This window comes from Pseudomonas sp. PB3P13 (genome assembly GCF_054897735.1).
In genome coordinates, this window is sequence record NZ_CM142702.1 from 5,027,157 (window position 1) to 5,084,827 (window position 57,671).

The 57,671-nt window shown below is 59.7% G+C and carries 49 protein-coding genes, 1 pseudogene and 1 riboswitch (1 of these 51 only partly in view); of the genes and pseudogenes, 31 read left to right on the top strand and 19 right to left on the bottom strand.

Annotated elements, in window-relative coordinates:
* Positions 1-16: 16 nt before the first annotated feature.
* Positions 17-433 carry a DUF3010 family protein gene (locus ACYZT1_RS23220; RefSeq protein WP_462016866.1) on the top strand — a complete coding sequence of 139 codons (417 nt, stop codon included), beginning with the start codon at positions 17-19 and terminating at the stop codon, positions 431-433.
* A gap of 132 nt (positions 434-565) precedes the next feature.
* Here the strand turns inward: ACYZT1_RS23220 and ACYZT1_RS23225 are convergent, their stop codons facing one another.
* Entirely contained in the window at positions 566-1,510 is a 945-nt protein-coding gene (locus ACYZT1_RS23225) for a GlxA family transcriptional regulator (RefSeq protein ID WP_462016867.1), read from the bottom strand.
* Positions 1,511-1,715: 205 nt separating this feature from the next.
* On the opposite strand from ACYZT1_RS23225, the gene ACYZT1_RS23230 reads away from it, so the two are divergent.
* From ACYZT1_RS23230 to ACYZT1_RS23250, 5 genes are all read left to right on the top strand, one after another.
* Entirely contained in the window at positions 1,716-2,660 is a 945-nt protein-coding gene (locus tag ACYZT1_RS23230) for a choline ABC transporter substrate-binding protein (RefSeq protein ID WP_462016868.1), read from the top strand.
* Positions 2,661-2,750: 90 nt separating this feature from the next.
* The gene (locus ACYZT1_RS23235; protein WP_462016869.1) at positions 2,751-3,638 is read left to right on the top strand and encodes a beta-keto acid cleavage family enzyme; all 888 of its coding nucleotides are present in this window, start codon (positions 2,751-2,753) and stop codon (positions 3,636-3,638) included.
* Between the two features lie 49 nt (positions 3,639-3,687).
* Complete coding sequence (locus ACYZT1_RS23240) at positions 3,688-4,653, top strand: L-carnitine dehydrogenase (protein WP_462016870.1); 966 nt, start codon at positions 3,688-3,690, stop codon at positions 4,651-4,653.
* A gap of 118 nt (positions 4,654-4,771) precedes the next feature.
* Entirely contained in the window at positions 4,772-5,248 is a 477-nt protein-coding gene (locus ACYZT1_RS23245; RefSeq protein ID WP_462016871.1) for a thioesterase family protein, read from the top strand.
* A 373-nt stretch (positions 5,249-5,621) separates the two neighbouring features.
* Entirely contained in the window at positions 5,622-5,885 is a 264-nt protein-coding gene (locus ACYZT1_RS23250) for a hypothetical protein (protein WP_462016872.1), read from the top strand.
* Between the two features lie 105 nt (positions 5,886-5,990).
* Here the strand turns inward: ACYZT1_RS23250 and gbdR are convergent, their stop codons facing one another.
* Positions 5,991-7,094: a choline metabolism transcriptional regulator GbdR gene (gene gbdR, locus ACYZT1_RS23255; protein ID WP_462016873.1), complete on the bottom strand. Its 1,104-nt coding sequence runs from the start codon at positions 7,092-7,094 to the stop codon at positions 5,991-5,993.
* Positions 7,095-7,612: 518 nt separating this feature from the next.
* Between gbdR and ACYZT1_RS23260 the strand changes: the two genes are divergently transcribed.
* Positions 7,613-8,863 carry an IS256 family transposase gene (locus ACYZT1_RS23260; protein WP_462015414.1) on the top strand — a complete coding sequence of 417 codons (1,251 nt, stop codon included), beginning with the start codon at positions 7,613-7,615 and terminating at the stop codon, positions 8,861-8,863.
* 204 nt (positions 8,864-9,067) lie between these two features.
* On the opposite strand, the gene ACYZT1_RS23265 is transcribed toward ACYZT1_RS23260, so the two are convergent.
* Entirely contained in the window at positions 9,068-10,444 is a 1,377-nt protein-coding gene (locus ACYZT1_RS23265) for an L-serine ammonia-lyase (RefSeq protein WP_462016874.1), read from the bottom strand.
* Between the two features lie 435 nt (positions 10,445-10,879).
* Between ACYZT1_RS23265 and ACYZT1_RS23270 the strand changes: the two genes are divergently transcribed.
* From ACYZT1_RS23270 to choV, 3 genes are all read left to right on the top strand, one after another.
* Positions 10,880-11,830, top strand: coding sequence for a choline ABC transporter substrate-binding protein (locus ACYZT1_RS23270; RefSeq protein WP_462016875.1), 951 nt, complete (start codon positions 10,880-10,882; stop codon positions 11,828-11,830).
* A 76-nt stretch (positions 11,831-11,906) separates the two neighbouring features.
* Entirely contained in the window at positions 11,907-12,752 is an 846-nt protein-coding gene (choW, locus tag ACYZT1_RS23275; protein ID WP_462016876.1) for a choline ABC transporter permease subunit, read from the top strand.
* Positions 12,749-13,927 carry a choline ABC transporter ATP-binding protein gene (choV, locus tag ACYZT1_RS23280; protein WP_462016877.1) on the top strand — a complete coding sequence of 393 codons (1,179 nt, stop codon included), beginning with the start codon at positions 12,749-12,751 and terminating at the stop codon, positions 13,925-13,927. The genes choW and choV overlap by 4 nt, the downstream gene beginning before the upstream one ends.
* A gap of 248 nt (positions 13,928-14,175) precedes the next feature.
* Here the strand turns inward: choV and betT are convergent, their stop codons facing one another.
* Positions 14,176-16,182 (bottom strand): choline BCCT transporter BetT, encoded by a 2,007-nt coding sequence (gene betT / locus ACYZT1_RS23285; RefSeq protein WP_462016878.1) that lies wholly within the window; start codon positions 16,180-16,182, stop codon positions 14,176-14,178.
* 320 nt (positions 16,183-16,502) lie between these two features.
* Between betT and betI the strand changes: the two genes are divergently transcribed.
* From betI to yccS, 9 genes are all read left to right on the top strand, one after another.
* Complete coding sequence (gene betI / locus ACYZT1_RS23290; protein ID WP_462016879.1) at positions 16,503-17,096, top strand: transcriptional regulator BetI; 594 nt, start codon at positions 16,503-16,505, stop codon at positions 17,094-17,096.
* A gap of 109 nt (positions 17,097-17,205) precedes the next feature.
* A complete protein-coding gene (gene betB, locus ACYZT1_RS23295) occupies positions 17,206-18,678 on the top strand; it encodes a betaine-aldehyde dehydrogenase (RefSeq protein ID WP_462016880.1) in 1,473 nt (490 codons plus the stop codon).
* A gap of 222 nt (positions 18,679-18,900) precedes the next feature.
* Complete coding sequence (gene betA / locus ACYZT1_RS23300) at positions 18,901-20,604, top strand: choline dehydrogenase (RefSeq protein ID WP_462016881.1); 1,704 nt, start codon at positions 18,901-18,903, stop codon at positions 20,602-20,604.
* Positions 20,605-20,875: 271 nt separating this feature from the next.
* Positions 20,876-22,318 (top strand): TldD/PmbA family protein, encoded by a 1,443-nt coding sequence (locus ACYZT1_RS23305; RefSeq protein ID WP_462016882.1) that lies wholly within the window; start codon positions 20,876-20,878, stop codon positions 22,316-22,318.
* Positions 22,318-23,655, top strand: a complete 1,338-nt coding sequence (locus ACYZT1_RS23310) for a TldD/PmbA family protein (RefSeq protein WP_462016883.1) — start codon at positions 22,318-22,320, stop codon at positions 23,653-23,655. The genes ACYZT1_RS23305 and ACYZT1_RS23310 overlap by 1 nt, the downstream gene beginning before the upstream one ends.
* 195 nt (positions 23,656-23,850) lie before the next feature.
* Positions 23,851-25,278 carry a multidrug transporter subunit MdtD gene (gene mdtD / locus ACYZT1_RS23315; protein WP_462016884.1) on the top strand — a complete coding sequence of 476 codons (1,428 nt, stop codon included), beginning with the start codon at positions 23,851-23,853 and terminating at the stop codon, positions 25,276-25,278.
* A 246-nt stretch (positions 25,279-25,524) separates the two neighbouring features.
* Complete coding sequence (gene dbpA, locus ACYZT1_RS23320) at positions 25,525-26,862, top strand: ATP-dependent RNA helicase DbpA (protein ID WP_462019308.1); 1,338 nt, start codon at positions 25,525-25,527, stop codon at positions 26,860-26,862.
* 149 nt (positions 26,863-27,011) lie between these two features.
* A complete protein-coding gene (locus ACYZT1_RS23325; protein WP_462016885.1) occupies positions 27,012-28,190 on the top strand; it encodes a BaiN/RdsA family NAD(P)/FAD-dependent oxidoreductase in 1,179 nt (392 codons plus the stop codon).
* Between the two features lie 219 nt (positions 28,191-28,409).
* Positions 28,410-30,593, top strand: coding sequence for a YccS family putative transporter (gene yccS / locus ACYZT1_RS23330; protein WP_462016886.1), 2,184 nt, complete (start codon positions 28,410-28,412; stop codon positions 30,591-30,593).
* A 38-nt stretch (positions 30,594-30,631) separates the two neighbouring features.
* On the opposite strand, the gene ACYZT1_RS23335 is transcribed toward yccS, so the two are convergent.
* Positions 30,632-31,369, bottom strand: coding sequence for a substrate-binding periplasmic protein (locus ACYZT1_RS23335; protein ID WP_462016887.1), 738 nt, complete (start codon positions 31,367-31,369; stop codon positions 30,632-30,634).
* Between the two features lie 254 nt (positions 31,370-31,623).
* On the opposite strand from ACYZT1_RS23335, the gene ACYZT1_RS23340 reads away from it, so the two are divergent.
* A complete protein-coding gene (locus ACYZT1_RS23340) occupies positions 31,624-32,076 on the top strand; it encodes a GNAT family N-acetyltransferase (protein WP_462016888.1) in 453 nt (150 codons plus the stop codon).
* Positions 32,077-32,108: 32 nt separating this feature from the next.
* Here ACYZT1_RS23340 and ACYZT1_RS23345 read toward each other — a convergent pair whose 3' ends face one another.
* From ACYZT1_RS23345 to ACYZT1_RS23355, 3 genes are read right to left on the bottom strand one after another with little or no spacing between them, the layout of a single operon-like run.
* On the bottom strand, positions 32,109-32,405 hold the full coding sequence (locus tag ACYZT1_RS23345) for a winged helix-turn-helix domain-containing protein (protein WP_462016889.1): 297 nt from the start codon (positions 32,403-32,405) through the stop codon (positions 32,109-32,111).
* 34 nt (positions 32,406-32,439) lie between these two features.
* Positions 32,440-32,931 (bottom strand): M48 metallopeptidase family protein, encoded by a 492-nt coding sequence (locus ACYZT1_RS23350; protein ID WP_462019309.1) that lies wholly within the window; start codon positions 32,929-32,931, stop codon positions 32,440-32,442.
* A 46-nt stretch (positions 32,932-32,977) separates the two neighbouring features.
* Positions 32,978-35,101 (bottom strand): putative bifunctional diguanylate cyclase/phosphodiesterase, encoded by a 2,124-nt coding sequence (locus ACYZT1_RS23355; RefSeq protein WP_462016890.1) that lies wholly within the window; start codon positions 35,099-35,101, stop codon positions 32,978-32,980.
* 324 nt (positions 35,102-35,425) lie between these two features.
* Between ACYZT1_RS23355 and ACYZT1_RS23360 the strand changes: the two genes are divergently transcribed.
* On the top strand, positions 35,426-36,094 hold the full coding sequence (locus ACYZT1_RS23360; RefSeq protein WP_462016891.1) for a polysaccharide lyase family 7 protein: 669 nt from the start codon (positions 35,426-35,428) through the stop codon (positions 36,092-36,094).
* 89 nt (positions 36,095-36,183) lie between these two features.
* Here the strand turns inward: ACYZT1_RS23360 and fba are convergent, their stop codons facing one another.
* The 6 genes from fba to tkt form a co-directional block, all read right to left on the bottom strand.
* Complete coding sequence (fba, locus tag ACYZT1_RS23365; protein ID WP_008081027.1) at positions 36,184-37,248, bottom strand: class II fructose-bisphosphate aldolase; 1,065 nt, start codon at positions 37,246-37,248, stop codon at positions 36,184-36,186.
* Between the two features lie 377 nt (positions 37,249-37,625).
* The gene (locus ACYZT1_RS23370; RefSeq protein ID WP_462016892.1) at positions 37,626-37,958 is read right to left on the bottom strand and encodes an MliC family protein; all 333 of its coding nucleotides are present in this window, start codon (positions 37,956-37,958) and stop codon (positions 37,626-37,628) included.
* Positions 37,959-38,014: 56 nt separating this feature from the next.
* On the bottom strand, positions 38,015-38,236 hold the full coding sequence (locus ACYZT1_RS23375) for a hypothetical protein (RefSeq protein WP_462016893.1): 222 nt from the start codon (positions 38,234-38,236) through the stop codon (positions 38,015-38,017).
* A 34-nt stretch (positions 38,237-38,270) separates the two neighbouring features.
* Positions 38,271-39,434 (bottom strand): phosphoglycerate kinase, encoded by a 1,164-nt coding sequence (locus ACYZT1_RS23380; RefSeq protein WP_462016894.1) that lies wholly within the window; start codon positions 39,432-39,434, stop codon positions 38,271-38,273.
* A gap of 22 nt (positions 39,435-39,456) precedes the next feature.
* On the bottom strand, positions 39,457-40,512 hold the full coding sequence (epd, locus tag ACYZT1_RS23385; RefSeq protein WP_462016895.1) for an erythrose-4-phosphate dehydrogenase: 1,056 nt from the start codon (positions 40,510-40,512) through the stop codon (positions 39,457-39,459).
* Positions 40,513-40,698: 186 nt separating this feature from the next.
* The gene (gene tkt / locus ACYZT1_RS23390) at positions 40,699-42,696 is read right to left on the bottom strand and encodes a transketolase (protein ID WP_462016896.1); all 1,998 of its coding nucleotides are present in this window, start codon (positions 42,694-42,696) and stop codon (positions 40,699-40,701) included.
* A 272-nt stretch (positions 42,697-42,968) separates the two neighbouring features.
* Between tkt and ACYZT1_RS23395 the strand changes: the two genes are divergently transcribed.
* From ACYZT1_RS23395 to ACYZT1_RS23410, 4 genes are all read left to right on the top strand, one after another.
* The gene (locus ACYZT1_RS23395) at positions 42,969-43,964 is read left to right on the top strand and encodes an ArsR/SmtB family transcription factor (protein WP_462016897.1); all 996 of its coding nucleotides are present in this window, start codon (positions 42,969-42,971) and stop codon (positions 43,962-43,964) included.
* Between the two features lie 18 nt (positions 43,965-43,982).
* Positions 43,983-45,173, top strand: a complete 1,191-nt coding sequence (gene metK, locus ACYZT1_RS23400) for a methionine adenosyltransferase (protein WP_462016898.1) — start codon at positions 43,983-43,985, stop codon at positions 45,171-45,173.
* A gap of 150 nt (positions 45,174-45,323) precedes the next feature.
* On the top strand, positions 45,324-47,000 hold the full coding sequence (gene ligB, locus ACYZT1_RS23405; protein ID WP_462016899.1) for an NAD-dependent DNA ligase LigB: 1,677 nt from the start codon (positions 45,324-45,326) through the stop codon (positions 46,998-47,000).
* Between the two features lie 97 nt (positions 47,001-47,097).
* Positions 47,098-47,493 carry a DUF1090 domain-containing protein gene (locus ACYZT1_RS23410; RefSeq protein ID WP_462016900.1) on the top strand — a complete coding sequence of 132 codons (396 nt, stop codon included), beginning with the start codon at positions 47,098-47,100 and terminating at the stop codon, positions 47,491-47,493.
* Positions 47,494-47,666: 173 nt separating this feature from the next.
* Here the strand turns inward: ACYZT1_RS23410 and ACYZT1_RS23415 are convergent, their stop codons facing one another.
* Positions 47,667-48,116, bottom strand: coding sequence for a c-type cytochrome (locus tag ACYZT1_RS23415; protein WP_462016901.1), 450 nt, complete (start codon positions 48,114-48,116; stop codon positions 47,667-47,669).
* Positions 48,117-48,243: 127 nt separating this feature from the next.
* Here ACYZT1_RS23415 and mltA point away from each other — a divergent pair, with 127 nt between their 5' ends.
* Positions 48,244-49,428, top strand: coding sequence for a murein transglycosylase A (gene mltA / locus ACYZT1_RS23420; protein ID WP_462016902.1), 1,185 nt, complete (start codon positions 48,244-48,246; stop codon positions 49,426-49,428).
* 115 nt (positions 49,429-49,543) lie between these two features.
* Here mltA and ACYZT1_RS23425 read toward each other — a convergent pair whose 3' ends face one another.
* Entirely contained in the window at positions 49,544-49,927 is a 384-nt protein-coding gene (locus ACYZT1_RS23425) for an MAPEG family protein (protein ID WP_462016903.1), read from the bottom strand.
* A gap of 74 nt (positions 49,928-50,001) precedes the next feature.
* A pseudogene (locus tag ACYZT1_RS23430) lies at positions 50,002-50,166 on the bottom strand (EamA family transporter); the annotation flags it as partial.
* 261 nt (positions 50,167-50,427) lie between these two features.
* Here ACYZT1_RS23430 and ACYZT1_RS23435 point away from each other — a divergent pair.
* Positions 50,428-51,597 (top strand): MFS transporter, encoded by a 1,170-nt coding sequence (locus ACYZT1_RS23435; RefSeq protein WP_462016904.1) that lies wholly within the window; start codon positions 50,428-50,430, stop codon positions 51,595-51,597.
* A gap of 108 nt (positions 51,598-51,705) precedes the next feature.
* On the opposite strand, the gene ACYZT1_RS23440 is transcribed toward ACYZT1_RS23435, so the two are convergent.
* Together ACYZT1_RS23440 and ACYZT1_RS23445 are read right to left on the bottom strand one after the other, a co-directional pair.
* Positions 51,706-52,593: a formate/nitrite transporter family protein gene (locus ACYZT1_RS23440; protein ID WP_462016905.1), complete on the bottom strand. Its 888-nt coding sequence runs from the start codon at positions 52,591-52,593 to the stop codon at positions 51,706-51,708.
* 72 nt (positions 52,594-52,665) lie between these two features.
* Complete coding sequence (locus tag ACYZT1_RS23445; RefSeq protein WP_462016906.1) at positions 52,666-53,070, bottom strand: acyl-CoA thioesterase; 405 nt, start codon at positions 53,068-53,070, stop codon at positions 52,666-52,668.
* 181 nt (positions 53,071-53,251) lie between these two features.
* Positions 53,252-53,350, top strand: a riboswitch (S-adenosyl-L-homocysteine riboswitch).
* 23 nt (positions 53,351-53,373) lie between these two features.
* On the opposite strand from ACYZT1_RS23445, the gene ahcY reads away from it, so the two are divergent.
* The 4 genes from ahcY to ACYZT1_RS23465 all read left to right on the top strand — a co-directional run.
* A complete protein-coding gene (gene ahcY, locus ACYZT1_RS23450) occupies positions 53,374-54,783 on the top strand; it encodes an adenosylhomocysteinase (protein WP_462016907.1) in 1,410 nt (469 codons plus the stop codon).
* A 184-nt stretch (positions 54,784-54,967) separates the two neighbouring features.
* Positions 54,968-55,813, top strand: coding sequence for a methylenetetrahydrofolate reductase [NAD(P)H] (gene metF / locus ACYZT1_RS23455; protein WP_462016908.1), 846 nt, complete (start codon positions 54,968-54,970; stop codon positions 55,811-55,813).
* Positions 55,814-55,997: 184 nt separating this feature from the next.
* The gene (locus ACYZT1_RS23460; protein ID WP_462016909.1) at positions 55,998-56,813 is read left to right on the top strand and encodes a substrate-binding periplasmic protein; all 816 of its coding nucleotides are present in this window, start codon (positions 55,998-56,000) and stop codon (positions 56,811-56,813) included.
* 223 nt (positions 56,814-57,036) lie between these two features.
* A protein-coding gene (locus tag ACYZT1_RS23465; RefSeq protein WP_462016910.1) for a DEAD/DEAH box helicase crosses the window boundary here: on the top strand, positions 57,037-57,671 show its start. It continues 1,246 nt past the right edge of the window; the window shows 635 of its 1,881 coding nt (coding positions 1-635); the start codon lies at positions 57,037-57,039; the stop codon falls past the right edge of the window.

Consider the following 57,671-nt stretch of genomic DNA (forward strand, 5'->3'; position numbering starts at 1 on the left):
TGTGAAAGGGATCGACATGAAAATCTGCGGCATCGAAATCAAAGGCAGCGAAGCGATCATTGCCGTGGCGTCCCTTGACGGTCAGGTGCTGAGCCATCAGCCACTGGCGACCAAGAAAATTGCCCTGGAGGATGACGACGAAGCGGCGAATGTAAAAGTCTTTGCCGCTCACGTCGCGTCGTTTGTGCGCGAGAACTCCATCGACCGGATCGCGATCAAGAAACGCAGCAAGAAAGGCGAGTTTGCCGGTGGGCCGACCACGTTCAAGATCGAAGGCGTTTTTCAGTTGCTGGACAGTTGTGAAGTGACGCTGCTGTCACCGCAAACCATCAATGCGCAGGCGAAGAAGCACGATTTCGAGCTGCCCGGGACACTGAACAAGTATCAGCATGAAGCGTATAAAGCGGCCTGCTCGGCCCTGATGAAGAAGTAACCTGCAGCCAACACGAATCAACTGTGGGAGCCAGCCTGCTGGCGATGAGGGAGTGTCAGTCAACAACATTGTTGACTGACCAAATGCCATCGCCAGCAGGCTGGCTCCCACAATGGTTTTGTGTGAACGTCCTCAGGCCTTTGCAGTGCGCCGGTCTTCCCGCGGGCAACGCGCAAAGCGCGCCCGATAACTGCGGGTGAAATACGACGGGGATTCGAAACCGCAGGCAATGCTCACTTCCAGCACGCTCATGTCCGTTTGGCGCAGCAACTGCCGCGCCTTATCCAATCGCAAGCGCAGATAGAAATTGCTCGGCGTATCGTTCAAATGCAGGCGAAACAAACGCTCCAGTTGTCGCCGCGTCACTTTGATCGATTCCGCCAGCGCCAGCGTGCTCAGGGGCGGCTCGCTGTGCTGCTCCATCTCGCCGATGACCTGCACCAGTTTCTTGTTGCGGATGCCATAACGCGTGGCCACTTCCATGCGTTGGTGGTCTTGACGTGGACGGATGCGGCCAAGCACGAACTGTTCGCTGACCTGGATCGCCAGTTCCGGACCATGCGCCTGGGCGACGAGATCGAGCATCAGGTCGATGGAGGCAGTGCCGCCAGCCGACGTGATGCGCTTGCGGTCGATTTCGAACAGCTCCTGGGTCACGCTGAGCTGTGGATAAGATTCCTTGAACGCGTCGATGGCCTCCCAGTGCAGCGTCAGCCGATGGCCATTGAGCAGGCCCGCTTCGGCGAGGACGAAACTGCCGGTGTCGATGGCGCCCAGCGTCACACCTTCGCTGTCGAGCCGCCGCAGCCAATGCTGCAGTGCCGGCGTTGAGAATTTCAGCGGTTCGAAGCCGGCAATCACCAGCAGCGTGGCGCCTTGCTTCAAGGGTTCCAGCGCGGCATCGGCGTTGACTGACATGCCGTTGCTGGCCAACACCGCGCCGCCATCGGCACTCAGCACATGCCAGCGATACAGCTCGCCGCGAAAACGATTGGCGACGCGCAGGGGTTCTATTGCCGAGATGAAACCGATGGCCGAGAAACCCGGCATCAACAAAAAGTAGAAATCCTGGGACATTAAGCGCACTCGACTGGCAGGTAACGAGAGGCGGGTTGCGTGGAGACGTTGATACGCCAGTTACCCACGGCATTCAAGAGCACAGGTCGCTGCAGTGCAAGTGCGGGTCGCCGTAGTGCGCTTGTGCGGGGGCCAGGCTGCGTAACTTGGCATCACTGGCGCACAGATGCCCGGCCCCACAATAACGTCTGCCGAGGAACCCGACATGAAACGACTGATCAGCCGCTGTGTGCTTGCACTCGGCAGTACCGCTTTATTCAGCGCCAGCGTCCTGGCGGCCGAACCCGCTTCGTGCAAAAACGTGCGCATGGGCGTGGTCAACTGGACCGACGTGATCGCTACCAGCGCGATGACCCAGGTACTGCTCGACGGCCTCGGCTACACCACCAAACAAACCAGCGCCTCCCAGCAAATCATTTTCGCCGGGATTCGCGATCAGCGGCTGGACCTGTTCCTGGGTTACTGGAACCCGCTGATGACCCAGACCATCACGCCGTTTGTCAAGGCCAGGCAGGTCAAGGTGCTCGACGCTCCGAGCCTGAAAGACGCGCGCGCCACCCTCGCCGTGCCGACGTACCTTGCCGAAAAGGGTCTGAAAACCTTCGCCGACATCGCCAGATTCGAGAAAGAACTGGGTGGCAAGATTTACGGCATCGAACCCGGCTCGGGCGCCAATACCCAGATCAAAGCGATGATCGCCAAGAATCAGTTTGGCCTCGGCAAGTTCCAGCTGGTCGAGTCCAGCGAAGCCGGCATGCTCTCGGCAGTGGATCGTGCTGTGCGCCGCAAAGAGGCCGTGGTGTTCTTCGGCTGGGCGCCGCACCCGATGAATGTCAACGTGCAGATGACCTATCTCTCCGGCAGTGAAGATGCCTTGGGCCCGAACGAAGGTATGGCGACGGTCTGGACGGTTACCTCGCCGAACTACACGCAGCAGTGCCCGAACATCGGGCGTCTGCTGAGTAACCTGACCTACACCGCTGAAGACGAGAGCCGCATGATGCAGCCGTTGCTGGATCACAAGGACGCTCTTGAGTCCGCCAGGCAATGGCTGAAAGATCATCCGCAAGACAGGCAGCGCTGGCTCGAAGGCGTGACCACCTTCGATGGCAAGCCCGCGGCCGAGCACCTGCAACTCACCACCCAATGATGCCCTGATTGAACCACCGATTCGCAGCCCGCCGGGGCTGCGAACGGAATCATCACGCCCGCCATTCCATCAAGAACAGGAACCCGCCTCATGAACCACGACGTCATCATCACCTGCGCACTGACCGGTGCCGGCGACACCACCGCCAGAAGCCCGCATGTGCCGGTCACCCCGAAACAAATTGCCGCCGCCGCCGTGGAAGCGGCCAAGGCTGGCGCCACCGTGGTCCACTGCCATGTGCGCAATCCCGAAACCGGCAAGTTCAGCCGTGACGTCGCGCTGTATCGCGAAGTCATGGAGCGCATTCGCGAGGCCGACGTCGACATCATCGTCAACCTCACCGCCGGCATGGGCGGCGACCTGGAAATCGGCGCTGGCGAGAACCCGATGGCGTTCGGCGCCAACACCGACCTGGTCGGCCCATTGACTCGCCTGGCGCATGTCGAAGAACTGTTGCCGGAAATCTGCACCCTCGATTGCGGCACGCTGAACTTCGGTGACGGCGACACGATTTACGTCTCTACACCTGCGCAATTGCGTGCGGGCGCCAGGCGTATTCAGGAGCTGGGCGTGAAGGCCGAGCTGGAGATTTTCGACACCGGTCACCTGTGGTTTGCCAAGCAGATGATCAAGGAAGGCCTGCTCGACAACCCGTTGTTTCAACTGTGCCTGGGCATCCCGTGGGGCGCGCCGGCAGACACCACTACCATGAAAGCGATGGTCGACAACCTGCCGGCAGACGCGGTCTGGGCCGGTTTCGGCATCGGTCGCATGCAGATGCCGATGGCGGCGCAAGCGGTGCTGCTGGGCGGCAACGTGCGGGTCGGGCTGGAAGACAACATCTGGCTGGATAAGGGCGTGCTGGCGACTAACGGCCAATTGGTCGAACGCGCCTCGGAAATTCTCAGCCGCCTCGGCGCCCGGGTTCTGACCCCGGCGCAAGGCCGGGTAAAAATGGGCCTGACCCAGCGCGGCTAAACCGCAATGCAAAACCCTGTAGATCACCGAATGCTTTCAGGAACTCGCCATGACCTTTATTACTGATATCAAAACCTTCGCCGCCCTCGGCAGCGGTGTCATCGGCAGCGGCTGGGTAGCCCGCGCGCTCGCCCACGGCCTCGATGTGGTGGCCTGGGACCCGGCGCCCGGCGCCGAAGCTGCGCTGCGCAAACGCGTCGCCAATGCCTGGGGCGCGCTGGAGAAACAAGGGCTGGCGCCGGGCGCCTCACAGGACCGTCTGCGCGTTGTCGCGACCATTGAAGAATGTGTTCGCGAGGCTGATTTCATCCAGGAAAGCGCGCCTGAGCGGCTGGATCTGAAACTGCAACTGCACAGCAAAATAAGCGCCGCCGCCAAGCCGAATGCGCTGATCGGCTCCAGTACTTCAGGCCTGCTGCCCAGCGAGTTTTACGAAAGCTCGACGCACCCGGAACGTTGCGTGGTCGGGCACCCGTTCAACCCCGTTTATCTGCTGCCACTGGTGGAAGTGGTGGGCGGTAAAAACACGGCGCCCGAAGCGGTGCAAGCGGCGATGAAAGTGTATGGGGCATTGGGCATGCGGCCGTTGCATGTGCGCAAGGAAGTGCCCGGTTTTATCGCTGACCGTTTGCTTGAGGCGTTGTGGCGCGAGGCGTTGCATCTGGTCAACGACGGTATGGCGACGACCGGGGAGATCGATGATGCAATCCGTTTTGGCGCGGGTTTGCGCTGGTCATTCATGGGGACATTTCTGACCTATACGCTCGCGGGTGGCGATGCGGGAATGCGCCACTTCATGGCCCAGTTCGGGCCGGCGTTGCAGTTGCCGTGGACGTATCTGCCGGCACCCGAGCTGACCGATAAATTGATTGATGATGTGGTGGATGGCACCCGTGATCAACTCGGCAGACACAGTATTTCGGCGCTTGAACGTTATCGCGATGATTGCTTGCTGGCGGTGCTGGAGGCAGTGAAGACCACCAAGCAAAACCACGGGATGGCGTTCAGCGAATAATCGGCCAGCAACACGGACCTCATCGCTAGCAGGCCCACATTGGAACGCGGTCACCTGTGGGAGCTAGCCTGCTAGCGATGACGATAGCCGAATCTCCACTTGTTCCGGATCAGACATCATGCCCACCCTCACCACCTGCCAAACCAGAATCATCCCCGACTGGGTCGACTACAATGGCCATCTGCGCGACGCTTTTTACCTGCTGATATTCAGCTACGCCACGGACGCCTTGATGGACCGTCTGGGCATGGACAGCAACAATCGCGAAGCCAGCGGCCATTCACTGTTCACACTCGAAGTGCACCTCAATTACCTGCACGAAGTGAAACTCGATGCCGACGTCGAAGTGCACACGCAAATCATCGGCCACGACAGCAAACGCCTGCACCTCTACCACAGCCTGCATGTGATCGGTGATGACAAGGAACTGGCCGGGAATGAACAGATGCTGCTGCACGTTGACCTCGACGGGCCGCGCTCAGCACCCTTCGGCGAAGAAACGCTGCACAAACTGCAAGCCATCGTCGCCGGTCAAGCAGACCTGCCCGCCCCTCAATACACCGGTCGCGTGATTGCCCTGCCTGCCAGAAAATAATCGGGTGATTGCAGCAGTGGACCGCGCTATCGTTCTTCGCGGGCAAGCCACGCTCCCACAGGTTTTGCGTCGCTCAACGCATTGGCGGCTGACCTCAATCCTGTGGGAGCGATTTCCACAGGCAAAAAAAACCCCGATCAAGCCGTGCCAGGACCGGGGCAGAGGTGGGTCTGTTGAGGAGCTGTTGCGCGAGGGTGACCAAACCTTCGTGTAGTCAGCTGAGGCCAGTGTGCCTTCTCCCGTTCGCGGCAAGTTAGCCGAAAACGACCTGTTCATAGGTATCGCGGCCATCACGACAAAACGGCCTTGCCGCCTCCCCCCGGCCCTTCCAGAATCGAACCACGACCCCATTCTCCAAAGAAGGATTCGCGTCATGATGCACGCCGATTTGATCGATCAGGAAGACCTGCTGGGCCAGCTGAAATCGTTGGGTTTTCAAGTACCGAGCGGTGCCACGGCCGAGCAGGCTTGCGAGTGTGCGGTGCGAGGGCTGAACGATGAACGGGCGATGACCCTGCGCACGATGGTCAAGCACATGTACACCAGCAGCGCGACCATCCTGCCGGCCGTGCGCCAGGCCATCGACAAACAGCTGTTGCCGGCGTTGGCGGAGTATCAGCAGAGCCGTAGCACCTGATAGCCTGTGGCGAGGGGGCTTGCCCCCGTTGGGTCGCGAAGCGGCCCTGAAATCTTTGCGACTGCTAAGCAGCCGAACGGGGGCAAGCCCCCTCGCCACAACGGTTTAGAGCCGGACGCTGGCAAATGTCGACTCGTTCCGCGCCTGACTCAACGCCGACAATGGCCCGGACAACGGCGACAGCACCAGCGCTTGTGGCAGCGGCATCATCGCCACTTGTTGTGTGGTGTTGGAACCGACGCGTTCGTCACGCGGCGGAATGCCGAAGTATTCGCGGTAGCACTTGGAGAAGTGCGGTGTGGAGACGAAGCCGCAGACCGACGCCACTTCGATGATCGACATCGGCGTTTGTTTGAGCAGCTGCCGAGCACGAATCAGGCGCAGTTTCAGGTAATAGCGCGACGGCGAGCAGTGCAGGTACTTCTGGAACAGGCGCTCCAGCTGACGCCGCGACACAGCGACGTACACCGCCAGTTCATCGAGGTCGATCGGCTCTTCGAGGTTGGCCTCCATCAGCGCGACAATTTCCTGCAACTTCGGCTGGTTGGTGCCGAGCATGTGCTTGAGCGGTACGCGCTGGTGATCCTGCTCGTTGCGGATGCGCTCGTAGACGAACATCTCAGAGATCGCGGCGGACAGTTCACGCCCGTGGTCGCGGCTGATCAGGTGCAGCATCATGTCCAACGGCGCGGTGCCGCCAGAGCTGGTAAAACGGTTACGGTCGAGGGTGAACAGGCGCGTGCTCATGGCCACACGCGGGAACGCTTCCTGCATCGCGGCCAGGCATTCCCAGTGCACGCTGCAATCGAACCCGTCGAGCAGGCCGGCGCAGGCCAACGCCCAACTGCCGGTGCAGACTGCGCCGAGACGCCTGGACTGACGCGCCTGGCTCTGCAGCCACGACACGTGTTCGCGGGTGACGGTGCGCTGGATGCCGATGCCGCCGCAAACGATGATGGTGTCCAGGGAAGGTGCTTTGTGCATGGAGGCATCAGGCGTGATTTGCAGACCGTCACTGGCCCAGACCTGACCGCCATCGACGGTGAGCGTGGTCCAGCGATACAGCTCGCGACCGGACAACTGGTTGGCCATGCGCAGCGGTTCCACTGCAGAGGCCAAAGAAATCAGCGTGAAATTGTCCAGCAGCAAAAAGCCGATGGATTGAGGCGCACGGTTCTGGGGTTGGGCCCCGGAGTTGAACGTCGTCATCGTGGTATCTCCTCACACAAAGCGGGTGATGGCCTCAGGCGGAGGCTCTTGTTATTGCCATCGTTCTCGCGTGGGAGACGGGCTTTGATATGAAAGAGCAATTGCCATGCCTAAAATTGAATGCGCGTTCAATAACTCCTGAAAACGACCTCTGAGTGTGTCTGGATATGACGTGCACAGACGGTGGAATTCAAGTGCCATCAATGGCTGCAAGTGATGGGTTTCAACGGGTGTGAGCAGATCGGTAGCACTTGTGGGAACAGGGCTGCGAGGGGTTGGCAGAGAGTGTCACCGCAAGCACGGGTGACGGGTGGTTGTGACCGGTATTTATCTTTCCCCCGCAGAGCGCGGCTTATCTGTAAGCGACGCGCCGAAACGTGGCGCGTTTGGAATGGCGTGCTCACTTAGCGCGCAGTTTTGATTGGTGTGAAGCAAATGAAGTCCCCTGTGGCGAGGGGGCTTGCCCGGGACTGTCAGAAATTTTGTGTTCGGGCATAACATGAGCAAGAGGTGCATGTATGCCAACCAAAAAGAAACCCGCGTTGCGAGAATTACCAAAAATACCGAAAGAGCTGCTCGAGCAGTTTGCTGACGGGCCGATGACCGCTGAAGCCATCGAGGATGCGTCTGCGGCGTTCAAGAAGGCTCTGATCGAGCGAGCCTTGAACGCCGAACTCGGCCATCATCTGGGCTATCCGCCGGGCGCGCAGCGCCCCGAGGATGAAACCAACCAGCGCAATGGGAAAAGCGCTAAGACGGTTCTGACCGGTGACGGCCCGCTGCGGCTGGATATTCCCCGCGACCGAGACGGTAGTTTTTCACCCATTCTGATTCCGAAACACGAGCGGCGGTACACCGGCTTCGACGACAAGATCATCGCCATGTATGCCCGTGGAATGACTGTCCGGGAAATCCGTGCATTTCTCTCCGAGCAATATGGGACGGATGTCTCGCCTGACTTCATCAGCTCTGTCACCAGCGAAGTCATGGACGAAATCACTTCGTGGCAACAGCGGCCTTTAGAACCGATGTACCCGGTCATTTTCTTTGATGCCCTGCGCGTCAAAATCCGTGAAGAGGGCTTGGTGCGCAACAAGGCAATCTATTTGGCATTAGGGGTTTTGCCCGATGGAACGCGCGATATTCTGGGGATCTGGATCGAGAACACTGAGGGTGCAAAGTTCTGGATGAAGGTTTTCAACGACCTCAAGACACGCGGCGTCGGTGATGTGCTGATCGCTGTAACAGACGGCCTAAAAGGCATGCCAGAAGCCTTGAGCGCGGTGTTTCCGGCGACGACGTTGCAAACCTGCATCGTTCATCTGATCCGCAATAGCCTTGATTACGCGGCGTGGGATAAGCGCCGGGAACTGGCCAAAGCGCTCAAGCCGGTCTATCAGGCAGTCACCGCCGAAGCGGCCGAACAGGCGCTGGATGCTTTTGAAAACGGTCCATGGGGCAAGCAGTATCCGACGGTAGTGGCAGCCTGGCGGCGCGCTTGGGATCGAGTAATTCCATTCTTCGTCTTCCCGCCCGCCATTCGAAAAGTGATCTACACAACCAACGCAATCGAGAGCATCAACGCTCAGCTACGCAAGATCATCAAGACCCGCGGGCACTTCCCAACCGACGATGCGGCAACCAAGCTGATCTGGCTGGCACTACAAAACATCACCGCCAATTGGGGCAGCGCGGCGCACGACTGGAAGAGTGCAATGAATCAATTTGCAATTCTGTACGGAGACAGATTTATCAGGCCGACCTGGTAAAAATACGGCCTGCCTGACGGCAGGCCATTACCGGCCCGCACACAAAAAATCTGATACTCCCGCTTGCCCCCGTTCGGCTGCGCAGCAGACGCAAAGATTCAGGGCCGCTGCGCGACCCAACGGGGGCAAGCCCCCTCGCCACAAAATCGCCCTGCCACAGCATTCTCTTTGCCATGGAAATCCCATCGGCACAGGTTTCTCATCTCAACACTCCACCGCACTCACCGCCAACCCGCCCCGAGAAGTTTCTTTATATTTGTCATGCATATCCGCCCCGGTATCGCGCATGGTGCGAATCACCCGGTCCAGCGAGATAAAGTGCTGACCATCCCCACGTAACGCCATTTGCGCAGCATTGATCGCCTTCACCGCCGCAATCGCATTGCGTTCGATGCACGGCACCTGCACCAGCCCGCCGACCGGATCGCAGGTGAGTCCGAGGTTATGCTCCAGACCGATCTCCGCCGCGTTGCACAATTGCTCCGGCGTGGCACCCAGAATTTCCGCCAAACCCGCCGCAGCCATGGCGCATGCCGAACCAACCTCGCCCTGACAGCCGACTTCCGCGCCGGAAATCGATGCGTTCTTCTTGCACAGAATCCCCACCGCCGCCGCACTGAGCAAGTAGTCGACCACGTTGGCTTCGGTCACCACCTCGCTGAACTTCATGAAGTAGTGCAACACCGCCGGAATGATCCCTGCCGCGCCATTGGTCGGCGCCGTAACCATACGCCCGCCGGCCGCGTTTTCTTCATTGACCGCCAGGGCGAACAGGTTGACCCATTCCATCGCACTGAGTGTCGAGCCGATCACGTTGGGCTTGTTCAGCTCCTGCAAACTGCGATGCAGTTTTGCCGCACGGCGCCGCACATTCAGACCGCCAGGCAGGATGCCTTCGTGCTTGAGGCCTTGCTCGACGCAATCTTGCATGGCGCGCCAAAGCGTCATCAGGCCGGCGCGGATTTCTTCTTCGCTGCGCCAGACCTTTTCGTTCGCCATCATCAATTCGGCAACGCGCAGGTTGTGCCGTTTGCACAGGCCGAGCAGTTCGACCGCGCTGGAAAAATCGTAAGGCAACACGGTGCGATCAAGGTCCACTACGCCGCTGCAAGCTTGCTGCTCATCGACCACGAAACCGCCGCCGATGGAATAGTAGGTGTCGCGATGCAGCTCGCCCTCATCGCCTTCGGCAACCAGGGTCATGGCATTAGGATGGAACGGCAGGTTTTCATCGATCAGGCGCATGTCCCGCGTCCACGTGAATGAAATCGGGAAGCGACCGTCGAGCAGCAGCGTGCCGGTTTCCCGCAGCGCTGCGATGCGGATGCCGATCAGCGACGGATCGATCGCATCCGGCCATTCGCCCATCAAGCCCATGATCACCGCGTTGTCGCTGCCGTGCCCGATGCCGGTGGCGGACAGCGAACCAAACAGCTGAACTTCGACGCGTCGCACGCGCTCCAAAAGACCCTGCTCACGTAAACCTTGCACGAACAGCGCTGCGGCGCGCATCGGTCCCACGGTGTGCGAGCTGGACGGGCCGATGCCGATTTTGAACAAGTCGAAAACGCTGATAGCCATGACTGCCGAACTCCTGGATGTACCAACTCCCGGCGCAAAAGCGCCCGGTGACGGAGCTGCTACGCTCAAGCTGCAATCCGTCGGGATGGCCGCATCATCAGGCTTTTACTGCGTCGTCCGGCGTCTGACACCGACGCGATCATGCCCACTAACGCCGCACGGGTCTGACGCACCGCTTTCGCCGTTTTCTGGCGGCCCGGCTCGGTAATCGGGGCCGAAAAAAGCTGTAAACGACGTCACCGACACTGGATGCGACCATCCCTGTACTGGTTACGACGCACCCTGTAGGCGTCAGATTTTCACTGGTACATGATCGTATCGACTCGATTGCAAGGCGCCGCGGTAGAGATGTCTTCAAAACGCCATCCAACCGCAACCTATAAGTGCGGTGGTCCAGTCGGAACACTGCCAAAAAAAACACCAAGGAGTCCATCCATGAAAGGTTCCCCGTCGTTGTTGTTGGCCGCCATGCTGAGTCTGCCGGTTCTGGCGCAAGCTGCAGAACCGGCCCAATGCAGCACCGTTAATTTCTCCGATGTCGGCTGGACTGACATTACCGTCACCACCGCCACCACCAGCGTCGTGCTCGATGCCCTCGGCTACAAAACCAAAACCACGATGATTTCCGTGCCGGTCACTTATAAATCCCTGGCCGACGGCAAGAACATGGACGTGTTCCTCGGTAACTGGATGCCGACCATGGAAAACGACATCAAGGCCTACCGTGAAGCGGGCACCGTGGAAACCGTGCGCGCCAACCTGGAAAACGCCAAATACACCCTCGCTGTGCCTGAGGAGTTGTATAACAAGGGCCTGAAAGATTTCGCCGACATCGCCAAATTCAAGAAGGAACTCGACGGCAAGATCTACGGCATCGAACCGGGCAATGACGGCAATCGCCTGATCCAGAGCATGATCGACAAGAACGCCTTCGGCTTGAAAGACGCCGGCTTCAAGGTGGTCGAGTCCAGCGAGGCCGGCATGCTCTCGCAGGTCGATCGCGCCCAGCGCCGCAACACCGCCGTGGTGTTCCTGGGCTGGGAACCGCATCCGATGAACACCCGATTCAAGATGAAATACCTGACCGGCGGCGACGATTTCTTCGGCCCCAACTTCGGTCAGGCGACCATCTTCACCAACACCCGCAAGGGCTACGTACAGGAATGCAGCAACGTTGGACAGCTGCTGAAAAACCTGGCGTTCACCCTCGACATGGAAAGCACGCTGATGGGCAACGTCCTGGACGACAAGATCAAGCCTGATGCGGCCGCCAGGGCCTGGCTGAAAAAGAATCCACAGGTGCTCGATACCTGGCTCGCTGGCGTCACCACCATTGACGGTAAACCTGGCCTGGAAGCCGTGAAAGCCAAGCTCGCTCAGCCTTGAATTCAGGAGCATCGCTTACGCCGGACGACTTCGGTCGTCCGGGCTGTTATTTCCTTGCATGCGGACGTTCACTACCATGCTGATTGATCAGAAAATCCCTTTAGGCCAGTACATCGCAGGCTTCGTTGAATGGTTGACGCAACACGGCGCCAACACCTTCGACGCCATCGCCTTGTCACTGGAAACGATGATCCACGGCGTGACGTTCGCGTTGACCTGGTTCAACCCGCTGGCATTGATCGGCCTCGTTGCGCTCCTCGCACATTTCATTCAACGAAAGTGGGGGCTGACGGTCTTTGTCATTGCCTCCTTTCTGCTGATCCTCAATCTGGGGTACTGGCAGGAAACCATGGAAACCCTCGCGCAGGTGCTGTTCGCCACCTTCGTGTGCGTGCTGATCGGCGTACCGTTGGGCATCGTCGCCGCGCACAAACCGATGTTCTACACCGTGATGCGGCCGGTGCTCGATCTGATGCAGACCGTGCCGACTTTCGTGTACCTCATTCCGACCCTGACCCTGTTCGGGCTGGGCGTAGTCCCGGGCCTGATCTCGACGGTGGTGTTCGCGATTGCCGCGCCGATCCGCCTGACTTACCTGGGCATTCGCGATGTCCCCCAGGAACTGATGGACGCCGGCAAAGCCTTCGGCTGCTCGCGCCGTCAACTGCTTTCACGGATCGAATTGCCCCACGCCATGCCAAGCATCGCGGCCGGGATCACCCAGTGCATCATGCTGTCGCTGTCGATGGTGGTGATCGCCGCACTGGTGGGCGCCGATGGCCTGGGCAAACCCGTGGTCAACGCACTGAACACTGCTGATATCGCCCTGGGCTTTGAAGCCGGCCTGGCGATCGTACTGCTGGCGATCATGCTCGACCGTATCTGCAAACAACCCGACGCTAAAGCAGGGGGTGACGCATGAGCATTATTCGCTTCGAAGACGTCGACGTAATCTTCACCAAGGATCCGCGCGAAGCGCTGAAACTGCTCGACCAAGGCATGACCCGCAATGAAATCCTGAAAAAAACCGGGCAGATCGTCGGCGTTGAAAAAGCCAGCCTGGACGTCGAGAGAGGTGAAATCTGCGTGCTGATGGGCCTGTCCGGCTCCGGCAAATCCAGCCTCTTGCGTTGCATCAACGGGCTCAACACCGTCAGCCGTGGCAAGTTGTTTGTCGAGCACGAAGGCAAGCAGATCGACATCGCTTCGTGCACCCCGGCCGAGCTGAAAATGATGCGCACCAAACGCATCGCCATGGTGTTCCAGAAATTCGCCCTGATGCCGTGGTTGACGGTGCGCGAGAACATCAGTTTCGGTCTGGAGATGCAGGGACGTCCGGAGAAGGAACGCAAGAAACTGGTCGATGAAAAACTCGAACTGGTGGGCCTGACCCAGTGGCGAAACAAGAAGCCCGATGAGCTTTCCGGCGGCATGCAGCAGCGTGTAGGCCTGGCCCGCGCTTTGGCGATGGACGCCGACATTCTGCTGATGGACGAACCGTTCTCGGCGCTCGACCCGCTGATCCGCCAGGGCTTGCAGGATGAACTGCTGGAGCTGCAACGCAAACTGAGCAAAACCATCGTCTTCGTCAGCCACGACCTTGATGAGGCGCTGAAACTGGGCAGCCGCATCGCGATCATGAAGGACGGGCGAATTATTCAGTACAGCAAACCGGAAGAAATCGTTCTGAACCCTGCGGACGATTATGTGCGCACGTTCGTCGCGCACACCAACCCGCTGAACGTTCTGTGCGGTCGCAGCCTGATGCGCACCCTGGACAACTGCAAACGCATCAACGGCTCGGTTTGCCTCGATCCGGGTGGCGATTCCTGGCTGGATCTGGCGGAAGGCAACACCATCAAAGGCGCCCGTCAAAATGGAGAAAGCCTGGATCTGCAGAACTGGATTCCGGGGCAAGCGGTGGAAGGTCTGGCGCGTCGTCCGACGCTGGTGGATTCCAGTATCGGCATGCGCGATGCGCTGCAGATTCGCTATCAGACGGGAAACAAACTGGTGTTGCACGACAACAATAAAGTGGTCGGAATTCTCGGCGACAGCGAGCTGTATCACGCGTTGCTGGGCAAAAATATGGGTTAACCCGTCGCACACAAAAACGCCGCGAGAGAATCGCGGCGTTTTTGTCAGGGCAGATATCTGGCTTCGCAGCAGACTCCTGTGGCGAGGGGGCTTGCCCCCGTTGGGCTGCGCAGCAGTCCCAGATCCATTCACCGTTATCTTGCTGAAACAACGCGTTATCCAGTTTTGGGGCCGCTTCGCAGCCCAACGGGGGCAAGCCCCCTCACCACAGCCCCCTCACCACAATGTATCTTGGGCGCACTTGCAACTCAGCTATAAACCCGCCCAAGAAGTTGGCGATGGCTTTCAAACTGATCGAGCACATCACGGGTGATCTGCTCCTGAGTGAAGCCCATCAAGTCATAATCCTGGCTGCCGTTGTGCAGGTAAACCTCGGCGCGGTAGTAACGTGCGCGCGGCTCCTCGGCACTTTCCGCCGACGCCGTATCACTCGCCGCCGCCAGATACCCATCCAGACTCACCTCATACACGAACGGATTGCCCTCCTCCATCTCGATGCGCAGGCCCATGCAGCGCTTGGCCTTGCCCAGCAACGTCTGCACATCAAGACCTTGGCCACGCAGTTGCGCGGCGGCATCTTCCAGCGCCGGGCTGACCTGCCTGTCCATGAAGCGCTGAACGATCGACTGGCTCGGCTGCAAGTCCAGCTGCGTCAGGCGCTCGCTGAAACCACGACGGCCACGGGCGGCCAACTCTGCTTGCTCCTGTTCGATCTGCACGTCCTGGCGCATGGCCTTGTGCAAGCCGAACATGAAGAAAACCAGCACCACCGAGAACGGCAGGCCCGCCAGCACCACCATGGTTTGCATGGCTTCGAAGTTGCCCGCAAACAGCAGACCGATGGTCACCAGCGTGATCACCACCGACCAGAAGATGCGCAACCAGTGCGGCGCATCTTCATCAACGTTGCCGCCCTTGCAGGAAAGGTTGGCCATCATCACCGCGCCGGAATCCGCCGGGGTCAGGAACAACACAAAACCGACGAAAATCGAAACGCCGATCACTATCTTCGAAGCAGGGTAATGCTCAAGCAGTTGGTAGATCGCCATGGACGGCTGTTCCAGCGCGGTCCTGCCGAGTTCCACCGCACCATGGTTCATCACCAGGTCCAGGGCCGAGTTGCCGAAGATCGACAGCCACGCCAGGGTGAAGCCCAACGGGATCAGCAGCACACCCGCGACCAGTTCACGCACGGTGCGACCACGGGAAATACGCGCGATGAACATGCCCACGAACGGAGCCCAGGAAATCCACCAGGCCCAGTAGAACAGGGTCCACAGCCCCATCCAGCGCTCGGTCTTCTGCCCGTCGCCTTCGTACACATAAAGATCGAAGGTCTTCAGCACGATGCCATTCAGGTAATCGCCAACGTTTTGCACAAAACCGTTAAGCAGGTGCAATGTCGGCCCGAACAGCAAGACGAAAATCAGCAAACCGCTGAACAGCACAATGTTCAGATTGGACAGACGACGGATGCCGTTTTCCACGCCAGATACCGCAGCGATGGTCGCCACGGTGCTCATCACAATGATCACGATCAGCAGATTGGTATTGCTGTGTTGCATGCCAAACAGGTTTTCCAGACCGGACGACACCTGCAGCGAACCGATCCCCAGGTTGGTCACCAGCCCCAGCAGCGTTACGAACATGCCAAAACCGTCCACCGCATGACCGGCCGCGCCCTTGACCCAACGCTCGCCGACCAGCGGATACAGCGCCGAGCGCAACGCCAGCGGCTGATTGTGCCGGTAAGCGAAATACGCCACCGCCAGACCGACCAATGCGTAAATCGCCCAACCGTGCAGGCCCCAGTGCAGGAACGTCAGTTGCACAGCCTGACGCGCGGCAGTGGTGCTGGCCGCAACGCCTTCCGGTGGATTGAAATAATGATCAAGCGGCTCGGAAGCGCCGAAATACAGCAGCGAAATGCCGATGCCCGACGAGAACAGCATCCCCGCCCAGGCGCCGTAGCTGAAGTCCGGTGTATCGTCCTTGCTGCCCAGCTTGAGTTTGCCGTAAGACGAAAACGCCAGGCCAACCACAAACACCAGATAAGCAGCGATGACCACCATGTAGTACCAGCCGAAACTGCGCGACAACCAGGCCTGCGCCGTGGCGAGCAGTCTGCCAGCCTCTTGCGGGGCAATGATCAGGATCACAGTCAACAGCAGAATCAGCGCGGTAGAGGTGTAAAACACCCAACCGTTGACCGTCACCTTCTCGGGCGGGGTCTTTATCAGAGAGGCAGAACTCATGGCACAGCGGCTCCGGCAGTACGAGAGAAAAACACAAGGCAACGCGGAACCCGAGCAATCGGTCAGTTGGCAGCCGACAGACGGGTGATATAAAGACGTCCCCACTACGGCCAAACCGTGGAAGCACCGTGGCTTGCAGGTTTCCAGCCGTTTGGAGAGTCGTATCTGCGCCATTTACACGTAGGAAAAAGCTGTAAGCAGCGACGATTTGTCGCAGAGCTTATTCTTTGTTGATTGAACGTTCAATCAAAACAAAATAGACTGGCCCTCAATCCGATAGACGCGAGCCGTCTGCCGGAAGGCCTAAGGAGATGTGCAAGATGCCCAAGGTCGGTATGCAACCCATCCGCCGTCAGCAATTGATCGAAGCCACGATGCAGGCCGTAGATCAAGTCGGCATGGGGGATGCCAGCATTGCGCTGATCGCCCGTTTGGCCGGTGTCTCGAACGGCATCATCAGTCATTACTTTCAGGACAAGAACGGCCTGATCGCTGCCACGGCGCAGCACCTGATGAGCGTCCTCAGCGAGAACGTCACCGCGCGTCGTCAGGCGCTGACAGATGACAGCCCGCGCGCGCATCTTCAGGTGATTATCGAAGGCAACTTCGACGCCAGCCAGGTCAATGGCCCGGCAATGAAAACCTGGCTGGCCTTCTGGGCCACCAGCATGCACCACCCGTCATTGCACAGGTTGCAGCGGATCAACGATCACCGCCTGTATTCCAACCTGTGCTGCCAGTTCCGCCGTGTATTGCCGCTCAATGACGCGCGCAGTGCAGCACGTGGCCTGGCTGCTTTGATTGACGGTTTGTGGTTGCGCGGAGCGCTGTCGGGAGATGCTTTCGACACTGCCCAGGCGCTCCGGATCGCTTACGAATACATGGATTTTCAATTGGCCAAGCAGGTGAGTTAGAGCACACAGAATCGCTCTGCCCCTGAACTGCCACTGACCAGCGATGCCCGACGCTATAGGGCATCGCCCGGTGGTTAACGCCAACCACTTATGCACTTGCGAGGACACTATGGCCCGTTTCGAACTGCAAAAACTCTACATCGATGGCGGCTACTCTGACGCCAGCAGCGACGCCACTTTCGAAGCCATCAACCCGGCTACCGGTGAAGTCCTCGCAAACGTCCAGCGTGCGACCAAAGACGACGTTGAACGCGCCGTGGTCAGCGCCGAAAAAGGCCAGAAGATCTGGGCTGCGATGACCGCCATGGAGCGTTCGCGCATCCTGCGTCGTGCCGTTGATATCCTGCGCGAGCGCAACGATGAACTGGCTGCCCTGGAAACCCTGGACACCGGTAAATCCTTCTCCGAAACCAAATACGTCGACATCGTCACCGGCGCCGACGTACTGGAATACTACGCAGGCCTGGTGCCAGCTATCGAAGGCGAGCAGATTCCATTGCGCGATACTTCGTTCGTCTACACCCGTCGCGAGCCGCTGGGCGTTGTTGCCGGTATTGGCGCGTGGAACTACCCGATCCAGATCGCGCTGTGGAAATCCGCACCCGCCCTGGCCGCCGGTAACGCAATGATCTTCAAGCCGAGCGAAGTCACTTCCCTGACCACGCTGAAACTGGCCGAGATCTACACCGAAGCAGGCGTCCCGGCGGGCGTGTTCAACGTGCTGACCGGCAGCGGTCGTGAAGTCGGCACCTGGCTGACCGAGCACCCGCGCATCGAAAAAATCTCCTTCACCGGCGGCACCGACACCGGCAAGAAGGTCATGGCCAGCGCTTCGGCTTCGTCGCTCAAAGACGTGACCATGGAACTGGGCGGCAAGTCCCCGCTGATCATTTTCGATGACGCCGACCTCGATCGTGCCGCCGACACCGCGATGATGGCCAACTTCTACAGCTCCGGTCAGGTCTGCACCAACGGCACGCGCGTATTCGTCCCGAGCCACCTGAAAGCCGCCTTCGAAGCGAAGATCGCCGAGCGCGTTGCGCGCATCCGTATCGGTAACCCGCAAGACGAAAACACCAACTTCGGCCCGCTGGTCAGCTTCGCCCACATGGAAAGCGTGTTGGGCTACATCGCCAAAGGCAAGGAAGAAGGCGCTCGCGTACTGTGCGGCGGCGATCGTCTGACTGACGGCGAATTCGCCAAAGGCGCCTTCGTGGCCCCGACCGTGTTCACCGACTGCACCGACGAAATGACCATCGTACGCGAGGAAATCTTCGGCCCGGTGATGAGCATCCTGACCTACGAAACCGAAGAAGAAGTGATCCGTCGTGCCAACGACACCGACTTCGGTCTGGCCGCCGGCATCGTCACCAAAGACCTGAACCGCGCACACCGCGTGATTCATCAACTGGAAGCCGGTATCTGCTGGATCAACGCCTGGGGCGAATCCGACGCGAAGATGCCGGTCGGTGGCTACAAGCAGTCGGGCGTGGGGCGTGAGAACGGGATCAGCTCGCTGAACAACTTCACGCGCATCAAATCGGTACAGGTCGAACTGGGCGATTACGCCTCGGTTTTCTGATCTGCGCACAGTCTGGAGTGAACGCCATTGTGGCGAGGGGACTTGTCCCCGTTGGGCTGCTTAGCAGCCCCCACCCAGACACCGCGACTCTTCAGATAGAACCAGTCGCTGGTTTACGACTGCTGCGCAGCCGGACGGGGCGATGCGACGATTCGCTAAATCCCCTCGCCACAGGTGCGCAGCACTCGCCTGACCTGACCAACTTCAAAGAGGGTGCATTCAATGTCCCAAGAATTCGATTACATCATTATCGGTGCTGGTTCGGCCGGTAACACTCTGGCGACCCGTCTGACTGAAGACCAAGGCGTCACCGTTCTGCTGCTCGAAGCCGGCGGCCCTGACTATCGTCTCGACTTCCGCACGCAGATGCCGGCTGCCCTGGCATTCCCGCTGCAAGGCCGACGCTATAACTGGGCGTATGAAACCGATCCGGAACCCCACATGAACGGGCGTCGCATGGAATGTGGCCGCGGCAAGGGCCTGGGTGGTTCCTCGCTGATCAACGGCATGTGCTACATCCGCGGCAACGCCATGGACTACGACAACTGGGCGAAATTGCCAGGTCTGGAAGACTGGGATTACCTGAACTGTCTGCCGTACTTCCGCAAAGCGGAAAGCCGCGACATCGGTGCCAACGACTATCACGGCGGTGATGGCCCGGTCAGCGTGACCACGCCAAAAGCGGGCAACAATCCGCTGTTCCACGCGATGGTTGAAGCCGGCGTGCAAGCGGGTTATCCGCGCACTGAAGACTTGAACGGGTACCAGCAGGAAGGCTTCGGTCCGATGGACCGAACCGTCACGCCGAACGGCCGCCGGGCCAGCACCGCGCGCGGATACCTGGACGTCGCCAAGAAGCGCTCCACCCTGACCATCGTCACCCACGCCCTGACCGACAAGATCCTGTTCGAAGGCAAACGTGCGGTCGGCGTGCGTTACCTGATCGGCGCTGCAGAAGAACGCGTCGAAGCTCGCGCGCGCAAGGAAGTGCTGCTGTGCTCCGGCGCCATCGCTTCGCCGCAAATCCTGCAACGCTCCGGTGTCGGCCCGGCCGAGCTGCTGAACAAGCTCGACATCCCGGTGGTCCACGACCTGCCAGGCGTCGGCGAAAACCTGCAGGATCACCTCGAGCTGTATCTGCAATATGCCTGCACCCAACCGGTCTCGCTGTACCCGTCGCTGCTCTGGTACAACCAGCCGGCCATCGGTGCCGAGTGGCTGTTCAACGGCAGCGGCATCGGCGCCAGCAACCAGTTCGAAGCCGGCGGTTTCATCCGCAGCAGCCCTGATTTCGAATGGCCGAACATCCAGTACCACTTCCTGCCGGTGGCGATTAACTACAACGGCAGTAACGGTGTGAAAGAGCACGGCTTCCAGGCGCACATGGGCTCCATGCGTTCGCCAAGCCGTGGTCGCGTACAGGCCAAATCGAAGGACCCGCGCGAGTACCCGAGCATCCTCTTCAACTACATGGCCTGCGAGCAGGACTGGCAGGAATTCCGCGATGGCATCCGCCTGACCCGGGAAATCATGCAGCAACCCGCGCTGGACGCTTACCGTGGCCGTGAAATCAGCCCGGGCATCGACGTGCAGACCGATGAGCAGCTCGACACGTTCATTCGCGAACACGCCGAAACCGCGTTCCACCCGTCCTGCTCGTGCAAGATGGGCACTGACGAAATGGCCGTGGTCGATGGGGAAGGTCGAGTCCATGGCATACAGAGCCTGCGCGTGGTCGATGCCTCGATCATGCCGATCATCACCACCGGCAACCTGAACGCTCCGACAATCATGATCGCCGAGAAAATCGCCGACAAGATCCGTGGTCGCCAGCCCCTGCCGCGCAGCACGGCAGATTACTACGTGGCCGGCGATGCTCCGGTGCGTGGCAAGCCGTTGCGCGATGTGAGCCTGACTGCACAGTAAGGCGTGATACCGAGTCGCGGCCATCGCGAGCAGGCTCACTCCTACAGGTGATCTTCAGTGAACGCAGATACTGTGAACACCGAAGCTCACCTGTAGGAGTGAGCCTGCTCGCGATGGGGTCCGCCTCAACAACATTTTCCCAACGGATACACCCCAACAATCCCGCCCACCCTTGATCTACCCCACGCCCAGGCCTAATCTAGCGCCACGCAAACGTTTCACCCCCTCGCGACATCGCTGCATCGCCACTGCATACCAGGGAGGTTCCCGAATGTTCGATTTCCACCCCCAGCTCCAGCAGCGCTTTGCTGCGTTGCGCACGGGCGCTGAATTCTTTTCGCTGCGTTATGTGCGCGAGTCCGGTCAGCATCTGTCGGTGCGCAAGAACGTTGCCGAACCTCCCAGCCTCAGCCGTGACGAGGGCGCGATGCTGACGGTGCGCGTCAACGGCGTTGAGGCCTATGCCGCGACTAACGACCTGTCGCAGACCGGCTTGCAAAGCGCGCTGGAAAAAGCCGAGCAGCAAGCCCGCCGACTGAAACCGCACGCCCTGCTCGATCTGCGTGAGCAAAGAGTTTCCAGCGAGCGCGCCGATTACTTTTCGCCAAACCTCGACCAGCCGTTTCCATCCCTGAGCGATTGCTACCAACTGCTTGGTGCCGAGTCCGCCTCCGTCCCGAAGGATGAGCGACTGGTGAACTGGCAAGTCAGCATTGGCATCACCTACGTCGAGCAGATCTACCTCAACAGCGCAGGTGCCGAGTTGCGCCAGGCTCAGCGTTTTGTCTATCCGGGCCTCGACGTGACGGCCTACGACGGCCACGACAGCCAGACCCGCAGCCTCGGCCGCGAGAACTTCGGTCAGCAAGGCAGCGCCGATGTGATCAGTCGTTGCGGGTTGATCGGCGCGGGCCCGACCGTTGCAGATCAGGCGCTGCAATTGTTGTTGGCCCCCAACACTCCGCAAGGGCCGCGCGACCTGCTGTTGATGCCGGACCAGATGATGCTGCAGATCCACGAATCCATCGGCCACCCGCTGGAGCTCGACCGTATTTTGGGCGACGAGCGCAATTATGCGGGCACCAGTTTCGTCAAAGCCGAAGACTTCGGCCACCTGCAATATGGTTCGAAACTGCTCAATGTCACGTTCGACCCGGACATCCCGGAACAACTGGCGAGCTACGGCCATGACGACGATGGCACTGCCGCCAGCAAGCAATTCCTCATCAGGGAAGGTGTGCTGCTGCGACCATTGGGCGGTGCGCTGTCGCAATTTCGCGCGGGTATGGACGGTGTCGCCAACAGTCGCGCGTGCGGCTGGAACCGTCCGCCAATCGATCGCATGGCCAACCTCAATATCGAGCCCGGTGATCAACCCCTGGAGCAACTGATTGGCAACATCGAACACGGCATATTGATGAGCACCAACCGTTCGTGGTCGATCGACGATGCGCGCAACAAATTCCAGTTTGGCTGCGAATGGGGCCAGTTGATCGAAAACGGCGAGCTCAAAGGCGTGGTGAAAAATCCGAACTACCGGGCGATTTCCGCGCACTTCTGGAAAAGTCTCAGTGCGGTCGGCGACGCCAGCACGTTCAAGGTTCTGGGTACGCCGAACTGTGGCAAGGGCGAGCCAAACCAGGTGATCCGCGTGGGCCATGCCTCGCCTGCGTGCGTGTTCAGCCAGGTCGATGTATTCGGGGGAGATGCCTGATGAACGTTTTGAAAAGCCAGGCCGAATCGTTCAAGACGCTGGTCACCTGGCTGCGCGACGCGATTCGCGAACCGGAACAATTCACCCTCAGCTACGCCGCCGAGTCATCGGCCTTTGTGCGTTTCAACCACGCCAAGGTGCGTCAGGCTGGCCAGGTGCAGCAAGCGAGCGTCGGCTTCAAACTGATCAACGACGGACGTCACGCCGACCTCGACATCACGCTGTCGGGCGATACGCAGGTCGACGTTCAGCGGCTGGCCGAAGGTCTGCAACAACTGCGCGAAACCTTGCCGCTGTTGCCGGCGGACCCTTACCTGCTGCTCAATCACAACGGCTGGCAGAGCAAGAACGTGCAGGACCATCCGCTGCCGGATACCGCACAAGTGGTCGCCGAGATCGCCCAGGCCGCCGAAGGTCTGGACCTGGTCGGGTTCTACGCCGCAGGGCCGATCAGCCGTGGCTTCGCCAGTTCCTCGGGTGCTTTCGGCTGGCATCAGGCGAACAGCTTCAATTTCGACTTCAGCCTGTTTCACGAAAACGGTCAGGCGGTAAAAGCCAGTTACGCCGGGCATGACTGGAACAGCGAAGGATTTGCCAAACGCTTTCAGCTGGCGCGCGAGCAGCTGGCGTTTCTCGGCCGTCCGTTGCGCACGCTGGCACCGGGGCAATACCGCGCATACCTGGCGCCGGCGGCCATGGAAGAAATCATGGGCATGCTGAGCTGGGGTGGATTTTCCGCGCAGTCAATCGCCAGCAAGAGCAGCGCGTTGCAAAAACTCTACGCAGGCGAGAGTGCATTCAGCCCGCTGGTATCGCTGGAGGAAAAAGTCAGCGGTTCGTTGAGCCCGGCGTTTTCCGGCGAGGGTTATCCGCGTGGCGATCTGGGATTGATCGTCCACGGTCAGGCCGGGGCGCAAATGGTCAGTTCACGCAGTGCGGCCGAATATGGCCTGACCGCCAATGGCGCCGGCGCGGGCGAGATGCCGAGCGCCTTGAACATGGCTGCGGGAACATTGGCCGATGCGCAGATTCTCAAACAGTTGGGAACCGGGCTGTATATCAGCAATCTGTGGTATCTGAACTATTCGGATCAACCTGCCGCGCGCATGACCGGCATGACCCGGTTTGCGACGTTCTGGGTCGAGAACGGCGAGATTCAGGCGCCGGTCAGTACGATGCGTTTTGATGACAGTGCTTTCAGTCTGCTCGGTTCGCAGCTGGAAGCGTTGACCGAGCAGCGTGAATTGTTACTGTCGGCGAGTACCTACAGTCAGCGGGCAACGGCCTCGGCGTTATTGCCGGGCGCGTTGATCAGCAAACTGACTCTGACCCTGTAAACACAAAATCTGTGGCGAGGGGGCTTGCCCCCGTGGGGCTGCAAAGCAGCCGTAAACCCCGCGAAATGCAGCCTGTCTGAAGAACGCGTTTGCCGATCCAGGGCCGCTGCGCAGCCAAACGGGGGCAAGCCCCCTCGCCACAGCGGTCAGTGCCGGCCATAGCTTGCATTAACTCCATTTCCCTCAAGAGGTCCCATGCCCAACCGCCTGCCTCTCGACGCCGTCACCGCACGCTGGATTCCGTGGGTGGTCGCGATCGCGTTCTTCATGCAATCGCTGGACGGGACGATCCTCAACACTGCCCTGCCGGCCATGGCCCGCGATCTGGCGGAAGACCCGCTGCGCATGCAGGGTGTGATCATCGCCTACATGCTCACCGTCGCGTTGCTGATCCCCGCCTCGGGCTGGATCGCCGACCGCTTCGGCACCAAGAAAATCTTCTTCAGCGCAATCCTCCTGTTCAGTGTTGGCTCGCTGTTATGCGCAATGTCGAGCAGCCTCGGCATGCTGATCGGCGCGAGGGTGATTCAGGGGCTGGGCGGCGCGCTGATGCTGCCGGTCGGGCGTCTGGTGGTGCTGCGCGCGTATCCGCGTTCGGAACTGGTGCGGATCATGGGCTTCATCACCATCCCCGGACTGCTCGGCCCATTGCTGGGCCCGACCACCGGCGGCTGGATGGTCGAATACCTGTCTTGGCACTGGATCTTTCTGCTCAATCTGCCGGTCGGCGTGATCGGTTGCTACGCCGTGTGGAAATTCATTCCCGACCTGCGCGGCACGGAGCGCACGCGCTTCGACGGTATCGGTTTTGTGCTGTTCGGTGCGGCGATGGTGCTGATCACCGTCGCCATGGAAGGTCTTGGTGAATTGCATCTGCCGCACTTGCGCGTGATGTTGCTGCTGTTCGCAGGCATGGCGTGCCTGGCCGCGTACTGGCTGCGCGCCGGGCACATCGACAATCCGCTGTTTGCGCCGTCGCTGTTTAAAACCCGCACATTTGCCGTCGGCATTCTCGGCAATCTGTTCGCGCGACTGGGCAGCGGCGCGTTGCCGTTTCTGGTGCCGTTGTTGCTGCAAGTGGCGTTGGGTTATTCGCCTTCTCAGGCTGGCATGAGCATGTTGCCGCTGGCGGCTGCGGCGATGGTCGCCAAGTCGGTGGCGCGGCCGCTGATCGAGCGTTTTGGCTACCGCATCGTGCTGACCGGCAACACGCTGGCGTTAGGCGTGATGCTGGCGAGCATGGGTCTGGTCAGCGCGCAGACGCCCTATTGGTTATTGCTCGGCATGCTGGCAGTGCTGGGGGCGATCAACTCGCTGCAGTTTACCGCGATGAACACCGTGACCCTGATCGACCTCGATGACGCCAGCGCGAGCAGCGGCAACAGCCTGTTGTCGGTGGTCGCGCAATTGTCGCTGAGCCTGGGCGTCGCCTGTGCCGGCGCGCTGCTCGGCGGCTTCACGGCGCAAGTCGGCAATGATGGCGTGGACACGGTGTTGGGCGCGTTCCAATTGACCTTCGTCACGGTCGGCATCATGGCGATGCTGGCGGCGACGATCTTTTCGCAGCTGTCGGCAAAAGATGGTCGACGCATAGTCAGCCGCGAGCACGACATCGAGCACTGACCTTTGTAGCAGCTGCCGAGGCACGAAGGCTGCGTCGCGTGTCCGCAGGACCGCCCTCGGGGGCCGCTTCGCAGCCCGACGCAGCCTCGTACCTGGGCAGCTGCTACAGGCGGCTGCTACGACTGCTCGTCCATAATTTGCAGCTGGAGAGCACGGGACTGATACACTGCGCGACATTTTGTTTTGCAGGCCAGTCCCGTGACCACCATTGCCACCGCTTTTAATACTTTGCCGCTGTCCGCCGCCATGCTGGCTAACCTCGACTCCCTCGGTTATGCCCAGATGACGCCGATCCAGGCGCAAAGCTTGCCGGTGATCCTCAAAGGGATGGATCTGATCGCCCAGGCCAAGACCGGCAGCGGCAAGACCGCCGCCTTCGGTATTGGCCTGCTGAACCCGATCAATCCGCGCTTCTTCGGTTGCCAGGCGCTGGTCATTTGTCCGACGCGCGAGCTGGCTGACCAGGTCGCCAAGGAAATCCGTCGACTGGCCCGCGCCGAAGACAACATCAAGGTGCTGACCCTGTGCGGCGGCGTGTCCTTCGGCCCGCAGATCGGTTCGCTGGAACATGGCGCGCACATCATCGTTGGCACCCCGGGCCGCATCCAGCAGCACCTGCGCAAAGGTTCGCTGATATTGCACGGCCTTAACACGCTGATCCTCGACGAAGCCGACCGCATGCTCGACATGGGTTTCTACGACTCCATCGAAGAAATCATCGCGCAGTGCCCGGAGCGACGGCAGACACTGCTGTTCTCCGCCACGTACCCGGTGGGCATCAAGCAGCTGGCCTCCAAGTTCATGCGCAACCCGCAAATCGTCAAAGCCGAAGCGTTCCACGACGATACGCAGATCGAACAGCGCTTCTACGAAATCTCCCCTGAAGAGCGCATGGACGCGGTGGTCAAAGTCCTCGCGCATCACCGCCCGGCCTCGTGCGTCGCGTTTTGCTTCACCAAGCAGCAGGTTCAGGAAACCGTCGATCACCTGACTTCCAAAGGCATCTCGGCCGTCGGCCTGCACGGCGATCTGGAACAGCGTGATCGTGATCAGGTGCTGGCGATGTTCGCCAACCGCAGCACCTCGGTGCTGGTAGCCACCGATGTCGCCGCGCGCGGCCTGGACATTGATGCGCTGGACATGGTGATCAATGTCGAGCTGGCCCGTGATTCGGAAATCCACATTCACCGTGTTGGCCGTACCGGTCGTGCCGGTGAGAAAGGCATCGCGATCAGCCTGGTCGCACCGTCCGAAGCGCACCGCGCCCAGGCCATCGAGCAACTGCAGAAGTCGCCGTTGAGCTGGGATCAGCTGGACAACCTCAAGTCTCAGGGCGGCGGCCCATTGCTGCCGCAGATGAGCACGCTGGTGATTGGCGCCGGTCGTAAAGACAAGGTGCGTCCGGGTGACATCCTGGGCGCATTGACTGGCGATGCCGGGATTCCGGGCGCTCAGGTCGGCAAGATCGCGATCTTCGATTTTCAGGCCTATGTGGCCGTTGAACGCGCGGTGGCCAAGCAGGCCGTGCAGCGCCTGAACGACGGCAAGATCAAGGGCCGTTCGTTGCGCGTGCGTATTTTGTAAGGGAATTCGCACTGACAACGAGCCCTTGTGGGAGCGAGCTTGCTCGCGATGAGGCCAGGACATTCAACATAGTTGTTGTTTCAGCAGCCGCCATCGCGAGCAAGCCCGCTCCCACATTGGTTATGTGATGCAACCGAGAGGACACCGTTTTGCGCTCTACCGAAGTCGTGATCATTGGCGCTGGCGCCGCAGGGTTGATGTGTGCGCTGACCGCCGCCGGGCGCGGGCGCAAGGTGGTGTTGCTGGACCATGCCAACAAGGCCGGCAAGAAAATCCTGATGTCGGGCGGTGGCCGCTGCAACTTCACCAACATGTACACAGAACCGGGCAATTTCCTCTCGCACAACGAGCATTTCTGCAAATCCGCACTGGCGCGCTACACCCAGTGGGATTTCATCGCCATGGTCGCCAAGCACGCCGTGCCCTATCACGAGAAAAAACTCGGCCAGCTGTTCTGCGATAACAAGTCCAGCGACATCCTCGAGATGCTGCTCAACGAGTGCGAACAGGTCGGCGTCAGCCTGCACCTGGACACCTCGATCCAGCACATCGAGAAACTGGAAAGTGGCTATCTGCTGCAGACCACGCTCGATCAAATCACCTGCGAATCGCTGGTGATCGCCACGGGCGGCCTGTCGATTCCAACGTTGGGCGCAACCGGTTTCGGCTATCAGGTCGCCAGACAGTTTGGCCACGAGCTGCTGCCGACCCGCGCCGGTCTGGTGCCGTTTACCATCACCGACCAGCTCAAAGAGCTGTGCACCGAGCTGTCCGGCACTTCGGTGGACTGCCTGGTGAGCTGCAATGAGCAGAGTTTTCGCGAGAACATTCTGTTTACCCACCGCGGCCTCAGCGGTCCGGCAATCTTGCAGATTTCGTCGTTCTGGGAATCAGGCGATACGGTCGAGATCAATCTACTGCCGGATCACGACGTACCGACGTGGTTGCAACAGCAGCAGGCCGATCGCCCGAACAGCGAGCTGAAAACCTTGCTCGGTGAAATCTTCACCAAGAAGATGGCCAACCTGCTGGCCGACCACTGGTTCGTGTCCAAGCCGATGAAGCAGTACACCCATGCCGAAATCGCCGACATCGCGGAAAAACTGGCGAGCTGGAAAGTGGTGCCGGCCGGGACGGAAGGTTATCGCACGGCGGAAGTCACGCTGGGCGGAGTCGATACGCGCGAAGTGTCGTCCAAGACCATGGAATCGCTGAAAAGCCCGGGGCTGTATTTCGTCGGTGAAGTCCTCGACGTCACCGGGCACCTGGGCGGTTTCAATTTTCAGTGGGCCTGGGCCTCGGGGTACGCGGCTGCGCAGTACGTCTGACCTACCCGAAAAAACCATGTGGGAGCTTGCTCGCGATGGCGTCCTGACAGGCGACATCAGTGTTGAATGAACTGGCCTCATCGCGAGCTAGCTCGCTCCCACATTGACCGCAGGTGATATCAAGGAACAGATTTTGCTGTCAGATGTGATCGGCGCCATTGCGTCGGCGTCATTACTGGCTCAATTTAGCGCCATTGCCTCGGAAGGCCTTCGCACTTCATGTCATCGACCTCTTTCCAACAGTCTCTGCGTCGCCTCTGGGCGCTGGATAAATTCAGTTACAGCGTGCGGGTGTTCATCGCCCTGACCGGCAGCATGGCGCTGTGCTGGTATCAGGACGAAATGCGCCTGTTGATCCCGCTGTTCCTCGGGATCATTGCCAGCGCCCTGGCAGAGACCGATGACAGTTGGCAGGGCCGCCTCAATTCACTGGCGGTGACGCTGGTGTGCTTCACCATCGCCGCGCTGTCCGTCGAATTGCTGTTCCCCTACCCGATCATTTTCGTCATCGCCCTCGCCCTCGCCAGCTTCGGCCTGACCATGCTCGGTGCACTGGGTGAACGTTACGGCGCGATTGCTTCGGCAACGCTGATTCTCTCGGTCTACACCATGATCGGCGTGGACCAGCGCGGCGGTGCGGTCACCGATTTCTGGCACGAACCATTGCTGCTGGTGGCCGGGGCGGCCTGGTACGGATTGTTATCGGTGCTGTGGCAGGCGCTGTTCTCCAACCAGCCGGTGCAGCAGAGTCTGGCGCGCCTGTTCCGCGAGCTAGGTTTATATCTGAAGTTGAAATCGTCGCTGTTCGAACCGGTCCGGCAAATGGACGTCGAAGCCCGGCGCCTGGAACTGGCCCAGCAGAATGGTCGCGTGGTCGCCGCATTGAACGCGGCCAAGGAAATCATTCTGCATCGGGTCGGCAACGGTCGGCCCGGCTCGAAAGTCAGCCGCTACCTCAAGCTGTATTTCCTGGCGCAAGACATCCACGAGCGGGCCAGCTCCTCGCACTATCCGTATAACGCGTTGGCAGAAGCGTTTTTCCACAGCGACGTGCTGTTCCGCTGCCAGCGCCTGCTGCGCCAGCAAGGCAAAGCCTGCCGAGCGCTGGCGGAGTCGATCCAGATGCGCCAGCCTTTCGTGTACGACGCCAGTTTTGCCGAAGCCTTAAGCGACCTGCACGCCTCCCTCGAACACCTGCGCATTCAAAGTAACCCGGCCTGGCGCGGTCTGCTTCGTTCACTGCGGGCGCTGGCGGCCAACCTTGGCACGCTGGACCGTCTGCTCAGCGACGCCAGCAACCCCGACGCCCTCGCCGACGCCACCGACAGCAGCTTGCTCGACCGTTCGCCGCGCAGCCTCAAGGACGTCTGGATTCGTTTGCGCACGCAGCTGACGCCGACGTCGTTGCTGTTCCGCCACGCACTGCGCTTGCCCCTGGCGCTGAGCATCGGCTACGGCATGGTGCATTTGATCCACCCGTCGCAGGGCTACTGGATCATTCTCACCACGCTGTTCGTGTGTCAGCCGAACTACGGCGCCACCCGGCGCAAACTCGGCCAGCGGATTATCGGCACTGCGATTGGCCTGACCGTGGCCTGGGCACTGTTTGATCTGTTCCCCAATCCTTTGGTGCAGTCGTGCTTCGCCATCGCCGCCGGGGTGGTGTTTTTCACCAACCGCACCACCCGCTACACGCTGGCCACCGCCGCGATCACCTTGATGATTCTGTTCTGTTTCAACCAGGTGGGTGATGGTTATGGCCTGTTCCTGCCACGGTTGTTCGACACCTTGCTCGGCAGCCTGATTGCCGGCCTCGCGGTGTTCCTGTTCTTGCCGGACTGGCAGGGTCGACGGCTGAACAAGGTGCTGGCCAATACCCTGACGTGCAACAGCATTTACCTGCGCCAGATCATGCAGCAATACGCTGCGGGCAAGAGCGACGACCTCGCTTATCGTCTGGCTCGGCGCAACGCGCACAACGCCGACGCGGCGCTCTCGACCACACTGGCCAACATGCTCATGGAGCCGGGGCATTTTCGTAAGGAGGCGGATGTCGGTTTCCGTTTCCTGGTGTTGTCGCATACGTTGCTGAGCTATCTGTCGGGACTCGGCGCACACCGTGAAACCCTGTTGCCGCCTGACGTGCGCGAGTACCTGATTGAAGGCGCGGGGGTGAACCTGGCGGCGAGCATTGACGAGATCGCTCAAGGGTTGGCGAACAAGACATCGATTGCGATTCAGAGCGATGACGAAGAGGCTCTAGCCAATGAGCTTGAGCAAATGCCGGACGAGATCGACGAAGGGCAGCGACTGGTGCAGACGCAACTGGCGTTGATCTGCCGGCAGTTGGGGCCGCTACGCACGCTGGCGGCGCATTTGATCAAGGATACGAGCAAGGTTTGAGCGGCGCATCGCGGGCCAGTGGCTTCAAGACAAGCCCTTCACATCCCATGCCGCTCCAACAACCGCTCATAGCTCCCGTCCGCCTTCATCTCGGCAATCTCGCGATCAAAATTCGAGACGATTTCCGCATGCTGAGGATTTTTCAGGCTGACCAGAATGTGCAGGCTGTTTTCACTCAACGGCTTGGGCAAAAACTCGACAGCATTACGAACCTTCACGGATTCCCGGGACAAGTAATAACGCGCCACAAATTCATCTTCCAGCGTCAGCTTGACCCGATCGGCAGCGAGCATGCGCACCGCCATGGCGAAACTGTGCACCGGCACTTTTTGCAGCACAGTGTCTTCGTCAAACGCTGACGAATAGGCGTAACCACGCACCACTGCAATCGGGTAAGTGTGCAGTTGCTGCAAATTGTTGTATTCGATCGGCGCGTCTTTGCGCTTCAGAAAGCGCACACGATTTATCAGGTATTCGCGGGAAAACTGGCCGAGCCGGGTGCGATCCTCGGCGTACCAGGCGTTAACCAGTACGTCGTAGCGTCCTTCGCCCACCCCCAGCAACGCCCGCGCCCAAGGCACCTGTTCGAACTCGCTGGCATAACCGGCGCGCGCCAATGCAGTGCTGACGATGTCGGTCGCCAACCCGCCGTTGATCAGCGTGGCGTCGGTAAAGGGTGGCCAGACGTCGGCGACCAGACGCAACTTCTGTGCGGCTGCCGCGTGGGTCAGCAACAGCAAACCGATCAAGGCCAGAGCTCGATGCAATCGCGGCATGCCAGAAATCCTTAGCGGGCAGGAAGCCCGGTGTGTTTCAGCCAAAACTCCAAGGCTCCGTACCGGCAAAACCCAGGTACTAACACTAGCTCATCGACGCAATTGCACAGCGCTGCGATCCAGATTACACAAAGTAGAGAGGGCCGCGAGAAATGAATGATGGCATTTTGGCCTTTGTCACAGATTTATTCGCCATACAGACATCGGCGGCCGGTGCGCTTAGTATCGGAGCGAGTTGATCAAGGAATGGGAAAATGACAATCGATTGGGTCTGCAAGCACCACAGCGATCTGGGCAAAGAACAGCTGTACGCAATTTTGCAACTGCGCGCCGAAGTCTTCGTCATCGAGCAAAAATGCTTTTATCAGGATGCGGACGGCCAGGACCTGGAAGGTGACACCTGCCATCTGATGGCGTGGGATGGGGATCGACTGGTAGGGTACTTGCGCTTGCTTGATCCCGAGCTGCAAGGCGGCGACGTCGTGATCGGCCGCGTGATCATCGCCCCGCTGGCACGCGGCACCGGTCTTGGGCACGAGCTGATGGCCCAGGCACTGAAACAGGCTGACAAACGCTGGCCGGACGTGCCGATCTATCTATCAGCCCAGACGCACTTGCAGGGATACTACGGGCGCTACGGATTTGTCGTGGCGGGTGAGGAGTATCTGGAGGATGACATTCCGCACATCGGGATGCGTCGGCCGTAAGAGCCAGGCGTCAGAAAGCTGAATCGTGCAGGTCAGGGATATTCCAGCACCGCTTTGATCTGGCGCAGATGACCCTCGATCCAGCGCCGGTCAATCGCCCCCCAATCACGGATCCGATAGCGACCGGCATGGTTGCGACCGCCCTCTTCTTGCTCGAACTCGCAAACAATGTCCAGATCCGACAGCGCGGCGATGGTGTCCTGGGCTGTACGCCGGGGCATGCCGGTCACTTCGGTCAAGGCAGGAACGTTGCTCGCCAGGCCACTGTCGATCAGGTACGCCACGTACAACCGCCGGTAGAAACTGGTTTTGGTCTTGCTCACGTCCATCCCTGTACTCCCGGTTTGCGTGCCTGCTGATCGGTCATTGCATGTCCCGCCACGTCAGATAGATCCGTAGATCGAACTCCACCTGGTGGTACCCGGGCAGCATGTGTTCGCACAATTGGTAGAACGCCTTGTTGTGGTCCGATTCCTTGAAGTGCGCCAGTTCATGCACCACGATCATTTTCAAAAACGCCGAGGGCGCGTCCTTGAACAGCGCGGCCACGCGGATTTCCTTCTTGGCCTTGAGCTTGCCGCCCTGCACGCGCGAAATGGTGGTGTGCAGGCCGAGCGCGCGATGGGTCAGGTCGAGGCGGTTGTCGAATAACACCTTGTCGATGGCCGGGGCATTTCGCAGGTACTCCTGCTTCAAATCCAGCGCGTAGGTGTACAACGCCTTGTCGCTCTGCACGTCGTGCTTGTCCGGATACCGCTGGCTCAGGTATTCGCCCAGCCGACCTTCGGTAATCAGCCAGCGCACCTGGTCCTGCAATTGGACGGGGTAGGCCTGGAGGTATTTCAGCGCAGTCATCAGGGCGAGCAACATGATTTCGATAGAGGCCGCCAGTGTAGCGAATTCAGCGGGGCAACGCGCTCCAGTCGAATGGCTGCAAAAAGTTGCCCACATCTTCGGCGACCAGCGGCCTTGCCACCAAAAACCCTTGCACAAACCCACAACCGTTGGCACGCAGCCATTCCAGCTGCGCGACCGTTTCCACGCCTTCGGCAATCACCAGAATGCCGAACTGCCGACACAGGTCGATCACATGCCGCACCAGCGCCGCGTCTCGCGCAGACGTTGGCAAACGGGCGATCAAGTGCTTGTCGAATTTGACCGTATCCAGCTCCAGATCACGCAACAGTGACAGCGAGCAATGTCCTGAACCGAAGTCGTCAAGGGCCACACGCACCCCCAGATTGCGCAGCAGACGCATCTGTTTGCGGGTCTCTTCGGGGTGCTGCATCAAGGCCTCTTCGGTGACCTCCACTTCCAGTTGCCGCGCTTGCAAACCATGACGTTCCAGCACCTGGCGCAACTCGGTGACCAGATTGGGCATACCGAATTGCGTACTGCTCAAGCTGACTGCCAGGACCAGCTCGTCGGCAAACAGGGGCTCCCAGGCTTTGCGTTGTTCCGCGCCATGGTGATAGATCCAGCTGCCCAGACGGCTGATCAGCCGCGCTTCCTCCAGCAACGGTAAAAACAGCCCGGGCGGAACGTCGCCGACGCTCGGGTGCTGCCAGCGCAGCAAGGCCTCAAAACCGCGTATCCGCCCGCTGTCGATCGCCACCTGTGGCTGATACACCAGGCTGAAATCACGGTTCTCGATGGCGGCACGCACGCTTTCCTCGAGCATCAGCCGCGAGCGCGCACGGCCATTCATGTCGTGATCGTAGAAGCGATATTGCTGACGGCCTGCGCGTTTGGCCTCGTACATGGCAATGTCGGATGCGCGCATCAAACCATCCAGATCGGCACCGCAATCGGGGAAAGTCGCGATACCGATACTCGCCCCCAGGGCGATGTCCAGGCCGTCGATTTGCTGACAGATCGACACGCGTTCAATCAGTTTTTCGGCGATCTTCGCCGCCTGCTCGGGCGCTCCCAGGTCCAGTAAAGCGGTGAACTCGTCGCCCCCTACGCGCGCGAGTATGTCGGAAGGTCGCAGGCAGGCTTTGAGTTGCTCGGACACCCAGCGCAACACCCGGTCGCCGGCATCATGGCCGAGGGAATCATTGACGCGTTTGAACCCGTCCAGGTCCAGATAAAGCAAAACCCAGGCACTGTCGGGGCGTTCGCCGCGCAGCAGTAGGTTTTCCACGGTCTGGTAAAAACCGCGGCGATTGAGCAGCCCGGTCAACGGGTCGGTCACGGCCTGGACTTCCAGTTGCTGATGCAGATGGCGCACCACCGACATGTCGAGCACGGTCACCACCATCGCCTGTTGCGGGCTGGGCAGTGGCGCGCAGGACAGCGCCACCGGAACCTGCTGACCACACGCCGTGCGCAACAGCGCGTCATGCAGGCGCAAGGTCTCGCCGCCCCTGTAGGCTTTGAGAATGTCCGAGTCTGCCCAGACCGGCACATGTGGCTTTTGCAGATAATGCAGCAACTCAGTGCCCTGCAATTGCTGCTGCGTGGCATTGAGCAGTCGCGACATGGCCGGGTTGGCAAAGCGAATCAGACCCTCCTCACCGACCACCAGAATACCTTCGGCGGCGTTATCCAATACCGAAGCATTAAAAGCGCGCGCAACCTCCAGATCATGGCTCAGACGCTGCAGTGCGCGACGGTTGCGCTGGTGCTCCAGCAAAGCCTGAACTTTAGGTTTGAGGATTTGTGGGTCGAACGGTTTGAACAGGTAATCCACCGCTCCACTGGCGTAGCCCTTGATCACGGCGTCCTGCGACTGCTCATTGGCGGTGAGAAAAATAATGGGTGTCAGGCGGGTGCGCTGACTGCCGCGCATCAATCGCGCTACTTCAAAGCCATCCATGCCAGGCATCTGTACATCCAGCAGCACCAGGTCGATATCGTGCTCAAGCAACAGACTGAGGGCTTCGAAACCGGAGGCAGCCGTAATGACCTGCCAGTCCTGGCGCTCAAGCAACGCGCGCATGCTGACCAGGTTTTCAGGGTAATCGTCGACGATCAATAAGGTAGAGCCGCCTTCAGCTGGCGTGATGTGCGCGCATTCCATGCTGCTTCTCTTGTCGGGGCGTCAGGCCGGTTTTTTCATGCAAACCGGACAAATACGAAGGCTCCACTCTAGACCGGGATCCGTTAAAGCAGAAGCTGTCGGTACGCCAGCATTTAAGCATTAACTTCGCTGGCCGACTAACGGTCGCTGCTACAGGCCGCTAAAACCGGGCGGGATGGCCTTTTAACAGGATTTTGACGTCACCCATCTGTCAGTCCAGCGTTAACAAAATGGCTCACCGCGCTTATAAAGGCCCCCCTCCAAGGTGCGTGCCAGGGATTCTGGCACGCGCGTGCCGCAAAAATCCCCTGGAAGCTTTTGTCTATGATCGATCTTGCAACCTGGAACCTGAGTGTCCCTGTCGGAAGCCCGCCCTACACTGTTGCCACAACAAAACTGGTGACGGGATTCAAGGATCAACACTTCCATGCAAAAAGCGGAACATTGTTTTTCTGGTCTCCAGTGACAGGCACTCGCACCGAAAATGCCAAATATGCCCGCACCGAATTGCGCGAGACTTACAGCAACGGCACTTTGCGAAACTGGTACTACCCCGACGCCGATAATTCCCTTCATGCAACTTTGGCAGTCAATCAGGTACCCAGCTCGGGCAAGATCGTCATCGGCCAGATACACGCCTTTCAAAGCGAGAAGCCGATGGTGAAGGTCGAGTATCAATACAAGACCGATTCAAAGACCGGCAATATTGTCGCCAAAGTGCGCATGCGCCCCGATGACGGCGAAGGCCGCGTCATCACCGTCGCCACGGGTGTGAAACTCAATCAGGAATTTTCCTACCTCATTCACCTGAGTCCGGGCGGCGCACTGGGCGTCAGTGCAGCCGGTTACCAATGGAATACCGATATCAGCGCGAAGTGGCGGGTGAAACCTTTGTACTTCAAGGCCGGCGTCTATGTGCAGGACAACACCGGGTACACCAGTGAAGGTGGCAAGGTGACGTTCAGCAAACTGGATATTGATCACGACAAGTAACGCGAACCCGGTAGCTGCTGCCGGGCGCCATCATTTTTCGGACAATAAAAAAACCCGCCTCTGCAGGCGGGCTTTTTATAGCAAAAGGCTTAGTTGACCTTGGCGTTCAACTCACCCTTCAGATACCGCTGATACATCGCTTCCAGCGAGATCGGCTTGATCTTCGAAGCGTTGCCGGCAGTGCCGAAAGCTTCATAACGAGCGATACAGACATCGCGCATTGCAGTCACGGTCGCACCGAAGAATTTGCGCGGGTCGAATTCGCTCGGGTTGGTGGCCATCAGGCGACGCATCGCACCGGTGGATGCCAGACGCAGGTCGGTATCGATATTGACCTTGCGCACGCCGTGCTTGATGCCTTCGACGATTTCTTCAACCGGAACGCCGTAGGTTTCCTTGATGTCGCCACCGTACTGGTTGATGATCGCCAGCCACTCTTGCGGAACCGAAGACGAACCGTGCATCACCAGGTGAGTGTTCGGAATGCGCTTGTGGATTTCCTTGATGCGGTCGATGGCCAGCACGTCGCCGGTAGGCGGCTTGGTGAACTTGTACGCGCCATGGCTGGTGCCGATGGCGATGGCCAACGCGTCGACCTGGGTGCGCTTGACGAAGTCAGCGGCTTCTTCCGGGTCGGTCAGCATCTGGCTGTGATCCAGAACGCCCTCGGCGCCGATGCCGTCTTCTTCGCCGGCCATGCCGGTTTCAAGCGAACCCAGGCAGCCCAGCTCGCCTTCAACCGAAACGCCGCAGGCGTGCGCCATGGCCACGGTCTGCTGGGTAACACGGACGTTATAGTCGTAGTCGGTCGGGGTTTTGCCGTCTTCGCCGAGGGAGCCGTCCATCATCACCGAGCTGAAGCCCAGTTGAATGGAGCGCTGGCAGACGTCAGGGCTGGTGCCGTGGTCCTGGTGCATGCACACCGGGATGTGCGGGAATTCTTCGATGGCCGCCAGGATCAGGTGACGCAGGAACGGCGCACCAGCGTATTTGCGGGCACCGGCCGAAGCCTGGACGATTACCGGGGAGTCGGTCTTGTCAGCGGCTTCCATGATGGCGCGCATCTGCTCAAGGTTGTTGACGTTGAAGGCTGGAACGCCGTAGCCGAATTCGGCTGCGTGATCCAGCATCTGACGCATGCTGATAAGTGCCATTGTGCGTGTCTCTCCCGGTTTGGGTCGTTAATCGTGCCAGCCTGCCGGAGCGGCGGCGGCTATTCAAGTTATTGCAGATCGGGGGTTGGCCCGGGCTGCGAATCTGGTGTTGCCAAATCCCTGTAATGCTTAAAGCTTGTCTTGTAATGCTGAAACCTTGTGGTGAGGGGGCTTGCCCCGTTCGGCTGCGCAGCAGTCGCAAAGCAGATGTTGCGGTCTCGCTGATGTACCGCGGTGACTGGCTTGGGGAGCGCTTCGCGATCCAACGGGGGCAAGCCCCCTCGCCACAAAAGCCCCTCACCACAAAAAAGCCCCCCTCACCACAAAAGCCCCTCGCCACACAGACCCGCTTTCACATTGGGTCTGTGGTGTGTTAATTACTGCGCCTTACACCCGCGGCCAATCAAATCATTGGTGGCGACCCAGTACACCAGGCCTTCCTCACCTTTTACGTGAAACGCCAGCATGTCACTGCTGTACAGCGCGCCCGACGCGCCGGGCTCCTGTTTCAGGCGGTAAACCTGATCGGCCCCGCCGAGGCGTACGTCTACTTCTTTGCGACTGTCATCCACGTAACGCCACAACACTTTGGCCTGACTGTCGCAGGTCCAGGTGATCCAGCTGTCCGTTGGTTCGGCCGGCTTGAACAGGTTGAAGCTCGAGCAACCTGCCAACAGCGCCAGCGCCGTAATGGCGATAAAACCTTTCATCCGTGTTCCTCGGCTGGCAACACACGCCGCCAGCCCTGAGTAAGGAGTCAGACCCGTCAAGGACAACCATGTTCCTTGACGGGTGTCTGTGTTTCGTATTTTTCCAGACCATCCGGCCCGGAGCGCTTGTTGATCACCGGGTTGGTTTCCGCCTGCCAGTCAGCCTGGTAGCAGCCCTTCTCCACGGTTTGCGGCGCAGGTTCCACTGCAGCTTTCGGGTGACTCCCGCAAGCCGCCAGCGAACCGGCGACGATCAACAACGCCAGCAGCCTGACCATATGAACACTCCTTCGCCTGGCCAAATCAGCGACCTCAGCCCTTGGCCCGGCTTTCGAGGACTTCGACGGCTGGCAGCACTTTGCCTTCGACGAATTCGAGGAACGCGCCACCGCCCGTAGAAATGTAGGAGATCCTATCCGCAACGCCATATTTATCGATAGCGGCCAAGGTGTCACCGCCGCCTGCGATCGAAAACGCCGGGCTTTCAGCGATTGCCTGGGCCAGCACTTTGGTGCCGTTGCCGAACTGATCGAATTCGAACACGCCGACCGGTCCGTTCCACAGAATGGTTTTCGACGATTTCAACAACTCGGCGAAATTGGCCGCGGTCTGCGGACCAATGTCCAGAATCATGTCGTCTTCGGCTACGTCAGCGATCAGTTTCACGGTTGCCGTGGCGGTTTCGGCGAATTCCTTGGCGACGACGACATCCACTGGCAACGGCACGCTGACCTTGGCGGCGATTTCACGCGCAGTGTCGAGCAGATCCGGTTCGTACAGGGACTTGCCCACGGGGTGACCGGCTGCCGCGAGGAAGGTGTTGGCGATACCGCCACCGACGATCAACTGATTGCAGATCTGGCTCAGGCTGTTCAGCACATCCAGTTTGGTCGAGACCTTGGAGCCGGCAACAATGGCCGCCATTGGCTGCGCCGGCGAACCCAGCGCCTTGCCCAGCGCGTCCAGTTCAGCAGCCAGCAACGGGCCGGCCGCGGCAACTTTGGCGAACCTGGCCACACCGTGGGTCGAGCCCTCGGCGCGGTGAGCGGTGCCGAAAGCGTCCATTACGAACACGTCGCAGAGGGCGGCGTATTGCTGGGCCAGCTCATCGGCGTTCTTTTTCTCACCCTTGTTGAAGCGCACGTTTTCGAACAGGACGATGTCGCCCGCCTTGACGTCAACGCCGTTGAGGTAATCGGCCACCAGTGGCACTTCACGGCCCAAGGCCTTGCTCAGGTAATCGGCAACCGGCTTCAGGCTGTTTTCGGCCGAGAACTCACCTTCGGTCGGGCGGCCAAGGTGCGAGCAAACCATCACGGCAGCGCCTTTTTCCAAGGCCAGCTTGATGGTCGGCAGCGAGGCCAGGATTCGCGCATCGCTGGTGACTGCACCGTCCTTGACCGGGACGTTGAGGTCTTCGCGGATCAGTACGCGTTTACCTTGCAGATCGAGGTCGGTCATCTTCAACACGGTCATGGGTCGCATTCCCTGGGTAGCTTTAGAGAGCAGGTTTTTTGGCAGCTGTTTGCAGATAGTGTTCTGCAACGTCCAGCATCCGGTTGGCAAAACCCCACTCGTTGTCGAACCAGGCCAGGACGTTCACCAGCCGTGGGCCGGAGACGCGGGTCTGACTGGCATCGACGATGGCCGAATGTGGGTCGTGGTTAAAATCACAGCTTGCATGAGGCAACTCGGTGTAGGCCAGCAAGCCTTTGAGCGGGCCGCTGGTGGCAGCCTCGCGCAGAATCCGGTTGACCTCGGTGGCGTCGGTGTCGCTCACGGTTTGCATCGTAATGTCGAGGCAGGACACGTTTACGGTCGGCACCCGCACGGCTTTGGCCTGAATTCTGCCGGCAAGTTCCGGCAGCAGGCGTTCGATACCGCGCGCCAGACCGGTGGACACCGGAATCACTGACTGGAACGCCGAACGCGTGCGGCGCAGGTCTTCATGGTGATAAGCGTCGATCACCGGCTGATCGTTCATCGCCGAATGGATCGTGGTGATCGACACGTATTCCAGACCAATGGCCTGATCCAGCAGACGCAACAGCGGCACGCCGCAATTGGTGGTGCAGGATGCGTTGGACACCAGCAGCTCGCTGCCGGTCAGGCAATCCTGATTGACGCCGTAGACGATGGTGGCGTCGACATCCGCCTCGCTGGCCATCGGCTGAGAGAACAGCACACGCGGCGCACCGGCGTCGAGAAAGCGCTGGCCGTCTTCACGGGTGTGGTAAGCGCCCGAGCACTCCAGCACCAGGTCAATGCCCAGCGACGCCCAGTCAATGCCTTCGGGGGTGGCACTGCGCAGGACCTTCACGCAGTCGCCATTAATATGCAGACAATCACCGTCAACTCTCACTTCACCGGGAAAACGCCCGTGAGTGGAGTCGAAGCGCGTCAGGTATTCGATGCTGGCCATGTCTGCCAGATCGTTGATCGCGACAATCTCAAACCCGGCCTTTTCGCCTCGTTCGAACAACGCACGCAAGACGCAACGGCCAATGCGGCCGTAGCCGTTGAGTGCAACTTTGTAGGGACGCGGTTCAGGCATGGGGTTCTCGATAGACGCGGGCAGACGAAATTCTCGTTAACAACACAAACCTTGTAGGAGCGAGCTTGCTCGCGAAGGACTTCAGGACAACGCGTTTATCCAGACAGCCAGCGTTATCGTTTACGACCATCGCGAGCAAGCTCGCTCCTACAGGGATCGCGGCGGCCTGAGCCACCGCGTTGTGTTTTAGTCTTCCAGCAGCTCTTCAGCCTGACCCAGGATGTTTTCCAGGGTGAAGCCGAACTCTTCGAACAAGGCTGGCGCAGGCGCCGACTCGCCGTAAGAAGTCATACCGATCACGCGGCCTTCGAGGCCCACGTATTTGTACCAGTAGTCCGCGTGAGCGGCTTCGATGGCGATACGGGCGCTGACCTGCAACGGCAGGACCGATTGCTTGTAACCGGCGTCCTGCGCGTCGAACACGCTGGTGCAAGGCATCGACACGACACGCACATTGCGACCTTGCGCCGTGAGCTTGTCGTACGCCTGAACCGCCAGACCGACTTCCGAACCGGTAGAGATCAGGATCAGCTCAGGCTCGCCCACGCAGTCCTTCAACACGTAACCGCCACGGGCGATGTCGGCGATCTGGCCGGCATCACGCTCCTGATGCTGCAGGTTCTGACGCGAGAAGATCAGCGCCGAAGGGCCGTCCTTGCGCTCGATCGCCACTTTCCAGCAGACCGCCGATTCAACGGCATCGGCTGGACGCCAGGTGTCGAGGTTCGGCGTGCTGCGCAGGCTGGTCAATTGCTCGACCGGTTGGTGAGTCGGGCCGTCTTCGCCCAGGCCGATGGAGTCGTGGGTGTAAACGAACACCACGCGCTTCTTCATCAGCGACGCCATGCGCACAGCGTTGCGGGCGTATTCCATGAACATCAGGAAGGTCGCGCCGTAAGGCACCAGACCGCCGTGCAGGGCCACGCCGTTCATGATCGCGCTCATGCCGAATTCGCGCACGCCGTAATACATGTAGTTGCCGCTGGCGTCTTCAGCGGTGACGCCTTTGCAGCCCTTCCACAAGGTCAGGTTGGAACCGGCCAGGTCAGCCGAACCACCGAGCAGTTCCGGCAGCAGCGGGCCGTAAGCGTTCAGCGCGTTCTGACTGGCTTTACGACTGGCAATGGTTTCGCCTTTGGCAGCGACTTCAGCGATATACGCCGAGGCTTTTTCAGCGAAGTCAGCCGGCAGCTCGCCGCTCAGGCGACGCACCAGTTCATTGGCCAGCTCCGGGAAAGCAGCGGAGTACGCAGCGAAACGCTGATCCCACTCGGCTTCGGCCGCGAGACCGGCTTCCTTGGCATCCCACTCAGCGTAAATATCGGCCGGGATTTCGAACGGGCCGTGATTCCACTTCAGTGCCGCGCGGGTCAGAGCGATTTCCGCGTCACCCAGCGGGGCGCCGTGGCAGTCCTCTTTACCTTGCTTGTTCGGCGAACCGAAACCGATGGTGGTCTTGCAGCAGATCAGCGTCGGTTGGTCGCTTTTGCGTGCGGTTTCGATGGCGGTCTTGATTTCTTCCGGGTCATGACCGTCGACGTTGCGGATCACCAGCCAGTTGTAGGCTTCGAAACGCTTTGGCGTGTCGTCGGTGAACCAGCCTTCGACTTCGCCATCGATGGAAATACCATTGTCATCGTAGAAAGCGATCAGTTTGCCCAGGCCGAGCGTACCGGCCAGCGAGCCGACTTCGTGGGAAATACCTTCCATCATGCAGCCATCACCCAGGAACACGTAGGTGTGGTGATCGACAACGTTATGGCCGGGACGGTTGAACTGGGCCGCCAGCACTTTCTCCGCCAAGGCGAAACCAACGGCGTTGGCCAGGCCTTGGCCGAGCGGACCGGTGGTGGTTTCAACGCCCGGTGTATAGCCGAATTCCGGGTGACCCGGGGTGCGGCTGTGCAGCTGGCGAAAATTTTTCAGGTCTTCGATCGACAGGTCGTAACCGGTCAGGTGCAGCAGCGAATAGATCAGCATCGAGCCGTGCCCGTTGGACAGCACGAAGCGGTCACGGTCGGCGAACGAAGGATTGCTCGGGTTGTGCTTGAGGTAGTCACGCCAAAGCACTTCGGCGATATCCGCCATACCCATAGGGGCACCCGGATGGCCGCTGTTGGCTTTTTGCACGGCATCCATGCTGAGGGCACGAATGGCGTTGGCACGCTCACGACGGCTTGGCATCGCTGTTCTCCTGGGGATTCTGAATCAAGAGTGAATAATACGAAACGGAAAAAAGGCGAGCATTTTCCCTCACCGACCTGCTTCGGGGCAATGACGGATAGTCATATGAAAGCGTTTTTCCCGTGCATAACGAAGGTTTCGACAGGTAAAACCTTTCTGCTGTTCGATTGAATGGTAACCGGAAGTCAGGAAGCACCATCTATCGAGCAATATCAAAACTTTTTGATATTGCTCTTGCGATGCTTCCGACCCGTGACTAGACTGCCGGCCTTATGAATCTACGCGTGCCTTCCATTCAACATGACGATTGCGATGAGCTGGCAGCCCTGTGCAAGGCCGGCGGCGATCCTCTGCGGCTGAATGTATTGCGCGCGCTGGCCAACGACTCGTTTGGCGTGCTGGAACTGGCGCAGATTTTCGCCATTGGTCAGTCCGGCATGAGTCATCACCTCAAGGTATTGGCCCAGGCCGATCTGGTGGCGACGCGTCGGGAAGGCAATGCGATTTTCTACCGCCGCGCCCTGCCCCACACCGACTTGCCGGGCGGCAAACTGCACGCGGCGCTGCTCGATGAGGTGGACAACCTGACCTTGCCAACCGATGTGCAGTCGCGGATCGGTCAGGTGCATGGACAACGTGCGGCGGCCAGCCAGGACTTTTTCTCACGGGTTGCCGAGAAATTTCGCGCCCAGCAGGACTTGATCGCCGGCCTTCCGCAGTACCGTGACAGCGTGGTGGCATTGCTCGACAAGCTGAGTTTCGGCGATGGCGCCACTGCAATCGAAGTCGGCCCGGGCGACGGCGCTTTTCTGCCGGAACTGGCCCGCCGCTTCCGCCAGGTCACGGCGCTGGACAACAGCCCGGCGATGCTTGAACTGGCGCGTCAGGTCTGCGAGCGGCAAACGCTGGCTAACGTCAGCCTGCAACTGGCCGATGCATTGAACGGGGTCAATCTTCAGGCCGATTGCGTCGTCCTGAATATGGTGCTGCACCACTTCGCCGCACCGGCCGAGGCGCTCAAGCACATGGCCGTTTTGCTGCAACCGGGCGGTAGCTTGCTCGTGACAGAGTTATGTAGCCACAACCAGAGTTGGGCCAGGGAGGCCTGCGGTGATCTGTGGTTGGGGTTTGAACAGGACGATCTGGCCCGTTGGGCCACCGCTGCGGGACTCGTTCCCGGGGAAAGCCTCTATGTAGGCTTACGTAATGGTTTCCAGATTCAGGTCCGCCATTTTCAGCGACCGGCTGGCGACACTCACCATCGGTAAATTCAGGAAAAAATCGAGATGAGCGAATACTCCCTCTTCACCTCCGAGTCCGTGTCCGAAGGGCATCCGGACAAAATCGCCGACCAGATTTCCGATGCGGTGCTGGACGCCATCATTGCTGAAGACAAGTTCGCCCGCGTGGCGTGCGAGACGTTGGTAAAAACCGGCGTGGCAATCATCGCTGGTGAAGTCACCACGTCGGCCTGGGTCGATCTGGAAGACATCGTCCGTAACGTGATTCTCGACATCGGCTACAACAGCTCCAATGTCGGCTTCGACGGCGCGACCTGCGGCGTGATGAACATCATCGGCAAGCAATCGCCCGACATCAACCAGGGTGTCGACCGTGCCAAGCCTGAAGATCAGGGCGCCGGCGACCAGGGTCTGATGTTCGGTTACGCCAGCAACGAAACCGACGTGCTGATGCCAGCACCGATCACCTTCTCGCACCAGCTTGTGCAAAGGCAAGCCGAAGCCCGTAAATCCGGCCTGCTGCCTTGGCTGCGCCCGGACGCCAAGTCGCAGGTGACTTGCCGTTACGAAGGCGGCAAAGTTGTCGGTATCGACGCCGTGGTTCTGTCGACCCAGCACAACCCGGACGTGTCGTACAAAGACCTTCGCGAAGGCGTGATGGAGCTGATCGTCAAGCACGTGCTGCCTGCCGAACTGCTGTCCAAGGACACCCAGTTCCACATCAACCCGACTGGCCAGTTCATCATCGGCGGCCCGGTGGGTGACTGCGGTCTGACCGGCCGCAAGATCATCGTCGACAGCTACGGCGGCATGGCCCGTCACGGCGGCGGCGCGTTCTCTGGCAAGGATCCATCGAAGGTTGACCGTTCGGCAGCCTACGCGGGTCGTTACGTAGCCAAGAACATCGTCGCTGCCGGCCTGGCCGAGCGTTGCGAGATTCAGGTTTCCTACGCGATCGGTGTAGCTCAGCCTACGTCGATCTCGTTGAACACCTTCGGCACCGGCAAGATCAGCGACGACAAGATCGTCAAACTGGTTCGCGAAGTGTTCGACCTGCGTCCATACGCAATCACCACGATGCTCGACCTGCTGCACCCGATGTACCAGGAAACCGCAGCGTACGGCCACTTCGGCCGCACTCCGGCGACCAAGACCGTTGGCGACGATACGTTCACCACGTTCACCTGGGAAAAAACCGACCGCGCCGATGCGCTGCGCGCTGCTGCCGGTTTGTAAGATTTCCTCGCGGTACCCAAAGCCCTGCACGGTTCGCCGTGTGGGGTTTTTTATTGGGGAGAGCTTTGAAACACCAGGCAAAACACCTGCCGTGCGTACCAAAAAACCCTGACTAACCTACAAGCATCCCACTGAGCAAGGACGCTCTCGATGCTGCCCTACCTGCATGTTTTCCTCTTCCTGCTTGCTTTCATTGCCTCAACCGCCAACGCCAATGCATGCCCCGACTGGACCGCCGACCGCGCCATACGGGAGATCGCCGCGCTCCAGCAGCAAATCAGCCGTTGGGACGACAGCTACCACCGTCAAGGCCAATCTCTGATCGCCGACGAGCTCTATGATGAATCCCGCGCGCGGCTGAGTGAATGGCATCACTGTTTCAACGTCGTGGAAAACGCCGACCCTTTGCGAACCGCTGGCGGAACGGTTGCGCACCCTGTCGTCCACACCGGCCTGAACAAATTGCGCGATGCACAGGCCGTCAAGGACTGGCTGCGTGATCGCAGCGACATCTGGGTCCAGCCGAAAATCGACGGCGTGGCGGTGACGCTGGTTTATCGCGGCGGCTTGCTGAATCAGGCGATCAGTCGCGGCGACGGGATCAATGGCCAGGACTGGACCGCTTCGGCGCGGCAGATCAAATCGATTCCGCAAACCCTGCCTCAACCACTGGATTTGCTGGTGCAAGGCGAACTCTACTGGCGTTTGACCGATCATGTTCAAGCACGAAGCGGAAGTCTCAATGCGAGATCGACGGTTGCCGGGTTGATGGCGCGTAAAACGCTCCCACGCGAACAGGCCGATGGTATCGGCCTGTTCGCGTGGGACTGGCCACAAGGCCCGGCGAGTCTGCCCGCGCGTGCGGCAGCGCTGGCCCATATGGGGTTCGCGAACACTGCTCAGTACGCTCAACCGATCAATGATTTTGCCAGCGCAGAGCATTGGCGTGATCACTGGTATCGCTCCGCCCTGCCTTTCGCCACCGACGGTGTCGTCCTGCGTCAGGGCCAGCGGCCATCCGCCACACGCTGGCAGGCGAAAGCGCCCTACTGGGCCGTCGCCTGGAAATACCCGTACGCCCAGGCGCTGGCCGAGGTTCGCAAGGTCAACTTCAAGGTCGGCCGCACCGGCCGCATCACCCCGGTGCTTGAACTGAAACCGTTCGCGCTGGATGACCGACAGATCAAGCGCGTCAGTGTCAGTTCGCTGCGACGCTGGAAAGAACTCGATGTGCGCCCCGGGGATCAGGTGTCCATCAGTCTGGCGGGGCTGACCATCCCAAGGCTCGACGACGTTGTGCTGCGCGCCGCCGAACGCCCCGAACTGGACGCACCCTTGGCGGCCGACTTTCATCTATTAAGCTGCTGGCAGCCCACGCTCGGTTGTGAAAGCCAATTCCTCGCGCGATTGACCTGGCTTAGCGGCAAGAAAGGGCTAGCCTTGCCTCATATCGGGCCGGGCACCTGGGAGAAACTTTTAGAAACACGCCGTTTGAATGGCTTGCTGGATTGGTTGGCCCTGGATGCTCAGGAGCTTGCTACCATTGATGGCTTCGGCGAGCGCAGCAGTGCCCGCCTCCTCAACAGTTTCAACGAGGCTCGACAACGCCCGTTTACGCAGTGGCTCAGAGCCTTGGGTTTGCCGCCCACCGGCCAGGCAACGCTGGCGCATTCGTGGCAGGCACTCGCCGAACGGTCTCTTGAGCAATGGCAGGCTGAAGCCGGCATCGGCCCGGGACGCGCGGCGCAGTTGAGCGCTTTTTTTCGCGACCCTCAGGTCGTGGCATTAAGCGAAATATTACGAGTGGCCGGGGTCGACGGTTTTTAACAGCTGCCGACGCTCCCCATGCGGGAACCCAACGGTATCGATGGGCTCAAACAGCCCATCGCAACATCGATCCGACTGCCTTTCACATGGAGCTTTTATGAAACTACTTTCACCGCTTGCCCTGTTGACCCTTTGCAGCGTGCTGGCCACTCCATTAATGGCAGCCGAAGACGCTCCAGGCCTGACCGGTTGCGCCGCCAAGAAGCAGGCCATCGTCACTCAGATCGAGCAGGCCAAAAGCCACGGCAATGCCGAGCAACAGGCCGGCCTGGAAAAAGCGCTGAGCGAAGTCACCACTCATTGCACCGATGCCTCCCTGAAAAAAGAACGGGAAAACAAAGTGCTCGAGGCCAAGCACGAAGTCAGCGAGCGTCAGGAGGACCTCGATAAAGCGATGAAGAAAGGCGATCCGGAGCGAATCAACAAGCGCAAAGACAAACTCGCCGAGTCGCGCAAGGAATTGCAGGAAGCGCTCGACGAGCTGGATAAATAAGCTCCGATATGAGCGAGGGGCTTACGTGACGAGGGGCTTGCCCCCGTCAGCGCCGCAGCGGTCGTAGCCGGCAAATGCGGTCTGCTGAATAGCCGCGCACTGGGCATGCTTCGCAGCCCAACGGCGCGGTGCGACGTTTCGCTATACCCCTCGCCACACGAATGCATTGCCAATCAATGATCGCGAAAATCTTTATGGCACGCACTGCAGGCATCTTCGACTTTCTGCACCGCGGGCCCCAGATTGCTGACTCTGTAAGGCTGAATCTTGCTGGCGATTACCAGCTCACCGGTGGCGGCTTCGAGGTTGCGAGCCATTTCCTGAAACCGCGCCTGCTTCTCCCAGACTTCATCGGTGGCGCTGGTGTGATCATCCTCGCGCACCTGCGGGAAATGTTTCCACGGCTCATGGGACAGCGCATCGAGCTTCACCGCGCCGTCTGCGAATTTCGCCCCGTCGAACGCAATGCGCCCACGCAACATGCCGCCAAGGTCTTCAGCCGTGTTGAGCATTTGTTTGAAGATCGCCTTGCGCTGGCCCAGTGGCGAATCGGGGTCGACACCACCGCACGCAGACAGCGTCAGGCAGGCCAGCAATACAACGGAAATTCTATTAAAAGTCATGGTGGCTTCTGGTCACGGAAACGGCGGCCAGTATCCTCGCGTCACCGGAAAACACCAATAGCCCTATTATCAATACGGTTTGTTTGAGCGCATGGAGCACTCACGCGACCGACTAAGGAATCACTCCATGAACAGCCGTTTCAAGACATGGCGCCCCAGCCTGACCTGGACTTTTCCGATGGTGGCCGTGCTTGCAGGCTGCACCGGTGGCGAACCTGAAAAACCGAGAACCCACGCCCTGGCGACTTATGCCAGCGCCACGTGGGAGGCACTGCCAGCGGTGACCGACGCCGACCTGATCGCCGGCTTCGGTTCGTGGCGCAGTGCCTGCACGCGACTCAAGGCCGACCCGGTCTGGGGCTCGACCTGTGCGGCCGCCGCCAATGTGCCGCAGACCGCCAATGACATTCGCGGCTTCCTCAACCAGAACCTCGACGTCTACGGCTTGCGCGCCGCCAAGGACAATCCCAATGGCCTGATCACCGGTTACTACGAGCCGGTGTACCCCGGTAGCCTGACCCAGACCAGCGTCGCCAATATTCCGGTGTATGGCGTGCCGGAGGACATGGTTATTGTCTCGCTGGACAGCCTCTACCCGGAGCTGAAAGGCAAACGCCTGCGAGGCCGGCTCGAAGGTCGCGTGCTCAAGCCGTATGACGACGCGGCAACGATCGGAACCAAAGGTGTGAAGGCGCCCGTGGTTGCGTGGTTGACGGATCCGATGAACCTGCAGTTTTTGCAGATTCAGGGTTCGGGCCGCATCCAGCTCGACAGTGGTCGACAGTTGCGCATTGCTTACGCGGATCAGAATGGCCACCCGTATAGGCCAATCGGCCGCTGGCTGATCGAGCAAGGCGAGTTGAAAAAAGAAGACGTGACCATGGGCGCAATCAGCGACTGGGCCAAGGCCAACCCGTCGCGCATTCCCGAACTGCTTGGCAGCAACCCGAGCTACGTGTTTTTCACGCAGAACCCGGACAGCAACGAAGGGCCGCGTGGCTCGCTGAACGTGCCGCTGACCGCCGGCTATAGCGCGGCGGTTGATCGCAAGGTAATACCCCTGGGCAGTCTGTTGTGGCTGTCCACGACTAAACCCGATGGCAGCGCATTGGTACGGCCAGTGGCGGCTCAGGACACCGGCGGCGCGATTACCGGCGAAGTCCGTGCAGACTTGTTTTGGGGTACCGGCGAGGCGGCCGGTCAACTGGCGGGCAACATGAAGCAACAGGGGCAAATCTGGATGCTGTGGCCTAAAGGCGCGTCGTTACCGCAAGTGCCTCAGGTGGCTGATGCGGTGAAAGCCAAACCTTGAGATCGGTATCGGCGTTTAGAGAGTAATCGCGAGCAAGCTCGCTCCCGCAAGAATGTATTTCAATGCGGGAGCGAGCTTGCTCGCGATGAGGCCAGGCAAGATGACCGAGGCGCGGTCAGGCAGACACCACAAACAAACTTGCAATCAACCCCATCCCTACAAACCACACCAGCGACCGCAAGGTCGCCCAATCCGCCAGATAACAAATGATGAAGAGCAAGCGGCTGGTGATAAACAACACCGACAGCACATTGATCGTTACCAACTCGGCATTGCCAGCCAGGTGCGCGACGATTACCGCAGCGGCAAAGGCCGGAGTCACCTCAAAACTGTTCAGTTGCGCGGCGTGTGCGCGTCGGCCCAGACCGTTGAGGGATTCCATAAAATCCCGTGGATCATGGTTATCCCTGATCCTGAAACCGCCACTGATCTTGGCCACGACCGTGCACAGATAAGGCAGGAAAATCGCCACCAAAATGCACCACAGAGCTACCGTCATAGAGCAATCCCTTTTTCAAGTTGTCGAGCGCCGAGACTTCGTCGACGGCGAGCCAGTGAAAACTTCACCCCCCATATGCCGATCAATATCAGTCCACAGGCTAAGAGCCGCGGTCTGCCGAAAGGTTCTCTCAAGTAACGCATGCCGAACAGCACTACCAGAATCATGCTGATCTCGCGCAACGCCGCCGCTTCGGCAATCGACCCCGGTTGCATGGCCCATAGCACCAGAGCGTAGCTGAACACATTTGTGGGCATGGCTTGCCCGCGATGGCGTCATTGAGAACGTCTTCGCGGGCAAGCCATGCTTCCACAGGCACGCGGCGCGAGAATTGATTCGCGATATGTCAGCAGCTGTTTATACTGCAGGCGACCACGCCGCATTCAGTTGCGCACAGACCAATTCCAATAATTTCTGTCTCTGTCCGTACTCATCGAGAACGGTCATAGGCATGCGTATGCCTGATCAAAGCGTCAAGACTACCGACAGAGACCTTGCGCATGCCACTTGCTTTATTTGCCCTCGCCGTTGCCGCCTTCGGTATCGGCACTACTGAATTCGTCATCATGGGCCTGTTGCCCGACGTTGCAGGCGACCTCGCCGTCAGCATTCCCGACGCCGGCCTGCTGATCACCGGCTACGCCCTGGGCGTGGTGTTTGGCGCACCGATCCTCGCGGTCGGCACCGCCAACATGCCGCGCAAAGCCACGCTGCTGGGCATGACGCTGATGTTCATTCTCGGCAATATTCTGTGCGCCCTGGCGCCCAACTATGCCACGTTGATGGCCGCTCGCGTGGTGACTGCCTTGTGCCACGGGGCGTTCTTCGGCATTGGTTCGGTGGTGGCCGCCGGTCTGGTGGCGCCGAACAAACGGGCGCAGGCGATTGCCATGATGTTCACTGGCCTGACTTTGGCCAACGTGCTCGGCGTACCGCTAGGTACAGCGCTGGGACAATACGCCGGGTGGCGTTCGACGTTCTGGGCGGTGTCGGTGATCGGGGTGATCGCGGCCATCGCACAGTGGCTCTGGTTGCCCAGGGACATCGCCATGGACAAGGCCAACCTCGCCAGCGAATTCAAGGTGCTGGGTAAGGTCAACGTCCTGCTTGCGCTGGGCATGAGTGTGCTGGCGTCTACCAGTCTGTTCAGCGTCTTCACCTACATCGCGCCGATTCTGCAGGACATCACCGGCGTCAGTCCCCATGGCGTAACGATCATGCTGTTGCTGTTCGGCGTCGGTTTGACCGCCGGCAGCATGCTCGGCGGACGCCTGGCGGACAGTCGCTTGCTGCCTTCACTGGTAGGCATGGCGTTGGCCACGGCAGTGGTATTGGCGGCGTTCACCCAGACCAGTCACTCGGCCATCCCCGCGGCGATCACGCTGGTGTTGTGGGGTATTTTTGCCTTCGCCCTGTGCCCGATTCTGCAACTGTTGATCATCGATCAGGCGCATGAAGCGCCCAACCTCGGCTCAACGCTGAACCAGAGTGCGTTCAATCTCGGTAATGCGGCGGGGGCCTGGATTGGCGGCCTCGTGGTCGCCAGCGGCGCAGACCTCGCCGACCTGCCCTGGACGGGCGCGCTGGTCAGCGGCTTGACGGTGCTGACGGCGCTGTTCTTTATTTACTTGCAACGTCGCGGTGGGGCCGCGGTCAATGCGAGCGGCTGAGTAATGATCGCCGAGGCATCGATTTCGCGAGCAAGCTCCACATTGGACTTCAGCGCACACGTGACCTGCGATGAGCCTGCGCCAGCGGCACGGGCCGGACATCACTGATTACTCCTTGTGCTCCTGCAGATCAGGTTTCTCGCCTTGATCGGCAGATTGCTTCGGTGGCCCGCTCTCACTGCGAATCTGCGCGTGGCTGATCAGGCCGAAAATGAAACTCCCGCCGATGATGTTCCCTGCCAGGGTCGGCCCGGCGAAAATCAGCCAGAAATCCTTCCACGGCAATTCGCCGGCAAACACCAGATAGGACACTTCTGCGGAGCCGACCACGATGTGGGTGAAATCCCCCAGCGCCATGAGGTAGGTGATGAGGACGATGATCCACATCTTTGCGCTTTCCATGGACGGGATCATCCACACCATCGTGGCGATCATCCAGCCGGAGATGATGCCTTTGGCGAACATTTTGCCTGCGTCGTTTTCCATGACCTTGCGGCCGATGTCGAGGAAGGCCATGTCGGTCCTGGTATCGAAAATCGGCAGGTGCAGCATCACGTAAGCAACCAATATGGTGCCGCAAAGGTTACCCACCAGCACCACTGACCAGAGACGCATCAGTCGGCCAAAGTTGTTCAGCGTCGGCTTGGTCATGACCGGCAGCACAGCGGTCAGGGTGTTCTCGGTGAACAATTGCTGCCGGGCGAGGATGACCGCGAGGAAGCCCGCGCAGTAACCGAAACTGGCGATCACCTTGAAGCCTTCGCCGTCCGGCAATCGTGAATTGAGCAGCCCCATCGCCATCAGCGACAGGCCCATGGTCAGGCCCGCAGCCAAAGCCGACCACCACAGGGCGGCAACACTGCGTTCGAGTTCCTGATCGCCCTGGGTGCGGATGATTTCATGCAGCACCGCGGCGCGCGGTGGCTGATTCTTGTCGACGTCGTGTTTCTCTTGCGCCGAAAGGTTCGGGGTCTTGCCGTCTTTTTGCGTGTCCATATAGCTCCGGAGCCGGTGGCGTGCGATGAGAATACGACACGCCGAGTCCAAGTCCGTTCTACATGGCCGGCATTATTCGACGGCGGCATCATCCCTGAACTGGTCTTTGACGTATTTGATCTCGGTGCGGCCATGCGGCGCGGGCAAGCCGTCCTCTCCCAGATTGACGAAGACGATCTTCTCCACCGTGAGGATGCTTTTGCGGGTGATCTTGTTGCGTACTTCGCACTTCAGGGTGATAGACGTGCGACCGAACTCGGTGGCAGTGATGCCCAGTTCAATGATGTCGCCCTGACGCGAGGCGCTGACGAAGTTGATTTCGGAGATGTACTTGGTGACTACACGCTGATTGCCCAGTTGCACGATGGCGTAGATCGCCGCTTCTTCATCGAGCCAGCGCAACAGGCTGCCGCCAAACAGCGTGCCGTTGGGATTGAGGTCTTCGGGTTTTACCCATTTGCGGGTGTGGAAGTTCATGGGGCGTGGACTCCAAAGTGTTTGATGGACAGGTTTACGCCCCCAGCTTCAAGTTTCAAGCGACAAGCTGCAAGTTAAAAGCCGATCGGCTTTCACTTGTCGCTTGCAGCTTGCAACTTGCAGCTCAAAGCCAGCTATAATCGCCACCGATTCAGAACGGCTACTACCGTTTTCCCGCCACCTGTCCGAGGGGCGCTGCAGCAGGTTCATCCTGTCAGGCTCGGATGGGGCGTTGCCTGGCCACGGCCGGACACTAAACGCACAACGGCGCCCATTCGCATACATTACGAATGGAGGCTCTTCATGAGCGCTGTTATCACGCCTGCAGATTTTAACGATTACAAAGTTGCCGACATGTCCCTGGCTGCCTGGGGCCGTCGCGAAACCATCATCGCCGAATCCGAAATGCCGGCCCTGATGGGTCTGCGCCGCAAGTACTCCGCCGAGCAACCGCTCAAAGGCGCGAAAATCCTCGGCTGCATTCACATGACCATTCAGACTGCCGTGCTGATCGAAACCCTGGTTGCCCTGGGTGCCGAAGTACGCTGGTCTTCCTGCAACATTTTCTCGACTCAAGACCAGGCCGCTGCTGCCATCGCTGCTGCCGGTATCGCGGTTTATGCCTGGAAAGGCGAAACCGAAGAAGAGTACGAGTGGTGCCTGGAGCAAACCATCCTCAAAGATGGCGCGCCTTGGGATGCCAACATGATCCTCGACGACGGCGGCGACCTGACCGAGCTGCTGCACAAGAAATACCCGGCCATTCTCGATCGCGTTCATGGCGTGACCGAAGAAACCACTACCGGCGTTCACCGCCTGCTGGACATGCTGGCCAAGGGCGAGCTGAAGATCCCGGCCATCAACGTCAACGACTCGGTAACCAAGAGCAAGAACGACAACAAGTACGGCTGCCGTCACAGCCTGAACGATGCGATCAAGCGCGGTACCGACCACCTGCTGTCCGGCAAGCAAGCGCTGGTCATCGGTTACGGTGACGTGGGCAAGGGCTCCGCTCAGTCGCTGCGTCAGGAAGGCATGATCGTCAAGGTCTCCGAAGTCGATCCGATCTGCGCCATGCAAGCCTGCATGGACGGTTTCGAACTGGTTTCGCCATTCATCGACGGCATCAACAACGGCTCCGAAGAAAGCATCGACAAAGCGCTGCTGGGCAAGATCGACCTGATCGTGACCACCACCGGTAACGTCAATGTCTGCGACTCGAACATGCTCAAGGCTCTGAAGAAGCGCGCTGTGGTATGCAACATCGGCCACTTCGACAACGAAATCGACACCGCTTTCATGCGCAAGAACTGGGCATGGGAAGAAGTGAAGCCGCAGGTTCACAAGATCCACCGCACCGGTCCTGGTTCGTTCGATGCGCAGAACGATGATTACCTGATTCTGCTGGCCGAAGGTCGTCTGGTGAACCTGGGTAACGCCACCGGTCACCCGAGCCGCATCATGGACGGTTCGTTCGCCAACCAGGTGCTGGCGCAGATCTTCCTGTTCGGCCAGAAGTACGCCGACCTGTCGCCGGCTCAAAAAGCCGAGCGCCTGACCGTTGAAGTATTGCCGAAGAAGCTCGACGAAGAAGTGGCCCTGGAAATGGTCCGCGGTTTCGGTGGCGTGGTCACTCAGTTGACCAAGCAACAGGCTGACTACATCGGCGTGACCGTCGAAGGCCCGTTCAAGCCGCACGCTTATCGTTACTGACAGCAGCTGCGAGCTACAAGCTTCAAGCGGCAAGTAAAAGCGGTTCGTTTACTTGAGCTTGAGGCTTATAGCTTGCTTCTTCATCGCTATTACGCAGCCCAGAGTTGCGGGCTTCAAATACAAGAATCGGCGCGACGCCCTCTTGCAGCTTGAAGCTTGCAACTTGCAGCTGGAGACCCCCTCCATGTCCCAAGACCGTCGCTACAGTTTCGAGTTCTTCCCCACGAAGACCGACGCTGGGCATGAAAAACTGCTCGCCACTGCCCGTCAGCTGGCCACGTACAATCCCGATTTCTTCTCCTGCACTTACGGCGCCGGCGGTTCGACCCGTGATCGCACGCTCAACACCGTGTTGCAGCTTGAAAGCGAAGTCAAAGTCACTGCCGCACCGCACTTGTCCTGCGTCGGCGACAGCAAGGACGACTTGCGCGGCCTGTTGGCTCAATACAAATCGGCCGGCATCAAACGTATCGTTGCCCTGCGCGGTGACCTGCCTTCGGGCATGGGCATGGCCAGTGGCGAAATGCGGCACGCCAACGACCTGGTGGAATTCATTCGCGAAGAGACCGCTGACCATTTCCACATCGAAGTCGCCGCCTACCCGGAGATGCATCCGCAAGCGCGCAACTTTGAAGACGATCTGACCAACTTCGTGCGCAAGGCCAACGCCGGCGCCAACAGTGCGATCACCCAGTACTTCTTCAACGCCGACAGCTACTTCTACTTTGTCGAACGTGTGCGTGCGATGGGCGTGAACATTCCGATCGTGCCGGGCATCATGCCGATCACCAATTACAGCAAGCTCGCGCGTTTCTCCGACGCCTGCGGTGCGGAGATCCCGCGCTGGATCCGCAAACAACTGGAAGCCTACGGCGATGACACCCCGAGCATTCAACGTTTTGGTGAGCAGGTCATCACCGAAATGTGCGAACGCCTGTTGCAAGGCGGTGCACCCGGTTTGCACTTCTACACACTGAACCAGGCGGAAGCGAGCCTGGCGGTGTGGAATAACTTGAAGTTGCCGCGTTAAAAGACGTTTAACGCGCAATCAAGATCGCGGCCTCGTTTCACTCGACAGCTCTTACCGGGCTTCGGACGAGACGAGACTGCGATTTTTGGCGTTTTGTATGACCAAAATGTGAAGCAACACACGGAGATAGAGCTTGCGCATGCGGTTTCTGGCTCTTTCCGGTTTCTCGTCGTAATCTCAAACCATGCATTGGATTGCCCAGTTACTCACCGCGTTGCTATTCACTTGCCTGAGCGTTACTGCCCGGGGCGAAAAACTGCGCATTGTCACCGAGCCGTGGGCTCCATACGTCTATGAGCAAGACGGAAAAGCACTGGGCCTGGATTACGAAACGACAGCCATCGTGTTCAAACGACTGGGCATCGAAGTGGAATGGCAATTCCTGCCATGGAAGCGCTGTCTGTCCATGCTGGAGCAAGGCCAGGCCGACGGTGCACTGGACATTTTCCACAGCACCGACCGCGATGCGACCCTGCTCTACCCCAGCGAACCACTTTCCGAAGTGCAGTTCGTCATGTTCTACGCCAAGGAGCGACCTCATCCTTTTCGCAGCCTCGAAGAACTGCGCGGGCTGACCATCGGCACCTCGCCGGGCTACCTGTACAGCGACGACTTTCGCAAGTCGACACTGTTCACCCGTGAGCCGGCGCCCAGCCATGAAGCGAACTTCGGCAAACTCGAGCGTGGACGTATCGACTTGCTGATCACCGACCGCCGCGTCGGTCAGCATTTGCTGGATCAACTGAATATCCGCGACAAGATCAGCGAAAATCCGACTGTCATCAGCCAGCAAAGCCAGTTTCTGGCGGTGCGTCGCAATGCCGGCATGGATCTGCTGGTGCAGCGCTTTGGCGCCGAACTCAAGCGCTTCAAACGGGAACCTGCCTATGCGGAACTGAGCGCGCGATACGGGGCCAGTCCAGCGGCCAGAGCGAACGCCGCCCAAGCGACGCAAGTCACTGAAAAAACCGTTGAGCAGCAGGAAAGCGGCGCGCAGTGATTGCTCTGTTATACTCCGGCGTTCCCGCCAGGCTCACGCCCGGACGCTCGGAACCGTTCAAGGCATCTCGACCCCGCTACAGCGCAGCTTTGCAGCCCGCGCGAGCGCTCCAGACGAGCCTTCGTGACCCAGCAGGACCGGACGGGATTGCGTTCTTCATAAACGCCATTCGCGCCAGGCAAGACTCCCATTGGGCCAAGCCCTAACTAAAACAGGATTACTCATGTCCTTTGCTTCCCTCGGTCTCTCCGAGGCTTTAGTCCGTGCCATCGAGGCGGCGGGCTATACCGAGCCTACTCCGGTGCAACAGCGGGCCATTCCCGCCGTGTTGCAAGGTCGCGACCTGATGGTTGCGGCTCAGACAGGTACCGGTAAAACCGGCGGCTTCGCCCTTCCGATCCTGGAGCGGTTGTTTCCCAACGGTCACCCGGACAAATCCCAGCGCCACGGCCCACGCCAACCCCGCGTACTGGTCCTGACGCCGACCCGCGAACTCGCAGCTCAAGTACACGAAAGTTTCAAGGTCTACGCCCGTGACTTGAAGTTCGTCAGTGCCTGCATCTTCGGCGGCGTCGGCATGAACCCGCAGGTTCAGGCCATGTCCCGTGGCGTTGACGTGCTGGTCGCCTGCCCGGGCCGTCTGCTCGATCTGGCCGGCCAAGGCAGCGTGGATCTGTCCCACGTGGAAATCCTCGTGCTGGACGAAGCCGACCGCATGCTCGACATGGGCTTTGTCCATGACGTGAAAAAGGTACTGGCCCGCTTGCCGGGCAAACGGCAGAACCTGCTGTTCTCGGCGACGTTCTCCAAAGACATCACCGATCTGGCCGGCAAGCTGCTGCACAACCCGGAACGCAT

Coding starts and splice junctions, on each gene's coding strand:
- ACYZT1_RS23220 (WP_462016866.1), top strand. CDS start 17: ATGAAAATCTGCGGCATCGAAATCAAAGGCAGCGAAGCGATCATTGCC.
- ACYZT1_RS23225 (WP_462016867.1), bottom strand. CDS start 1,510: ATGTCCCAGGATTTCTACTTTTTGTTGATGCCGGGTTTCTCGGCCATC.
- ACYZT1_RS23230 (WP_462016868.1), top strand. CDS start 1,716: ATGAAACGACTGATCAGCCGCTGTGTGCTTGCACTCGGCAGTACCGCT.
- ACYZT1_RS23235 (WP_462016869.1), top strand. CDS start 2,751: ATGAACCACGACGTCATCATCACCTGCGCACTGACCGGTGCCGGCGAC.
- ACYZT1_RS23240 (WP_462016870.1), top strand. CDS start 3,688: ATGACCTTTATTACTGATATCAAAACCTTCGCCGCCCTCGGCAGCGGT.
- ACYZT1_RS23245 (WP_462016871.1), top strand. CDS start 4,772: ATGCCCACCCTCACCACCTGCCAAACCAGAATCATCCCCGACTGGGTC.
- ACYZT1_RS23250 (WP_462016872.1), top strand. CDS start 5,622: ATGATGCACGCCGATTTGATCGATCAGGAAGACCTGCTGGGCCAGCTG.
- gbdR (WP_462016873.1), bottom strand. CDS start 7,094: ATGACGACGTTCAACTCCGGGGCCCAACCCCAGAACCGTGCGCCTCAA.
- ACYZT1_RS23260 (WP_462015414.1), top strand. CDS start 7,613: ATGCCAACCAAAAAGAAACCCGCGTTGCGAGAATTACCAAAAATACCG.
- ACYZT1_RS23265 (WP_462016874.1), bottom strand. CDS start 10,444: ATGGCTATCAGCGTTTTCGACTTGTTCAAAATCGGCATCGGCCCGTCC.
- ACYZT1_RS23270 (WP_462016875.1), top strand. CDS start 10,880: ATGAAAGGTTCCCCGTCGTTGTTGTTGGCCGCCATGCTGAGTCTGCCG.
- choW (WP_462016876.1), top strand. CDS start 11,907: ATGCTGATTGATCAGAAAATCCCTTTAGGCCAGTACATCGCAGGCTTC.
- choV (WP_462016877.1), top strand. CDS start 12,749: ATGAGCATTATTCGCTTCGAAGACGTCGACGTAATCTTCACCAAGGAT.
- betT (WP_462016878.1), bottom strand. CDS start 16,182: ATGAGTTCTGCCTCTCTGATAAAGACCCCGCCCGAGAAGGTGACGGTC.
- betI (WP_462016879.1), top strand. CDS start 16,503: ATGCCCAAGGTCGGTATGCAACCCATCCGCCGTCAGCAATTGATCGAA.
- betB (WP_462016880.1), top strand. CDS start 17,206: ATGGCCCGTTTCGAACTGCAAAAACTCTACATCGATGGCGGCTACTCT.
- betA (WP_462016881.1), top strand. CDS start 18,901: ATGTCCCAAGAATTCGATTACATCATTATCGGTGCTGGTTCGGCCGGT.
- ACYZT1_RS23305 (WP_462016882.1), top strand. CDS start 20,876: ATGTTCGATTTCCACCCCCAGCTCCAGCAGCGCTTTGCTGCGTTGCGC.
- ACYZT1_RS23310 (WP_462016883.1), top strand. CDS start 22,318: ATGAACGTTTTGAAAAGCCAGGCCGAATCGTTCAAGACGCTGGTCACC.
- mdtD (WP_462016884.1), top strand. CDS start 23,851: ATGCCCAACCGCCTGCCTCTCGACGCCGTCACCGCACGCTGGATTCCG.
- dbpA (WP_462019308.1), top strand. CDS start 25,525: ATGCTGGCTAACCTCGACTCCCTCGGTTATGCCCAGATGACGCCGATC.
- yccS (WP_462016886.1), top strand. CDS start 28,410: ATGTCATCGACCTCTTTCCAACAGTCTCTGCGTCGCCTCTGGGCGCTG.
- ACYZT1_RS23335 (WP_462016887.1), bottom strand. CDS start 31,369: ATGCCGCGATTGCATCGAGCTCTGGCCTTGATCGGTTTGCTGTTGCTG.
- ACYZT1_RS23340 (WP_462016888.1), top strand. CDS start 31,624: ATGACAATCGATTGGGTCTGCAAGCACCACAGCGATCTGGGCAAAGAA.
- ACYZT1_RS23345 (WP_462016889.1), bottom strand. CDS start 32,405: ATGGACGTGAGCAAGACCAAAACCAGTTTCTACCGGCGGTTGTACGTG.
- ACYZT1_RS23350 (WP_462019309.1), bottom strand. CDS start 32,931: ATGACTGCGCTGAAATACCTCCAGGCCTACCCCGTCCAATTGCAGGAC.
- ACYZT1_RS23355 (WP_462016890.1), bottom strand. CDS start 35,101: ATGGAATGCGCGCACATCACGCCAGCTGAAGGCGGCTCTACCTTATTG.
- ACYZT1_RS23360 (WP_462016891.1), top strand. CDS start 35,426: ATGATCGATCTTGCAACCTGGAACCTGAGTGTCCCTGTCGGAAGCCCG.
- fba (WP_008081027.1), bottom strand. CDS start 37,248: ATGGCACTTATCAGCATGCGTCAGATGCTGGATCACGCAGCCGAATTC.
- ACYZT1_RS23370 (WP_462016892.1), bottom strand. CDS start 37,958: ATGAAAGGTTTTATCGCCATTACGGCGCTGGCGCTGTTGGCAGGTTGC.
- ACYZT1_RS23375 (WP_462016893.1), bottom strand. CDS start 38,236: ATGGTCAGGCTGCTGGCGTTGTTGATCGTCGCCGGTTCGCTGGCGGCT.
- ACYZT1_RS23380 (WP_462016894.1), bottom strand. CDS start 39,434: ATGACCGTGTTGAAGATGACCGACCTCGATCTGCAAGGTAAACGCGTA.
- epd (WP_462016895.1), bottom strand. CDS start 40,512: ATGCCTGAACCGCGTCCCTACAAAGTTGCACTCAACGGCTACGGCCGC.
- tkt (WP_462016896.1), bottom strand. CDS start 42,696: ATGCCAAGCCGTCGTGAGCGTGCCAACGCCATTCGTGCCCTCAGCATG.
- ACYZT1_RS23395 (WP_462016897.1), top strand. CDS start 42,969: ATGAATCTACGCGTGCCTTCCATTCAACATGACGATTGCGATGAGCTG.
- metK (WP_462016898.1), top strand. CDS start 43,983: ATGAGCGAATACTCCCTCTTCACCTCCGAGTCCGTGTCCGAAGGGCAT.
- ligB (WP_462016899.1), top strand. CDS start 45,324: ATGCTGCCCTACCTGCATGTTTTCCTCTTCCTGCTTGCTTTCATTGCC.
- ACYZT1_RS23410 (WP_462016900.1), top strand. CDS start 47,098: ATGAAACTACTTTCACCGCTTGCCCTGTTGACCCTTTGCAGCGTGCTG.
- ACYZT1_RS23415 (WP_462016901.1), bottom strand. CDS start 48,116: ATGACTTTTAATAGAATTTCCGTTGTATTGCTGGCCTGCCTGACGCTG.
- mltA (WP_462016902.1), top strand. CDS start 48,244: ATGAACAGCCGTTTCAAGACATGGCGCCCCAGCCTGACCTGGACTTTT.
- ACYZT1_RS23425 (WP_462016903.1), bottom strand. CDS start 49,927: ATGACGGTAGCTCTGTGGTGCATTTTGGTGGCGATTTTCCTGCCTTAT.
- ACYZT1_RS23435 (WP_462016904.1), top strand. CDS start 50,428: ATGCCACTTGCTTTATTTGCCCTCGCCGTTGCCGCCTTCGGTATCGGC.
- ACYZT1_RS23440 (WP_462016905.1), bottom strand. CDS start 52,593: ATGGACACGCAAAAAGACGGCAAGACCCCGAACCTTTCGGCGCAAGAG.
- ACYZT1_RS23445 (WP_462016906.1), bottom strand. CDS start 53,070: ATGAACTTCCACACCCGCAAATGGGTAAAACCCGAAGACCTCAATCCC.
- ahcY (WP_462016907.1), top strand. CDS start 53,374: ATGAGCGCTGTTATCACGCCTGCAGATTTTAACGATTACAAAGTTGCC.
- metF (WP_462016908.1), top strand. CDS start 54,968: ATGTCCCAAGACCGTCGCTACAGTTTCGAGTTCTTCCCCACGAAGACC.
- ACYZT1_RS23460 (WP_462016909.1), top strand. CDS start 55,998: ATGCATTGGATTGCCCAGTTACTCACCGCGTTGCTATTCACTTGCCTG.